This window comes from Cupriavidus sp. SHE (assembly GCF_000812445.1).
Classification (GTDB): Bacteria; Pseudomonadota; Gammaproteobacteria; order Burkholderiales; family Burkholderiaceae; genus Cupriavidus; species Cupriavidus metallidurans.
On record NZ_JWMB01000030.1, the window covers coordinates 57,315 to 113,426 of the forward strand.

Genomic DNA, 56,112 nt, shown 5'->3' on the forward strand with positions numbered 1-56,112 from the left:
TCTATCTGGCCCGTCCGGATTCGTGCATTGACGGCGTGCCGGTCTACGATGCCCGCCTGCGCATGGGCGACTACCTGGCCGAAAAGATCCGCCGCGAAGTGCCGGCTGGCGATATCGACGTGGTCATGCCGATTCCCGATTCGAGCCGCCCGGCCGCCATGCAGGTGGCCAATGCGCTCGGCGTGCAGTACCGCGAGGGCTTCTTCAAGAACCGCTACGTGGGCCGTACGTTCATCATGCCGGGCCAGGCAGTGCGCAAGAAGTCGGTGCGCCAGAAGCTCAACGCGATGGGTGTCGAGTTCAAGGGCAAGAATGTGCTGATCGTCGACGATTCGATCGTCCGCGGTACTACGTCGCTCGAGATCGTGCAGATGGCGCGTGACGCAGGTGCGAAGAAGGTGATCTTCGCGTCGGCCGCGCCGCCGGTGAAGTTCCCGAACGTCTACGGTATCGACATGCCCACGCGTGCCGAACTGGTGGCCTATGGTCGCACGGACGAAGAAGTGGCGCGCATGATCGGCGCCGACCAGCTCGTCTACCAGGACGTGGAAGCGATGAAGCAGGCTGTGCGCGACATCAACCCGAACCTGCGTGACTTTGATGCGTCGTGCTTCGACGGCAAGTACGTTACCGGCGATATTGACGACGCCTATCTGGAGCGCCTCGAGACCGCGCGTAGCCTGGCCGATCGTGAAGGCACCAACGGCGGTGAAACCGAACGTTCGCAGCTGCATCTGCAGCGCTCGGGCGGCAACGAATAACAAGAGACAAGAATCTTCGGAAGGCAGCAAAGCAGCATGAGCGAACCGTTCAACCCCGACGCCTACGGCATTGATACCCTCGGCGTGCGCGCCGGCACGCTGCGCACTGGCGAATTCATGGAGCACTCCGAGGCGATGTACCTGACCTCGAGCTTCTGCTTCAACAGTGCGGCAGAAGCCGCCGCACGCTTCGCCAACTCGGAAGAGGGTTACACCTACTCGCGCTTCACGAATCCGACCGTGTCGATGTTCCAGTCGCGCCTGGCCGCGCTGGAAGGCGCGGAGGCCTGCATGGCTACGGCTTCGGGCATGAGCGCGATTCTGTCGGTGGCGCTCGCCACGCTGCAGGCCGGCGATCACCTGGTCAGCTCGCGTTCGATCTTCGGCTCGACGATGACGCTGTTCAACTCGATCCTGGCCAAGTTCGGTGTGGAGACGACCTACGTCGACGGCACCGATCTGGCTGCCTGGCGTGCCGCTGTGAAGCCGAACACGAAGCTGTTCTTCCTGGAGACGCCGTCGAACCCGCTGACCGAGGTGTCCGATATCGCGGCAGTTGCCGATATTGCGCACAATGCCGGCGCGCTGTTCGTGGTCGACAACTGCTTCTGTTCGCCGGCCCTGCAGCAGCCGATCAAGTTTGGTGCCGATGTGGTGGTGCATTCGGCCACCAAGCACATCGACGGCCAGGGCCGCGTGCTTGGCGGCGCGGTGGTCGGCAAGCACGATTTCATCATGGGCAAGGTGTTCCCGTTCGTGCGCACGGCGGGCCCGACGCTGTCGGCGTTCAACGCGTGGGTGATGCTCAAGGGCATGGAAACGCTGGCGATCCGCATGGAGCGTCACTCGCAGAGCGCGTTGGCGATTGCCGAGTTCCTCGAGTCGCATCCAGCCGTGAATCGTGTGTTCCACCCGGCACTGAAGTCGCATCCGCAATACGAGATCGCCCAACGCCAGCAGAGCGGGGGCGGCGCGATCGTGTCGTTCGAGTTGAAGGGTGACACCCCCGAAGCCATGCGTGCTGCTGCATGGCGCGTGATCGACAACACGAAGCTGTGCTCGATCACCGGCAATCTCGGCGACACGCGCACGACGATCACCCATCCATACACCACCACCCACGGTCGCGTGGCGCCTGAAGCCAAGGCCGCCGCCGGCATCAGCGAAGGTCTGATTCGACTGGCCGTTGGCCTGGAGTCCGTGGAAGATCTGAAGGCCGATCTGCTGCGCGGCCTGGGCCAGTAAGCGGTTGGTTTTACTTCCCCCGCCCATGACCGGGCGGGGAGTCTTCACCGCAGCATCCTCTTCCTCAGCAGCACCAGCGCCACCGTCAGCGCCACAACTGCATACGCCGCGAGCACACCGACGTGCAGCGCGACATTCTCCACCGGCCGGCCCAGCATCAATGGGCGAATCAATGCCACCGCGTGCGCCAGCGGCAACACCTGTGTGGCGGCCTGCGCGCCTTCCGGCAACTGTTCGAGCGGAAAGAACACGCCCGATAGCAGCAGCATCGGCGTCATGACCAGCGTCTGGTAGAACATGAAGAAGTCGTAGCTCGGTGCCAGCGCGGTCACGATCATCGCCAGACTGGCGAACGTCACACCCGCCAGCACGATGACCGGTAGCGCCCCGAGCGCGCTCGGAAACTGCGCATAGCCCAGAAGACCGGCCACCAGCATGATCGCCACCCCGGACAGCACAGCTTTGCTGGCTGCCCATAGCACCTCGCCCAGCACCACGTCGCCCAGCGTCAGCGGAGCGTGCATGATCGCTTCCCAGGTGCGCTGCACATGCATGCGCGAGAACGCCGAATACATCGACTCGAAGCTAGCGGACATCATCACGCTCGACGCCGTTGTGCCTGCCGCGAGAAACGCGATATACGACACGCCATGCACATTGCCGACCAGCAATCCAAGCCCGAGACCCAGGCCGAACAGGTAGATCATCGGATCCGCCAGGTTGCCGATCAATGACGGCACGGCCAGCTTCTTCCAGACCATGTAGTTGCGGTACCAGACCATCATCCAGTTGCGCGCATTGCGTGGCAGCAGCGGCTGAGGGTAGCGCTGGTGGGTTTGCACGACGGGCGGCGCGCCGGCGACGATCGCGTCAGTGCTTCGTGGTGGGTCCAGTTCGCTCATTTCAATCCCTCATCTCGCGGCCGGTCAACTTGAGGAACACGTCCTCGAGGTTGGCAGGCCGATGCAGGTAGCGCACGCCGCCCTTGCCATGCAGGGCGGCCAGCAGCGGAGCCGGCTCGCGCACGTAGAAGAACAGCGTTTCGCCGCGCATTTCGGTGCGTTCAGCCAGGGGCGTCAGCGTGTCGCGCAGCGGTTCGAGCTCATCGCCGTAGACTTCCACCACATCGCAGCCGATCTCGCTGTCGATCAGTTCATGTGGCTTGCCTTCAGCGATCTTGCGACCCGCGTCGATGACGCACAGGTGGTTGCAGAGCCGTTCGGCTTCCTCCATGAAGTGGGTGGTCAGCAGAATCGTCTTGCCGGCCGAGAGCAGTGATTTGAGTCGCTCCCAGATCAGGTGCCGGGCCTGCGGGTCGAGGCCCGTCGTCGGCTCGTCCATGATCAGCAGGTCAGGGTCGTTGATCAGCGCTCGCGCCACGGTCAGGCGCCGCCGCATGCCGCCAGAGAGGTCGCGTACCTGCGCGTCTGCACGGCTTTCCAGTCGCGCGAACTCGAGCAGCTTCGGCACTCGCTCCGCGATCTGGGCGGAGGACAGGCCAAAGTAGCGCCCGAAGATGCGCAGGTTCTCGATGACGGAGAAGTCGGGATCGAGATTGTCGAATTGCGGCACCACGCCCACGCGCATCCGCGCCTGTGGGGCGCGTTGCGGAATCGGTTCGCCGCAAAGCATCAGCGTGCCGGATGCTGGCGTAGTCAGGCCCAGCAACATCCGCAGCGTGGTGGTCTTGCCGGCGCCATTCGGGCCGAGCAGGCCGAAGCACTGGCCGGGCTGGACTTCCAGGTCCAGGTTGTCGACCACGACGTGGTCGCCATAGAGTTTGCGCACATTGCGCATCTGGAGGATTGCGGTCAAGGCGAGGTCCCGAGGATGCGATATCTGCCATTATGCAGGGCATCGCTCGGCGCATTGTTGCGCGAATCACGGCGAGACAATTCCATTTGGCGGAGTGTAGGTTGGCTAACGCGCGGCGTTCGGCTTACTCTTGATGTTTTCGATACTGGACTTCAAAGGAGCCGTGATGACTTTCGAACACTGGATTACGTTCGTGTTGACCAGCGTGATCCTGCTGATCATTCCAGGGCCGACGATCCTCCTTGTGATCGGCGATGCGCTCGCGCATCGCGGCCGCAGCGCCTATGCCACGGTGGCTGGTGTGGCTTGTGGCGACCTGACGGCCTTCACGCTGTCGATGGCCGGCCTGGGAGCGGTGCTGGCGGCCTCTGCCACGCTTTTCACGGCTCTCAAGTGGGTTGGGGCGGCTTATCTGGTCTATCTCGGTGTGCAGGCGCTGCGTACCGCGAATCAGGCCCGGGAACTCGAGGTGGCGCCGCAGTCCGGCAGCGGCGCCCAGCGCTTTGCCAAGGCATGGCTGGTCACGGCGCTGAACCCGAAGAGCATCGTGTTCTTCGTGGCCTTTGTGCCGCAGTTCATGGATGCGAAGTTGGCATTCTGGTCGCAGGCCGTGGTGCTGATCCCGACCTTCGTGGTGCTGGCGAGTGCCAATGCCACGGTTTATGCGCTGCTGGCGCGTTCGCTGGCGACTCGGCTGACCACGCGACGGGCGCAGGCCAATATGCAGCGTGCCGGCGGCATTACGCTGATTGGGGCGGGCGCACTGATCGCCACGCGCTCCTAGGTAGTGCTGTAGGGACGAAAAAAAACCGCCAGCTTGCTGGCGGTTTTTCTTGGCAATGCGCGAATCAGTAGAGCTTCTTCGGCAGCATTTGCATACGCAGACGCTTGCGCAGACGGGCCTCGGCAGCCTTCTTCTTGCGCTTGCGCTCGGTCGTCGGCTTTTCGTAGGCGGTGCGGCTCTTCAGTTCCACGATCAGGCCAGTCTGCAGAATGGCGCGACGGAAACGACGCATTGCAACTTCAACGGGCTCGCCCGGTTTCAGAACGATCTTAGTCAATTCAGTCCTTCGGAAATTACCGCCAGAGGCGGTGGGTTCATAGGGGGAAACGTGTTACGTCAGGCTCCGGAGCCTTTCGCGACGGTGGTATTGCACACAGCGGCGAATGCCGTGGTGCGCCCCTAGAACCTGCTGTGGACCGAAATCCGTACTGCCTGTGTCAGGGGTGATGGGCCAAATTTTCCTAGCTAGGTAAAAACTTGGTGGGCTACCTGTTTCCGTGAATATTGCGCAAGAAATACGCCGGTAAGCTTTTACAGGTATACCGGGGGTGAGTCAAGTAAACCTGGGCAATCTGAGATCATACACCAGGAAATGTGCGCGAGGACCGGCAATCCTGGGATTGGCGTTACTGCAACAGGCTGCACCATGCCGAGATCAGCAGTACAAGCGCCATGAGGCGGTCAAAGCGCTTCATCATGGCGGGGGATCGGATGAATCGGGTGGCGCCCGCGCCGAGGGCCGCCCATACGCCCATGCAAGGCAGCGAGACGATAAAGAAGGTGAGTGACAGCAGCATCACCTGATGCGACTGGTCTGACCCGTGGCCCGCAAAAACACTTACCACGGCCAGCGCCATCATCCAGGTCTTAGGATTCACGAGCTGCAAGGCGGCCGCGCCTGCGAGGCCGAGTGACCGTTTGTCGTTGCTGTCGACCTCGACACTTGCCGCCGGGCTGCTCCAGATCTGCCACGCCAGCCAGGAGAGCCAGAGCACGCCGCTCCAGGCCATCACGCGTTGCACCTGCGGATGGTCAGTCAAGGCATCGCCAATGCCGATGCCGACGGCTAGTACCAACAAGGCTGCGCCGCCACAGCCGCCCATGATGATCGGCAGCGTTGCCACGATTCCGCGGCGGGCGCTGTGGCTCAGTACGATGACGTTGGTCGGGCCGGGCGTGATCGACGCAACGATCGCGAAAAGCAGGAAAGGAAGAAAAGGGAGCGTGTCGAGCATGTGGCCATTGTTGCGGCCAATGTCTCACGCGTCTGGAAGATTTGAGCAGCGCTTGCGGTAGTGCGCGGGTGTCAGGCCATAGGCGCGCCGGAACCAGCGTCCCAGATGGCTCTGGTCGGCAAAGCCGAGCGCGACGGCGACATCGGCTGGCGTTGCGCCTCGGGCCAGCAGATGTCGTGCGCGCGCCAAACGCATCTGTACCAGGTAGGCATGCGGCGCGATGCCGAATGCCGCCTTGAATGCGCGTGTCAGTCGATAGCGATCCACGCCGCTGATCGCAGCCAGATCATCGAGCCCGATATCGTGATCAAGGTGGTCGTGGAGATAGTCGCGCGCCCGCTGTGCCACCAGGGGCAAGCGCGGGTCGAATGCGTGATGCGCGCGCCAATGCAGATGCGCTGTCAGTTGGGCGAGGAGCGCATCGAGTGCCGACTGACGGACGATGCGCAATTCGGGCTGCTGCAGGACCGTATAGGCGCTACCGATGGCCGAGATCAACGCGGGGTCTTCTCTCAGGGTCTGAGCAAAGCCAGGTTGGCAGTGCGCTGGGGCGTCCTCGAATACAGCGCGTAGCTCGCGCTCCATCCACTGCGCGTCGAGATAGAGCATCGAGTAGGTGAAGCCTTCCGGCGCCACAGCGTAGCCATCATGGATCTCGCCGGGCTCCAGCGTGAACACCTTGCCAGGGGTGCTGCGCTGGACTTCGCGGCGACAGTGAAACTGCTGGATGCCCTGCTCGGTGTATCCGACCAGGTAGCTGTCATGCCAGTGAGGATCGTAGGCGTGGCCAGTGAAATGGGCGCGAATCGTCTCGATGCCAGTGCTGGCATCCTGCCTGAGATCAATCCAGCTTTTGGGGCTCACAGCGATTTTTGCGTTTCGGTTCCTTGAGCGGGCATCTTATACAGTCTGATGCGAAGGCTCTGGAACGTTTGTGCAGGGGAGGGGTGTTGGGCGCGCAAAAAGAAAAAGGCCGATGCTTTCGCATCGGCCTTTTTCTTATATTGGTTGGCTCCCCGACCTGGGCTCGAACCAGGGACCTACGGATTAACAGTCCGGCGCTCTACCAACTGAGCTATCGGGGAACAGCTGAGAAGGAAATTATAACCAGCCTCTCTTCGTTTCGTCAACAACTTTTTAACGTTTTGTTTTCGCTAGAAGTTGTTGCCAGAACTCTGGTTCGCCTCGAAACCGGCTTGCAGCGGGCGTTTCCACCTTTTGCAGCGTTGCCGTGTTTAGCAGCGAGGCCGCATTATAGCCAGCTTTTCGATTTATGCAAACAAAAAAACCGCCCGGAGGCGGCTTTTTTGTTTCGGTTCCGATGTCAGTCGAAAACCGGCGTCTCCACGCCAAGGACCTTGTGCAGCTTCGGCGAGGTCGTCGTGTACTGCATGTGGATCTTCTTGTCCGGGAAGATGTACGGCGCGGCGCCGAAAGCAGCCAGCGCGGCTTCGTGGAAGCCCGACAGGATCAGCTTCTTCTTGCCCGGATAGGTGTTGATGTCGCCAACCGCGAAGATGCCCGGGATGTTCGTCTCGAACTTCTCGGTGTCCACCTTGATCTGCTTGCGCTCGAGGTCCAGGCCCCATTCGGCGATCGGGCCGAGCTTCGGCGACAGACCGAAGAACACGAGGATGTCGTCGACGGGCATACGACGGGTCACGCCGTCGGCGCCGGTCACCTTGATCTCGGTAAGCACGCCGTCCTTCTCTTCATAGCCGCCGATCTGGCCGACCATGAATTGCATTTCCATCTGTTCGCACAGCTCGCGCATCTTGGCCACCGATGCCGGTGCGGCACGGAAACCATCGCGGCGGTGGATCATCACCACCGACTCGGCCTTGCCCACCAGATCCAGCGTCCAGTCCAGCGCTGAATCACCACCGCCGACGACGACCAGATTGCGGCCGTGGAAGCGGCTCGGATCCTTGACGCGGTAGAACAGCTGCTTGCCTTCGAACTTGTCGATGCCTTCCACCTTCAGCGTGCGCGGCTGGAACGAGCCAACGCCGGCGGCGATGAAGATGGTCTTGGTAATGAAGCGGGTTCCGAGCGATGTTTCGACGAAGAAACGGCCGTCTTCGCGGCGCTCGACGACGCTCACTTCCTGGCCCAGATGGAACGTCGGCGAGAACGGCTCGATCTGCTTCAGCAGGTTGTCGGTCAGTTCCTGGCCCGTGCAGATGGGCACGGCCGGGATGTCGTAGATCGGCTTGTCCGGATACAGCTCGACGCACTGGCCGCCCACTACCTTGAGCGAGTCGATGATGTGTGCCTTGATTTCGAGCAGCCCCAGTTCAAAGACCTGGAACAGGCCGACCGGGCCAGCGCCCACGATCAGCGCGTCAATTTCCAGCGGCTGACCGCCAGGGTTCCCGCCGGCCTGATGGGTCGCGTCGGCCACGGGGTTAGGAATGCTCAAGTCCATATTCGTCCTGATACGTTGTGGGCACACGTGTGCCCGGCATTGCTAGAAAGCGCGGGGGACGGCTCTCTCTATTTTCTTTAGCGCTGCAGGTATTGCAGCTTGTCGGTGGCGTCCTTCCATTCCTCGGCCTCGGCCAGCGGGGCCTTGGTCTTGGTGATGGACGGCCAGATCCGGGAGAGTTCGGCATTCAGTTCGATGAACTGTTGCTGATCGCCCGGCACGTCTTCCTCGGCGTAGATCGCGTTGACCGGGCACTCGGCCACGCACACGGCGCAGTCGATGCATTCGTCCGGGTCGATGGACAGGAAGTTCGGGCCTTCGCGGAAACAATCGACCGGACACACATCAACGCAGTCGGTATAGCGGCAACGGATGCAGGATTCGGTGACAACGTGAGTCATTTCGGTTCCAGAAAAACGGATCGGTCTTCAAATGGGGGAGGTCCAAGGCCGCATTCTTGCCCGGCGTTCCCGCCAGTCACCCGACATGCGTCAAGCGCAGCGCAAGTCAATCGGGATAACTTGGGGCGAACGGGGGCCGTGGCCTTTCAAAGACCGATATTGTAGCCGAGCCTTCCCGCAAGAATAGCGAGTCTATATAGCTGGGTAAGATAGTTTTCTTATTTCTTTATGTGTTTTGTTGGCAATCCAATTCGAAAGTCGGCCTGCCAGGCGGCTTTCGTGGCGTTCAGGGCATCGAAACCGGTGGCGAACCGCTAATATTCTCCCTACGATGCCTGTGGCTACCCGGGGTAAAAGTGCGGCCGCGGGCCCTTGCGGGACATTCAGACTACGCAACATCCGACCGGGGACCCATGCCATGCAGGCACGCCTTCTGTTCCGACTCGCAGTTTGCCTGGCCACAGCAATGCTAGCGCCGCTGCCGTTGGCCGCCCAGACGCTGGCGCCGACGAACGGCTCCGCGGCCATGGCCGATAGCGTGGTCTCCCGGCTGGTGGCCTGGCGGGCGCGGACGGACCAGCCGGTCACGCTTTCATCGCTGACGGCGTTTGAGTGGGATAGCTTCAGCGTGGTCCGTGCGGCCGCCGGCGACCCGATGGCCAATTGCAGCCGCGAAGGTCTCGTGCCATGCGGCCCGGACCTGCACCCGCCACCCGGCTCGATGATCCAGGTGCTGCGCTTCGAGCGGGCCGGCCGTTCGGTCTACCAGGAGCGCATCATGGTCACATCGGCCAATTTCGCCGATCCTTTGCCGACTGCGGTGCCACGCGCGCAGGCCACGCTGGTCACCTGCCCGGACGAGCAGGGGGTGCCGCTCTGGTGTGTGCAGACGCCCCGCAAGTCGGAACAGAAACCGCCGCAAGGGCTGCGCTCGCTCGATGGCGGCTGACGACGCCAGGCTACGCCAGCGCGCCTCCGCGATACTTTCGGTTAGCATGATGGCCTGACTTCCGGTATGCCCCCGTCTGGCCTCGTTATGATCATCCGTTCCCTGCTCGACACTGACCTGTACAAATTCACGATGATGCAGGTGGTGCTGCATCACTTCCCGCAGGCCCAGGTGGAGTACCGTTTCAAGTGCCGCAACTCTGGGGTCGACCTGACGCCGTACGTCGACGAGATCCGGTCCCAGATCACGCAGCTTTGCCAGTTGCGATTCACCGACGATGAACTTGATTACCTGCGCGGCCTGCGCTTCATCAAAAGCGACTTTGTCGAGTTTCTGGCGCTGTTCCATCTGAACGAGAAGTACGTGCAGGTGCTGCCGTCGGTCAAGGGTAATGGTGAAATCGAGATCATCATCAAGGGTCCGTGGCTTCATACGATCCTGTTCGAGATTCCGCTGCTGGCCATCGTCAACGAGGTGTACTTCCGACGTACCCAGCCGAAGCCCGATCTGGCGGAGGGCCGTCGCCGGCTGCAGGCCAAGCTGGAGTTGCTCGCGGCGCCGCCCTATGTGGATTGCGTGATCGCGGACTACGGCACCCGCCGCCGGTTCTCGCGCGACTGGCAGGAGGAGGTTCTGCTGTCGATGCGCGACGCCATTGGCCCGCAATTGGCCGGCACCAGCAACGTCCACTTCGCGCGTCTGCACAACATGACGCCGCTTGGCACGATGGCGCACGAGTACCTGCAGGCCTGCCAGGCCCTTGGGCCGCGCCTGCGTGATTCGCAGGTCTACGCGCTGGAGCGGTGGGCACACGAATATCGCGGCGACCTTGGCATCGCGCTTTCGGACACCTACGGCTTCGACGCATTCCTGCGGGACTTCGATCTCTATTTCTGCAAGCTTTTCGACGGCGTGCGACACGACTCGGGCGATCCGTTCGAATGGGGCGAGCGGATGATCGCGCACTACGCAGCCAACCGCGTGGATCCGCGCGGCAAGACGCTGATCTTCAGCGATGCGCTGGACATTCCCAAGGTCATCGAGCTCTACGAGCGATTCCGTGGTCGTTGCAAGCTCGCTTTCGGTGTGGGCACCAACCTGACCAACGATCTTGGCTACAAGCCGTTGCAGATCGTGATCAAGATGGTGCGGTGCAATGGGCAGCCCGTGGCCAAGCTATCGGACACGCCTGAGAAGACGATGTGCGACGATCCCGGCTATCTGTCATACCTGCGGCAGGTGTTCGCGGTTCAGGCCCCCGCTTAGGAAATTTCAACCGCGCACACCAGGGCGCTTTCTACAATCGGCCTGTCCCTTCAACCGCCACATACTCACATCGCCATGGAAACCAACGCCGCTCGTGACCGCATCTTCGCCCGCATCCGCGCTGCCCAGGGCCGGGGGCCCGCCGTGACCGAAGGTGAGCGGGAGGCAGTGGCCGATTATCTGGCGCGACATCCGCAGGGGCCGCAGCCTCCGGTTGACGGCGATCGTGCCGCTGGGTTCATCGCGCAGGCGCAAAAGATGGCCTCGACCGTGGATCGCGTGGCGACCTTGTCCGAAGTTCCGGCGGCCGTGGTGCGGTACGTGGATGGGCTGAAGCTCGTGCGCCATGCCGTGGCATGGACCAGCCTGGGCAGCTTGCCGTGGGCGGAGCAGGGGATGACGGTCGAATGCCGCCCGCCGCTGCGCGATCCGCAAGGTGACCATGACCATGGCGACCTGGTCGGCATCACGGGCTGCTTCGTGGCGATTGCAGAGACTGGCTCGCTAATGCTGCTATCGGGCCCAGACACGTTTGCGTCGGCAGCGCTGCTGCCCGAGACCCATATTGCGGTGGTACCCGTGTCGCGCATCGTGGCCAATCTTGAAGAAGCCTTTGCGCAAATGCGCGCCGAGCATGGTCAACTTCCGCGCGCCACCAATATCATCAGCGGTCCATCGCGAACCGGCGATATCGAGCAGACCATCGTGCTGGGCGCGCATGGCCCATACCGGGTGCACGTGATTCTCGTCGATCAGGGCTGATCGTCGCCTCACGCGCCGCAACAGGCGCATTTTGAGACCTTTCTCCGAGGGGTTTGCTTTACACTGGCCCTCTTCACGAGAAAGGAGAAATCCACACGATGCGACGTGTCAGCACACTGCTTCCCCATTGCCTGCTTGCGCTTGTTGGACTGCTGCCGGGGTGGGGCCACGCGGCCGACCTCGACGGGGCGGCGCTAGCGCCAATCTGGGGACTGCCGTTTGCCGGCATTCTGTTGTCGATTGCGCTGTTTCCGCTGTTCGCGCCCAAGCTCTGGCATTACCACTACGGCAAGATCGCCGCGGCGTGGGGCCTGCTGTTCCTGGTGCCGTTCGCGACGGTCTATGGCATGCATACCGCGGCGGCCAACGTCGTGCACGCGCTGCTGTCCGAGTACATTCCATTCATCGTGCTGCTGACCTCGCTATATGTGGTGGCGGGTGGTATCTGCGTGCGCGGCAACCTGCATGGCACGCCAAAGCTGAACACCGGCATTCTCGCGCTGGGCACGTTGCTGGCCAGCATCATGGGCACCACCGGCGCGGCGATGCTGCTGATCAGGCCGCTGCTGCGTGCCAACGACAATCGCCGGCATGTGGCGCATGTCGTCGTGTTCTTCATCTTCCTCGTGGCAAACGCAGGCGGCGCGCTGACGCCGCTCGGCGATCCACCGCTGTTCCTTGGTTTTCTGAAGGGCGTGGACTTCTTCTGGACCATGCGCAACATCCTGCCCGAGACGATCTTCATGTGGGTGCTGCTGCTGGCGCTGTTCTACGTAATCGATCGTCACTACTATCTGAATCGGGAAGAGGAACTGCCGGTCAGACAGGATCCGACGCCTGATTCGCGGGGCATCCGCATCGAAGGCAAGGTGAACTTCGTGCTGCTGCTGGCCGTCATCGGCCTGGTGCTGATGAGCGGGCTGTGGAAGCCCGGCATCGTGTTCGATGTGATGGGCACGGACGTGCCGCTGCCGGCAGTATTGCGTGACGTTCTGCTGGTCGTGGTCACCGTGGCGTCGCTCATCGTCACGCCGCATGTTGCGCGCGCAGGAAACGAGTTCAACTGGGAGCCGATCCTCGAGGTCGGCAAGCTGTTTGCCGGCATCTTCCTGACGATTATTCCCGTGATCGCGATGCTCAAGGCCGGTACGGATGGCGCTTTCGCGGGCGTGATTCGCGCGGTCAGTGATGGCAATGGGCAGCCTATCGACAGCATGTATTTCTGGGCCACAGGCATCCTGTCGTCGTTCCTCGACAATGCGCCGACCTACCTTGTCTTCTTCAATACCGCTGGTGGTGATCCGGCCACGCTGATGACGCGCGACGCTTCGACGCTGGCGGCGATCTCCGCTGGCGCGGTGTTCATGGGCGCCAATACCTACATCGGCAATGCGCCGAACCTGATGGTGAAGGCAATTGCTGAAAGCCGTGGCGTGAGGATGCCGAGCTTCTTCGGCTACATGGCCTGGTCCTGCACTGTGCTGCTGCCGCTGTTCCTGGTGATGACGCTCCTCTTTTTCCACGTATGACTGATATGAAGCCCTCCATTCTGGTCACCCGCGCAATCTTCCCCGACGTCATCGAACGGCTCGCGCAGTACTTTGACGTCGATGACAACCAGGAGGATCTGGTGCTCGACAGCGCCGCACTGCGAGACCGACTGGCGGGCAAGGCGGGTGTTCTGGCTAACGCTGCGGACCGGATCGACGGCGAGCTGGTGGGGGCTTTGCCGCAGTTGCGTGCCGTATGCAACATGGCGGTCGGCTACAACAACCTCGATCTGCCTGCGCTGACTGCGGCCGGCATCGTCGCGACCAACACGCCTGACGTGCTGACGGAAACCACCGCGGACTTCGGCTGGGCCCTGCTGATGGCAACGGCGCGTCGCGTGACCGAAGGGGAGCACTATCTTCGGGCCGGCAAATGGGAGCGCTGGAGCTACGACATGCTGGTCGGCATGGACGTCCAAGGCAGCACGCTGGGTATCCTCGGCATGGGGCGTATCGGCCAGGGGCTGGCGCGACGCGCGGCAGGCTTCGACATGCAGGTGCTTTATCACAACCGGAGCCAGTTGCCGGACGATGTCGAGCGTTCGCTCAATGCGCGATACGTGAGCAAGGCGGAACTGTTGCAGCAGTCCGACCACCTCATCCTGGTGCTGCCGTATAGCGCCGAAAGTCATCATGCCATCGGCGCAGCGGAACTCGCGCAGATGAAGCCGACTGCGACGCTGATCAATCTCGCGCGCGGTGGCATCGTCGACGACGCCGCGCTTGCGGCGGCACTGCGCGCGCGCAAGATCTTTGCAGCGGGTCTTGATGTGTTCGAGGGCGAGCCGAGCGTGCATCCGGATCTGTTGACCGTGCCGAACGTCGTACTGACGCCTCATATCGCCAGCGCTTCCGAGAAGACGCGCCGCGCCATGGCCAACCTGGCCGCAGACAATCTGATCGCCGCGCTGGACGTGGGTCCGCAGGCCGGGAAGCCGCCAACTGTCGTCAATCCTGACGTGATGGCGCGTCGTCGCTGATTGCCGGGCGGCCCAAGACATGTCACTGGTTTCCATCCTGACCCTTGCAACCGTGGTGGTGGCGGTGCTGCTGCTACTGGTGCTGGTATGGCGCACGCAGGGCAAATCCGCTGGCGCGGACCTGCAACCACTGCTCGGCGAGTTGCGTGACGACGTGCGCGAGGATACCGCGCGTGGCCTGGAGCGGCTTGAGCGCGAAGTGCGCACGGAAATCGCCGAAAGCGCGCGCGCCAATCGCGGTGAAGCCGGACAGCAGATGCTGCGATTCCAGCAGACGCTGTCGACGCATCTGACGAGCAGCGCGACGGTACAGCAACAGCAGCTTGCGCAGATGTCGGAAGCCAATGAGCGGCGGCTGGTGGAGGTGCGTACGACGCTGGAGCAGAAGCTGCGCGACATCGAGGCCAACAATGCCGCCAAGCTTGAGGAAATGCGTCGCACCGTGGACGAGAAGCTCCACGCCACGCTGGAGCAGCGGCTCGGTGAATCGTTCAAACTGGTGTCCGATCGTCTGGAACAGGTCCATCGTGGACTCGGCGAGATGCAGGTGCTGGCGCAGGGCGTAGGTGACCTCAAGCGCGTGCTGACCAACGTGAAGTCGCGCGGCACATGGGGCGAGGTTCAGCTTGAGATGCTGCTCGAGCAAATACTCACGCCGGATCAGTACGCCAAGAATGTCGAAACGGTCCGCAGTTCTGGCGCGCGTGTCGAGTTTGCCATCCGTCTGCCTGGGCGAGAGTTGGAGAGCGGGGCGGTCTGGCTGCCGATCGACGCCAAGTTCCCGAAGGAGCAATACGAGCGCCTGATCGACGCCCAGGACCGGGGTGATGTGGACGGAGTGAACAGTGCGAGCCGTGAACTCGAGGTCGCAGTGCGGCGCGAAGCCCAGACGATCTCGGAGAAGTATCTGTCGCCGCCCGCAACGACGGACTTTGCGATTCTGTTCCTGCCTACCGAAGGGTTATATGCCGAGGTGCTGCGGCGTCCGGGACTCACAGACCTGCTGCAGCGAGACTATCGAGTGACTGTGGCTGGCCCAACGACGCTGACCGCTTTGCTCAACAGTTTGCAGATGGGTTTCCGCACGCTTGCATTGGAGAAGCGATCGAGTGAAGTCTGGGAGGTGCTCGGCGCCGTGAAAACCGAGTTCGGCAAATTCGGTGAAGTCCTCGCCAAGACGCGTGACACGTTGGTACGTGCGGCTCGGAACATCGAACAGGCCGAAGTCCGTACCCGGCAAATGGAACGCAAGCTGCGTACCGTCGAGGCGTTACCTGGAGATTTGGCGGAACAGCTACTGGGAACGGGCGAGAAGCCCTCAGTGGATGCAGACGCTGCGGAGCAGGGGCAGGCGGAAGGCCTGTAGTCTCTCAGATTCGGACGCGTTCTCGGAGCGTCCACAAGGCTGCAGATCAGCCGCCGGGAAAGGCGGCGAAAGTCACAACAATTGCCTACGGCACATCCAGCTTGTGGCGCCGCGCGGGACCGGCGCAGCGCCTGAGTGACAGTCGAAACGGCTTACTGACGATCTTCGGGCGTCAATTCGCGCACGTGAACTTCGATGCCGCCGAAGCGGGCAGCCACCCAGTTGTATGCCTTGCAACCGAGCCAGAGCAGCCCGAATCCGATCAACGCGTTGAGGATCAGGGCCGTGAAGACGGTGATGCCGGGCAGGTCGCCGTAGCGAATGAAGGCGACGAACAGGCCCATGGCGACGATCGGTACGGAAAAGCACAGGTAGACCAGCACCAGCGCGCGAGCGGTCTTGACAGGGTGGAGGTACGCGATCTCCTGGTTCATGACGACAGACACAATATTCGGGGATTCGGATTTTCGTGCTGCAAGTGTAGCGATTGGGGCTTGCGACGCCTAGTCTGCCCCTCTTGTGGATGGGCAATTCGGATGGCGGGGCGCGGCTTTTGCCGCCGAATGCGGCACAAAAACGACACCCTCGCAGGGCTTCGCCGTACCGCTGCGCTTAGATCAATCCGTCGAAAAGCATGATTTCGACGCTTTCCCCAGTTTCCACAGTGCCTTGTTCATGCGCGAGCACGATAAAGCAGTTGGCTTCGCTCATGGACCGCAGCACCCCTGAGCCCTGCTGGCCCGTGACGCGGACTTCTAGCGTGCCATCGGCACCGGGGGCGAGAATGCCTCGCTGGTATTCGGTACGGCCCGGTTTCTTGCGAATGGTTCCGGCACTGCGCACGCGCATCAGCGGGAGTGGGGCGACCTTCGCACCCATCAATCGATGCAACGCTGCCCGCACGAAATGGTAAAACGTGACCATCACAGCCACCGGATTGCCTGGCAGACCGAACAACAGTGCGTCGCGGCCATTCGACGTGATGCGTCCAAATGCCATAGGGCGGCCGGGGCGCATCGCGATCTTCCAGAAGGTGACGTCGCCCAGTTGCGCCATGATCTGCTTGGTGTAGTCCGCTTCTCCGACGGAAACGCCACCTGATGTGATGATCGCGTCGGCATTCTCGCAAGCGCTGCGGAACGCGGCTTCCAGTGCTTCCGGGTCGTCCCGGACCACGCCCATGTCGATCAGGTCGACATTGAGGCGGCGCAGCATACCGTGCAGTGTGTAGCGGTTCGAGTCGTAGACGCAGCCCGGGTCCAGTACCTCGCCGATCGAGCGGAGCTCGTCGCCGGTGGAGAAGAAGGCCACGCGCAGGCGACGGCGCACTTTGACTTCGGCCACACCAAGCGAGGCCAGCAGGCCGATATCCGCTGGCTGAAGGATGCGGCCCGCAGCAAGCGCGGCCTGCCCGCTGGCCAGATCCTCGCCACGCAGCCGGCGGTTGTCGCCGGCGCGCACGGCATCAGCCGCGAAACGGATCTGGTTGCCACCGGCCTGGATCTCAACAAATTCCTGAGGCACCACCGTATCGCAACCGTCGGGCATGACCGCGCCAGTCATGATCCGTACGGCTTGCCCCGGGCCTGCCGGGCTACCAAGCGCATTGCCGGCGTAGGCCGTGCCGATGACCTGAAGCACCACGTCGCTCCCGGCGTCGGCCAACGCCGCGCTGCTGAACGCGTAGCCGTCCATCGCGGAATTGTCATGCGCCGGCACGTCGATCGACGAGATCACATCCTCGGCCAGCACGCGATCGAGTGCGGTGCGGATCGCCAGTTGTTCGATGCCGCCAACAGGCTCGATCACATCGCCAATGATGGCGTTGGCCTTCGCCACGGGCAGGGCGGAGGGGTCGTAGTCTGACAGGCAGGAGATGACGGATTGAAGCGAAGGCATGGCGTAGTCTCGTGGCGCGCCTGACAGTCTGAACAGAGACAGTGGGCGGCGCGCGTGTACTCGGAAGGCGAGGTCTTGAGCGTAGGCTGGAAGTCTAACCCGCGCGCTTCTCGCTTTCGTGCATGTGCAGTTCGTCGAGCGTGTTGATATTGGCGAAGGCCGCGGCATCGTCGAACGGCACTTCCACCAACCGATGGCTGGCCGCCCAGGTCTCGATCTTGCGGCCGCCACCGTTCAGATAGGCGACCAGGCTGTCGATGGCCGATGCCGGCATCAGGCAGAACACGGGCTGGGTCTGGCGGCGGCCGTCAGCGTCGATCGTCACCGGAATCGCCAGTTCGGCGTCCTCGGTCTCGATGGCCTGGGCCAGCCTTTGCACCAGATCCGTGGGCAGGAATGGCGAATCGCAAGGCGCCGTCACCATCCAGCCGGTCTGGCATTGCTCGAGCCCTGCCAGCATGCCGGCCAGGGGACCTGCGAAGTCGGGCACGGAATCGGTGACGACCGGCACGCCGAACGATTCATAGGCGGCAAGGTTGCGATTGGCGTTGATCAGCATCGCGCCGGTCTGCGCGGAAAGGCGCATCAGCGTATGCATGGCCATCGGCACGCCGCGAAGCGGTTGCAGGCCCTTGTCCGTGCCGCCCATGCGGCTGCCTCGGCCGCCGGCCAGGATCAGGCCGGTTATGTCGTCGCGTGAAATCATGGATCTCGAGGATTGGGGCGCGGTGCCCGGAAGGGCATCACCCGCCGATATAGGACATCTCGATCTTGCGCTCGGCGCGTGCCGCGCGAATTGCCGGATCGCTGCGCTGTTCGGAATAGTTGTCGGTGCGGCCTTGCCAGACCTGGGCGATTGCGTTGGCGATCTCCAGGTCGCTGTGCCCACCGCGCAGCAGGGCGCGCAGGTCGTAGCCCTCGGTGGCGAACAGGCACAGATAGAGCCGACCTTCGGTCGACAGCCGGATGCGGCTGCAGTCTCCGCAGAAGGCCTGCGTGACGCTCGAAATCACGCCGATCTCGCCGCCGCCATCCCGGTAGCGCCATCGCTCTGCGGTCTCGCCCGAGTAATTGGCGGCCACAGCGTCCAGCGGAAACACTTCGTCGATCCGGCGCACGACTTCGGCCGACGGAAGGACTTCGCCCATCTGCCAGTGGTTGCTGGCGCCCACGTCCATGAACTCGATGAAGCGCATGATGATGCCGCTGCCGCGGAAGTGGCGCGCCAACGGCACGATTTCGCCGTCGTTGGTGCCACGCTTGACTACCATGTTGACCTTGATCGGCGCCAGCCCGACGGCTTGCGCCACTTCGATGCCGTGGAGCACGTCGCGCACGGCATAGTCGACGTCGTTCATCTTGCGGAAGATCGAGTCGTCAATGGCATCGAGGCTCACGCTGACGCGGGACAGTCCGGCGTCGCGCAACGACTGCGCCTTGCGTGCGAGCAGCGATGCGTTGGTAGTCAACGTCAGGTCCAGCGGCTTGCCCGATACGGTTTCGATGCGCGCGAGCATTTCCACGAGTCGCTCGATGTTCTTGCGCAGTAGCGGCTCGCCGCCGGTCAGACGAATCTTCTCTACACCCTGCGAGACGAAAATGCGCGCGGTGCGCTCGATCTCTTCGAAGCTCAGCAACTCGGAGTGGGGCAGGAACGTGTAGTCCTTGTCGAACACTTCCTTCGGCATGCAGTACACGCAGCGGAAGTTGCAGCGGTCCGTGACCGAGATACGCAGGTCATGCAGTGGCCGGCCGCGCGTATCGGCAACGAGTCCGTTCGGCGCAACCAGGTGCGAAGGAATGCTCGGCACCATCGAACGGTATCGATGGTCGCGCAGGTCGAGAATGGGGATGACGGTATCGGTCATGGCCAGGGTGAGGACGGAGGCTCTTCGGCGCGCGGGCGCCCGGGAGGCCTTTCTGTCAGCCATTCTAGCCGAGCGGCATCGGGCATCGTGGATGACATTATTGCCATAGGGTCACAGTTTGCCCGAGGCAGCTGCAATACAGCTTGCGGCATTGCAGCAAGTCAATCAATCCGCAAACAAAAAAAGGGGACGGCTTCTGGCCGTCCCCTTTCCCCTTGCCGGCGCGCGGTCAGCGCGCGAGGCAATTACTGCTGTTGCTGTGCAGCGGCTTGCTGTACGCCACCGGTCTCGACCAGAACCATCGGGCCTTCCGGCAGCGGCGGTAGCGGCTTGCGCTCACGCGGCACGCGCGGTGCCGGCACGATCTGCGAAGCGGCTTCCTGTGCGGCGCGGTGCTTGTCGCCGTCCGTACGGACCCACTCCAGGCCAGCCGCAGCCAGCATCGGCTCCAGGTTCTCGGCGCTTGGCGCGGCGGTCACCGGCGTTGCGGCCGATACGACTGCCACGGTTTCCACCACGGCTGCAACCGGGGCTGCAACCGGGGCTGCAACCGGGGCCGGGGCGACGTCCGGTGTGACGATGACAGGTTCCGAAATCACCGGAGCAGCTGCCACGGGAACGGCTACCACCGGCGCAGTCTCGACCGGAGCGGGCGTCACTACCGGCGCCGCTTGCGGCTCGGCCACGGCTGCGAAGACGGGCTCGGATGCCACCGAAGCGACCGGTGCTGCTGGGGCCACTTCCGCCGGCGTCACCGCCACGGCCGTTTCGACAGCCTTGACGCTTTCAACGGCCTCGGCAACAGCGGGCTGGAAGCCAGTCGACTCAGATTCCGATTCCGTCACGCCTGCGCTGACTTCGGCCAGATTGGCTTCGTCGCCGTCAATACCTTCGGCATTTTGCGCAGTGTCATCACGGTCGCGGCGATAGCGGTTGCGGCCGCGACGATTGCGGCGGCGGCGTTCTTCGCCTTCACCGGTCTCGGCACCTTCCACACCAGCCGGCAGTTCCGTGGTGCCTGCTTCCGTGGTCACGGCGACCATTGCGGCGGCTGCGACGACCGGCGCTACCTGGGCGGCGCCGACGGCCAACTGCGGCGCTTCAGTGCTCAGTGCCTCGTCGGTCTCGCGGGCCTCATTGCGTTCGCGTTGACGCTCGCGCTGACGCTCGCGGCGTTCCTGGCTGCGCTCGCGGCGGCCTTCCTGGCGTGCCTCGGCACGTTCCGGCTGGGCGATTGCCGGGGTGGTCTGGCCTTCGCGAGGCGCGCGTGCCGGGCGTTCGCCACGTTGCTCACGCGGCTCGCGCTGCTCACGTTGTTCGCCGCGTTGCTGCTCGCCGCGTTCACCACGCTGGCCACGACCCTGACGGTCACCGCGCTGTTCGCCACGCTCGCCGCGCTGGCCACGGCCCTCGCGACCTTCACGGCCTTCGCGTCCCTCACGGCCTTCACCACGGCCTTCGCCGCGTTGACCGCGCTCGCGGCGGCCTTCACCACCACGCGACGGGGTTTCGGCTGCCGGCTTTGCCGGTGCCTCGGGTGGCGTGGCCGGCTTGGCGCCGAACAGGCCCTTGAGCCAGGCAATGAAACCGCCGCTGGCCACCGGCTGGGTTGCCGGTGCGGGGCGCGCCGCAGGTGCCTCTGGGCGCACGCGCTCAGGGCGCGGCACCGAAACCGGAGCCGGCGCGTCGGGCGTGATGCCCTTGACGGCCGCTTCCTGACGCGGACGTGCTTCTTCCTTCTTGCGGCTGCTGTAGCTCGTGTCGGCCTCGAGTTCCTTGGCGGCAGCCTCGGCCATGCGGTAGCTGGCGGTCGATTCTTCCAGGCGCGGATCGTCGTGGCGCAGGCGCTCGAGCTTGTAATGCGGCGTTTCGAGGTGCTTGTTCGGGATCAGCAGCACGTTGACCTTGAAGCGCAACTCGATCAGGTTGATTTCCTGACGCTTTTCGTTCAGCAGGAAGGCGGCCACTTCCACCGGCACCTGGCAGTGGATGGCGGCCGTGTTTTCCTTCATCGCCTCTTCCTGGATGATGCGCAGCACCTGCAGGGCGGACGATTCGGTATCGCGGATGTGGCCCGTGCCGTTGCAGCGCGGGCAGGTGATATGCGAGCCTTCGGACAGGGACGGACGCAGGCGCTGGCGCGACAGCTCCATCAGGCCGAAACGGCTGATCTTGCCCATCTGCACGCGGGCGCGGTCGTGGCGCAGCGCATCCTTCAGGCGCGTTTCCACATCCTTCTGGGCCTTGCCGGACTCCATGTCGATGAAGTCGATCACGATCAGGCCGCCAAGGTCGCGCAGGCGCAGCTGGCGGGCGATTTCGTCTGCCGCTTCCAGGTTGGTGCGCAGCGCGGTTTCCTCGATGTCCGCACCCTTGGTGGCGCGGGCCGAGTTCACGTCGACGGAAACGAGGGCTTCGGTGTGGTCGATCACGATGGCGCCACCCGACGGCAGCATCACCATGCGGGAGTAGGCCGATTCGATCTGGTGCTCGATCTGGAAGCGCGAGAAGAGCGGCACGTCGTCGCGGTACTTCTTCACGCGACTCATGTTGTCCGGCATGACCACGCTCATGAAGGCGCGGGCCTGCTCATAGATCTCGTCGGTATCGATCAGGATTTCGCCGATATCGGGCTGGAAGTAGTCGCGGATCGCGCGGATCACGAGGCTGGATTCCAGATAGATCAGCAACGGGGCCTTGTTGTCGCCGGCGGCGCCGTCGATGGCCTTCCACAGTTGCAGCAGGTAGTTCAGGTCCCACTGCAGTTCTTCGGCGGCACGGCCGATACCGGCGGTGCGCGCGATGATGCTCATGCCTTCCGGCACTTGGAGCTGCGCCATCGTCTCGCGCAGTTCCTGGCGGTCTTCGCCCTCGATGCGGCGCGAAACGCCACCACCGCGCGGGTTGTTCGGCATCAGCACCAGGTAGCGGCCGGCCAGCGAGATGAACGTGGTCAGGGCTGCGCCCTTGTTGCCGCGCTCTTCCTTCTCAACCTGGACGATCAGTTCCTGGCCTTCGTGCAGGGCGTCCTGGATGCGCGCGTTGCGCACGTCCACGCCGTCCTTGAAGAAGGCGCGCGCCACTTCCTTGAACGGCAGGAAGCCATGGCGCTCTTCGCCGTAGTTGACGAAGCACGCTTCCAGCGAGGGTTCGATCCGGGTGATGACACCCTTGTAGATGTTGCCTTTGCGCTGTTCGCGCCCGGCAGTTTCGATGTCGATGTCGATCAGTTTCTGACCATCGACGATGGCGACGCGCAGTTCTTCCTGTTGCGTCGCGTTAAACAGCATGCGTTTCATCGCAATACCTCACTCCAGTGCCGCGGGTGCCAAATGTCATGAATCGGCCATGCCCGCAACGGTCCAGGGAGCACGCGAGGAAAGTGAGCGAGGGCGGGAGAATTGCCAAAGACGCCAGCACGCGCAAAAACGCGGCCGGCTGGGCGCGGGTGAAAGGAGAAGCTGTCGGCGAATTGGCCGTCCCTGTGGACGGGCAGTCAGTTGGGTCGGGAGAGCAATGCAATATTGCTCCTGATACAGCGACCTCTGGCGGATACCGGCTGGCCGGGGGCGGGGGGACGTGTACGCCGTGCCGGCGGCACAGGCTTTCGTTTCCCCTCGCAGCCGGGCCGGGGTGGCCAAGACGCGTCAAAGAGCAAGTTATCCGGACGCGGCGTGCGCATGCCGATACCAATCCGACCTGTGTGCTGGCGGGCGCGCCACTGCTTCTTGGCGTTCTACGTCAGGGCGCCAGACAATCCGGGTGTTATGAACCACGCCGGATCGCGGCCGATTTGCAGGTCGGTTGGCAGGCTGGCCTGCCGGGCCGGCACCGATTCCCGGTGCGGGCGGTCTTCTCTCACCGATGTGGATGCCCGATGGCGGGCATCCACATTGAATTCTTTTCTACCTGAACACTCAGTTTCCACGTGTCGACCGGTTCGATGCCGAAGTTACCTCTGGGCAACTTCCTGCGTGCCGGCGCGGCGCGTGCGTGCTGCTGATTGCCACCATTCGCCTGTCCGGCGCTTGCGGGGTACGCAATAAGCGGGGGACGGGCCGGGTCGATGGCAACCCGAAGTGTAAAATGCGAAATCTTGCGCGGATACTGGTGGGACTACCCAATTCAATCTGTTGGGTGTCCCGCATGTTCCTGCCCGATGCGCTGCGAAAAATGGCTGGCAAATCCGGGCAGGTTTTCAGGGCTCGCGCCAAACCTCGCTTACACAGGTCGTGCGTTTCCGGTCTTTGGCCGGTAACGGCCGGGAAATTATATTGAAAATGAATGAGTTACGCCATCAAATTGCAACGGAGCCGCAATCGCGCCCCAGCGGGCTCCAAGTGGCGTACGTGACAGTCGACGAAAGTTCGGAAGGGCAGCGCATCGACAACTTCCTGTTGAAGGTGGCCAAGGGCGTGCCCAAAAGCCACATTTATCGCGTGCTGCGCTCGGGCGAAGTGCGCGTCAACAAAGGTCGGGTCGACGCCACTTATCGGCTGCAGAACGGGGATGTGGTGCGTATCCCGCCGATGCGCGTGGCGGAGAAGGCTGCCCCGACCGGTGGTTTCGTGCCTGCCGGCGAGTTTCCTGTGCTTTTTGAGGATGCCGCGCTGCTCGTGATCGACAAGCCGGCCGGCGTGGCCGTGCATGGCGGGTCTGGGGTGGCCTTCGGTGTGATCGAACAGCTACGCCGTGCCAGGCCGGAGGCGAAGTTCCTCGAGCTGGTCCACCGGCTCGATCGGGAAACGTCCGGAATCCTGGTGCTGGCGAAGAAGCGTTCTGCGCTGGTGCACCTGCACGAGCAGATTCGTGGCAACGGCATGGACAAGCGGTATTTCGCCTGCGTGGCGGGCGAGTTTCCGAACACGCGCCAGCATGTGAAGCTGCCTCTATATAAATACAGCACGCCGGACGGCGAACGCCGCGTGCGTGTGCAGGCGGACGGGTTGGCGTCACATACGGTATTCAATCGCATGGAGGCCTTCGATGGCTACACGTTGCTGGAGGCCGAACTGAAGACCGGACGGACGCACCAGATTCGCGTGCATCTGCAATCGATTGGCTTCCCGATCGTTGGTGATGATAAATATGGCGATTTTGCGCTCAATAAGGCGCTTTCTCGCGGCGGCGCCAAGCCGGGGCTGAAACGCATGTTCTTGCATGCACACCGGCTCACGCTGACACATCCGGCCACCGGCGCGTCGATGACGGTGTCCGCGCCATTGCCTGCCGAGTGTGTTGAATTTCTGCAACAATTGCGGCAAGGGCGACCAGCGCGCGACGCGGACTGATCCGTACGCACGTCGCTGTTAGCGCTCACACACTTTCAGTATCCAACAAGGACCGCAATGGCCAGGCAGCGCTTCGACCTGATCGTCTTCGACTGGGATGGAACCCTGATGGATTCCACCCCGACCATCGCCAAATGCATACAGCTCGCTAGCCGTGACCTGGGACTGCCCGTGCCGGATGACAGCGCGGCCAGCCATGTGATCGGACTCGGCCTGAAAGACGCGCTCTCGTATGCAGTGCCGACGCTCGATCCCGCCGACTATCCGCGTCTGGCGGAACGCTACCGCTATCACTTCCTGACGCGTGACGCCGAACTGGTGCTGTTTCCGGGCGTGCTCGACATGCTCGAGGCGCTTCACGCCGAGCATTACTTCCTGGGCGTGGCCACCGGCAAGACCCGAGTCGGACTCGAACGCGCTCTGGCGGCAACTGGCATCGGCAAGCTGTTCGATGCCACGCGCTGCGCCGACGAAACGTTCTCGAAGCCGCATCCGGCCATGCTCCACGAACTGACGCGCGAACTTGGCCAGGATATCGGGAGGACCGTGATGATCGGCGACACGACCCACGACCTGCAGATGGCCATCAACGCTGGCGCGCAGGGGCTTGGCGTCTCCTACGGCGCGCATCCGGCGGAATCGCTGCGTGAGATGTCGCCCGTGCATTGCGCGACGTCGATTGCCGACCTGCAGGCCTGGCTGCTCGCTCATGCCTGAAGCATTGCTGGAACCGCGGCGCCTTTGCGCGGCAGAGGAACTGGTCGACGGTGGCGCAGGTGTGCGCTTTGCCGTGCGTCTCAACACGCGGGAGATTGGCGCGTTCGTCGTGCGATACGACGGTGCCGCGCACGGCTATCTGAATCAGTGCGCCCATGTGCCGATGGAGCTGGACTGGCAGGAAGGCCAGTTTTTCGATAGTGCGGGCTTATACTTGATGTGCGCTACACATGGCGCGACCTACGCGCCGGACACCGGCTTGTGCGTGGGTGGCCCGTGCAAGGGGGCCGCGCTCGCCAAGCTCCGGATCGAGGAGCGCGAGGGCGCGGTCTTCTGGTTGCCTGAACCCCCATTTTTCCCGCTCGACGCCGAGTAAGGCGGAGCGGGACGTCATCTGACTTTATCGAGTCCATTCGCATGACAGAACAGCAAAATCCGCCGAACGAACCGGGTCAACCTCAAGATCGCGCAGGCGACGACAGCAAGCTGGAGACGGCAAAGCACGCCGAATTCCCGCTGGAGCGGGAGCTGCAGGCTGGCGACGACGCGGCCAAGCGCGAAGCTGACGAGCGTCGCGCCCGCCTGGCAGGCAAGGGCGGTCCCGTTGGAGGCAGCAGCGGCGGTGGCAGTGGTGGTAGTAGTGGCGGCTGGGAGCGCGACGTGCTCGAGAAGGTGCTGATGGCCTCCCTGCGCGAGCAGCGCTCGGCGCGACGCTGGAAGATCTTCTTCCGCTTTCTTACCCTCGCCATCATTGCACTGATTCTCTACGCGGTGATCGACTTCAAGGGGGATGTGCTGAGTTCGACGAGCGGTCGCCATACCGCCATGGTCACGCTCGACGGCGAAATCGCCGCCGGCACCACGGCCAGCGCGGACTCTATCAACGCCGCGCTTCAGGCGGCCTTCGAGGACACATCGGCGGCTGGCGTGATCCTGAAGATTAACTCGCCAGGCGGCTCGCCGGTACAGGCCGGCATCATCAACGACGAGATTCACCGCCTGCGCAAGCTGTATCCGGACAAGCCGTTCTACGTGGTGGTCGAGGAAATCTGCGCATCGGGCGGCTATTACGTGGCCGCCGCAGCCGACAAGATCTATGTCGACAAGGCCAGTATCGTCGGGTCGATCGGCGTGCTGATGGATGGCTTTGGCTTTACGGGCCTGATGGACAAGGTCGGCGTCCAGCGCCGCCTGTACACGTCCGGCGCCAATAAGGGCATGCTCGATCCGTTCTCGCCGGAAGTGCCACGCCAGAAGGGCTACGCGGAGTCCATGCTCAAGGAGATCCACCAGCAGTTCATCGACGTGGTGAAGGAAGGTCGCGGTGATCGGCTCAAGAACGATCCCGAACTGTTCTCGGGGCTCTTCTGGTCGGGTGAGCGCGCTGTGGAGCTGGGGCTGGCCGATGGCCTGGGTAGCGCGGACTATGTGGCCCGGGACCTGTTCAAGGCCGAGGACATCGTCGACTACACGGTCAAGGAGAACATCGCCGAACGCATGGCCAAGCGCTTCGGCGCGGCTGCTGGATCGGCGGCCATGAAGTTGATGATGATGAGTGCAACCGTGCCTTCGGTGCGGTAATCGGCGCGATGCGCCCATGCAAAAGCCCCCGATTTCCGGGGGCTTTTGTTTTTGTCTTACTGCGCCAGCAGCGAGAAGATCGCGGGGCGCTTGTGCAGGTCGAGCCGGTCGGGGCGCCATGCTGAAATCGGCAGCGTGACGATGGCTTCGGTTGGGAGCGTCAGGTCGACTGCGATCGACAGCAGCGTGGTGCCAGCGCAGTGTTGGCGCAGCGCCTCGAGCAGCGCACCGTTGCGGTAGGGCGTTTCGATCCACACCTGCGTCTGATGCGCCTTGCGCGAGCGCTGTTCGAGTTCACGCAGCTTCTGCGCGCGGACATCGGCGTCGACGGGCAGGTATCCGTTGAACGCGAAGCTCTGGCCGTTCAGACCCGAGCCCATCACGGCGAGCAGGATCGAGCTGGGCCCGACCAGCGGGCGCACGGTGATGCCGCGCGTATGCGCCAGCCGCACCAGGTCCGCGCCGGGGTCGGCCACGGCCGGTACGCCAGCCTCGGAGAGCAGCCCGCCATCGCGGCCCGCGGCAATCGGGTCAAGCAAGGCCGTCAGTGTGTCCGGGCGGGTATTGACGTTCAACTCGCGGATCTCGATCTGCTGGATCGGCTGCGCGAGCGGGGTCGTTTCGCTGAGCTTTTTCAGGAATGCGCGTGCGGTCTTGGCGTTCTCGGCGACGAGGTAGTCGAGCCGCGCCGCGATCTGCTGGACGCCCGCTGGAATCACGTCCATCACGGGGTCGAATTCGTCGCGCTTGCCCAGTGTGTTGGGAATCAGGAACAGGTTACCGGCCATCGGTCAGGCTCCGAAGCATGGATAGCCGACGTGACGCAGCATCCCGGTGAGCGCGATCAGCGGCAGGCCGATCAGCGCGGTCGGATCGTCGGATTCGACGCGCTCGAGCAGCATGATGCCCAGTCCTTCGACTTTGGCGCTGCCGGCGCAGTCATAGGGCGTCTCGAGTCGCAGATAGGCGTCGAGTTCGGCATCGGAAAGGTCGCGGAAAGTGGCGCGTGTCTGGATATCGGCGACCTGGGCCTCGCCGGTGCGCCCATCGAGCAGGCACAGCGCGGAATGGAAAGTGACCGTTCTTCCGCGCATCAACTGGAGCTGCGCCAGCGCCTTGGCATGGGTGCCGGGTTTGCCAATCTGCTGGTCGTCGAGCGTGCAAACCTGGTCGGAGCCGATCACCAGGGCGCCGGCGTGACGCGCGGCAATCGCTTCCGCCTTGAGGCGGGACAGGCGCAATGCCGTGGCGGCAGGACGTTCATCGGCCAGGGGTGTTTCGTCGATATCCGGCGTGGCAACCTCGAACGGGATGCGCAGGCGCGACAGCAATTCGCGCCGGTAGGGGGAGCTCGACCCGAGAATCAAGGCAGGGCGGGTGTCGGAAGACATATTGTTAACAGAGAGCAGAGAGGCAGAAGCTGTGGTGAGCGGCGTACAGCTTGTATACTTTGACCGCTTCGGGTTTTTCAACGTATAATCGCGCGTTTAGCTGCACAGGCACGCACGTTGCCGGGATTTGTGTGGCAGACAAGGCATTTTGAGCGATTCAGCCCGTATGAGTCAGCTAACCCAGCCCGTGGCGTCCGCCGGGGCATTCGATCTGCGCGAAACCGATCTCTTCGCCTTCTGCCGTAAGGGCAGCAATGCGGCGGGGGATGTGGCCACGCGCGATTTGCCGCGCATCTTAGCCGAGACGGCTGCCGATGCGCCAGCTTCGGCGCCGGACGAGACATTCCACTATATGGTGGCAGGTTCCGTCCGCGATGAGGCGGTGGAGCCCGGCGCGCCGGTCGTGCAGCGACTGTTTCTCGATGTGGCGGTCAACGGACGTGTCTGGCTGGATTGCCAGCGGTGTCTCGGGGTGTACGCCGAGCCGATCGCCACGAAAATGTGCTTTGAAGTGGTGGTCAGTGAAGCGGCCGCCGAAGCGGCGCCAATGGATGACGACGAAACCGATGTCATTGTCGGTTCGAAGAAATTCTCGGTGCTGGAACTGATTGAAGATGAGGTGCTGTTGGCATTGCCGACAGCGCCGAAGCACGCGGTCTGTCCGTCGGTGCACGAGTCGCTCGTGACCGGCGCGGACGGCGAGGTGGAGCCAGAGGCGCCACCTGAGGAAGAAAAGCGGCCGTCGCCCTTCGCGGCGCTGGCCAGCCTGAAGACGAAGCATTGACGCCGCGGAAGCGGCACGGCAAGCGTCTTTTCGGTAGCAGTTGAAGCATCCGGCCGGGCCCCGGCTACGCCTTGCGCAGGATGCGTGTGTTAATATCGCAAAATTCTCGAAGGAGTCATCATGGCTGTTCAACAGAACAAGAAGTCGCCGTCCAAGCGCGGCATGCATCGTTCGCACGACCATCTGTCGGTCGCGCCGCTGGCTGTCGAGCCGACCACCGGCGAAACCCACCTGCGTCACCACGTGAGCCCGAACGGCTACTATCGTGGTCGCAAGGTCATCAAGACCAAGAACGACTGACCAAGTCGTCTGGCGTGACCAAGTGTCCCGCTCGCGCACGTTGTCAGGTGTAAAACAGGAAAGCGGCAAGCTCGTTGCCGCTTTTTTGTTGGGCGCTCGGCTCCCGCACCGCAACGTATTCGCGCGTCCGGCTGATTGCGTCCCCGCAGCCCCAGGCGACGGGTGCCGGCGCGCTTTCCGTATCAGGAAATAATGACGATCAAGCTCGCTATCGACTGCATGGGCGGCGATCACGGCGTATCCGTGACGGTGCCGGCGGCGATCAGTTTTCTTTCCAGTCACGACGACGCCGAGATGATCCTGGTCGGCTTGCCCGACGCTATCGGCGCGCAGCTCAAAAAGCTGCATGCAACGGATCATCCGCGTGTGACCGTCGTGCCGGCAACCGAGGTCATCACCATGGATGACCCGGTGGAAGTGGCGCTGCGCAAGAAGAAGGATTCTTCGATGCGCGTGGCCGCCACGCAGGTCAAGGAAGGCAAGGCCGATGCCTGCATCTCCGCCGGCAACACCGGCGCGCTGATGGCGGTGTCGCGCTATGTGCTCAAAACGCTCGAAGGTATCGAGCGCCCGGCTATCGCCACCACGATTCCCAATGAACAAGGCTGGGGCACCACGGTGCTCGACCTCGGCGCGAATGCCGATTGCGAGCCCGGACACCTGCTGCAGTTCGCGCGTATGGCCGATGCCATGGTGTCGGTGGTGGATCACAAGGAGCACCCGACCGTCGGGCTGCTCAATATCGGCGAGGAAGTGATCAAGGGCAACGAGGTGGTCAAGGCCGCCGGCGAGTTGCTGCGTGCTTCCGAACTAAACTTCTACGGCAACGTGGAAGGCAATGACATCTTCAAGGGTACGACCGATATCGTCGTTTGTGACGGTTTCGTTGGCAATGTGGCGCTCAAGAGCACAGAGGGCCTCGCGAAGATGATCGGCAGTATGATCAAGGAAGAATTCACGCGTTCGTGGTTCACGAAGCTGCTGGCGGTGGTGGCCATGCCGGTGCTGTCTCGCCTGGCGCGACGGCTCGATCCGGCCCGCTATAACGGCGCTTCCCTGCTGGGCCTGCGTGGGCTCGTGATCAAGAGCCACGGCTCGGCTGATGCCCATTCTTTTGAGTGGGCCATCAAACGCGGGTATGATGCCGCCAGAAATGGCGTCATCGAACGCATAGCAAGGGCATTCGCTCACAAGTCAGGTGCCGGTGGCGCCGCGACGGGCAGCCCGGAGACAGACGCACCGAACCCACATCCCGATTCTCGCGCCGCCTGAGGCCGCTTGCCCGCTGCGGCGGGCAGCCTGCGCGACCGCGCACAGGGCGACCCGGTGAGCATCACGATCCGACACGACATGACCAAGTACGCAAAAATCATCGGTACAGGGAGCTATCTGCCTCCTCGGCGCGTCACGAACGCCGACCTGGCGGCTCAGCTTGCCGAGAAGGGCATCGAGACTAGCGACGAGTGGATCGTCTCGCGCAGCGGCATCTCGGCGCGTTACTGGGCCGAGCCCGATGTCACGTCGAGCGACCTGGCCGTCAAGGCGGCCGAACGGGCGATCGAGGCGGCCGGTATCGACCGCCAGGACATCGACCTGATCATCGTCGCCACGTCCACGCCCGACTACGTTTTCCCGAGCGCCGCTTGCCTCGTGCAGCAGAAGCTCGGCATCACCAACCAATGCGCGGCATTCGACCTGCAGGCCGTCTGCTCCGGCTTTGTCTATGCGCTGGCCACGGCGGACAAGTTTATCCGCAGCGGCTCGCACAAGAATGTGCTCGTGATCGGCTCCGAGGTGTTCTCGCGCATTCTGGACTTCAACGATCGCACCACCTGCGTGCTATTTGGCGATGGCGCCGGTGCGGTGGTCCTGACCGCGTCCGATGAGCCGGGCATCCTGTCCACGGCCATGCATTCGGACGGTAGCCACGTGGGCATCCTTTGCGTGCCGGGCAATGTGTCCGGTGGCGCGATCACCGGCAATGCGTTCCTGCATATGGACGGACAAGCTGTGTTCAAGCTGGCTGTGACCGTGCTCGACAAGGTCGCGCGCGAAGCCATCACGGCGGCCGAGATGCAGGCCGACGAGATCGATTGGTTGATCCCGCACCAGGCCAACATCCGCATCATGCAGGGCACGGCCAAGAAGCTCGGCCTGCCGAGTGAGCGCATGATTGCCACCGTGCATGAGCACGGCAATACCTCCGCCGCTTCGATTCCGCTGGCGCTCGACGTCGCGGTACGCGATGGCCGCATCAAGCCCGGGCAGACCGTGCTGATGGAGGGTGTGGGTGGCGGCTTTACCTGGGGCGCGGTGCTGCTGCGCATGTAAGATGCGGCCGGCGCGCGGCGCGTAGAACGCGGTGCGCCAGTCGACAAGATGAATTGCTAGGACTGGATTTCAGATGAAATTCGCATTTGTTTTCCCCGGACAGGGTTCGCAGTCGGTCGGCATGCTCAATGCCTTTGTCGATAACCCGATGGTGCGCGCCACGCTTGAAGAAGCTTCGACGGCGCTGGGCCAGGACATCGGCAAGCTGATTGCGGAAGGTCCGGCCGAAGAGCTGAACCTGACGACCAACACGCAGCCCGTGATGCTGACGGCCGCAGTGGCCGTGTACCGCGCATGGCTCGACGCCGGTGGTCCGGCTCCGGCACTGGTTGCAGGCCATAGCCTGGGCGAGTACTCGGCGCTGGTGGCCGCAGGGGTGATCCCTTTTGCCGAGGCGGTGCCGCTGGTTCGCTTCCGTGCCCAGGCGATGCAGGAAGCGGTGCCGGTGGGCGAGGGCGGCATGGCCGCGATCCTTGGCCTGTCGGACGATGACGTGCGCGCCGCGTGCGCCGAGGCTGCGGCGGCAGGCGCTGGCGTGGTCGAGGCTGTCAACTTCAATGCCCCGTCGCAGGTGGTGATCGCCGGCAACAAGGGCGCCGTGGAAAAGGCCTGCGAGATTGCCAAGGCGAAGGGCGCCAAGCGCGCGCTGCCGCTGCCGGTGTCCGCCCCGTTCCACTCGTCGCTGCTCAAGCCTGCATCGGATCGCCTGCGCGACCGCATGGCTGGCCTGTCGTTCTCGGCACCGGCCATTCCGCTGGTGAACAATGTCGACGTGGCAATCATCAATGATCCGGCTCAGATCAAGGACGCGCTTGTTCGTCAGGCAGCCGCTCCGGTACGCTGGGTCGAGTGCGTGCAGAAGATGGCCGCCGAGGGCGTGACACACGTGATCGAGTGCGGTCCGGGTAAAGTGCTGGCCGGTATGACCAAGCGCATCGACGGCAACCTCGTTGGTGGTGCAATCTTTGATCCGGCGTCGCTGCAGGAAACGCTGGCGCTGCTGAAGTAAGACCAAGGAACAAACGCAACATGAGCAAGACTCTGGAGAATCAGGTCGCACTGGTGACCGGCGCATCGCGCGGGATCGGCCGTGCCATCGCGCTGGAGCTCGCACGGCAGGGCGCAACGGTGATCGGTACCGCCACGAGTGAGTCGGGCGCTGCTGGCATCAGCGAGTACCTGGCGGGCGAAGGCCTGAAGGGCAGCGGTGTGGTGCTGAACGTCAACGACGCGGCGCGCTGCGAGGCAGTGATCGACGAGATCATCAAGGCGAATGGCGGTCTGAACGTGTTGGTCAACAACGCCGGCATTACGCAGGATCAGTTGGCCATGCGCATGAAAGACGAGGATTGGAGCGCCGTCATCGACACGAACCTGACGGCCGTGTTCCGTCTGGCCCGTGCCGTGCTGCGCCCGATGATGAAGGCCCGTGGCGGCCGCATCATCAACATCACCTCGGTGGTCGGCTCCACCGGTAACCCCGGTCAGATGAACTACGCTGCGGCGAAGGCTGGTGTCGAGGGCATGACGCGCGCGCTGGCCGCCGAAATCGGCAGCCGCAACGTCACCGTCAACTGCGTGGCCCCCGGATTCATCGATACCGACATGACCAAGGTGCTGTCGGAAGAGCAGCATGCGGCGCTGAAGACCCGGATTCCTCTGGGTCGTCTTGGCCAGCCGGAAGACATCGCCAATGCGGTGGCGTTCCTGGCTGGTCCGCAGGCCGCCTACATCACGGGCACTACGCTGCACGTGAACGGCGGGATGTACATGAATTGATGGTTCCGCCCGGGATCGGTTTCGAGGGAGAAGCCGAAAGAAGCCGGGCGAAGCTGTTGTTTTTCAAACCAAACGGGCGTGATTCTTGCAAAGCTTGGCAGGCGGATTTTTTGTGGTCCAAACCTGCTAAAATGCGCCCACTTTTTGTCGAACTTCCCTGGAGGGTTACATGGACAATATCGAACAACGCGTCAAGAAAATCGTTGCTGAGCAGCTTGGCGTGGCCGAGGCAGACATCAAGAACGAATCGTCGTTCGTGAACGATCTCGGTGCGGACTCGCTGGACACGGTTGAACTCGTGATGGCGTTGGAAGATGAATTCGGCATGGAAATTCCCGATGAGGAAGCCGAAAAGATCACGACCGTGCAACAAGCTATTGACTACGCTACCGCGCACGTCAAGGCTTAAGCCGTCGTCTTCATATTCCGAGCCACAGAAGGCAGGTCGGCGGGGCCGTTACGGTCCTGTCACGCTGTTTTCTGTGGCTTTCGTCTGTTCGACGAAGCAGAATCGGAATGATCTCAGCCGCTTCCTTTCGCAAGGAATCACTTCCTATCGGCAGGAGCAGCGAGATCCTGAATCAATCCAATTCCGCTTCACGTACTCGTAGGAAAAAATAGTGAGCCGTCGTCGCGTCGTCGTCACTGGGCTTGGCCTTGTGTCTCCCGTCGGAAACACGGTTGCCGAAGGCTGGGCCAATCTGGTTGCCGGCAAGTCCGGCATCGCCACCATCACCAAGTTCGATCACTCTCCCTTTGCTGTGCATTTTGCGGGCGAAGTGAAGGGCTTCAATGCCGAGGATTACATCCCCGCCAAGGAAGCCCGGAACATGGATACCTTCATCCATTTCGGCATCGCCGCCGGTTCGCAGGCGCTCAAGGACAGCGGCCTGGAAGTGACCGAGGCCAACGCCGAGCGCATCGGTGTGCTGGTGGGCTCGGGTATTGGCGGGCTGCCGATGATCGAAGATACGCAGATGACGCTGGCCGAACGCGGCCCGCGCCGGATCTCGCCGTTCTTCGTGCCGGGTTCGATCATCAATATGATCTCCGGCCACCTGTCGATCATTCACGGCCTCAAGGGCCCGAACCTGGCTGCGGTGACGGCCTGCACAACCGGGCTGCACAGCATCGGCCTGGCTGCGCGTCTGATTCAGGCGGGTGACTGCGATGCGATGCTGGCTGGCGGAGCAGAGTCGACGGTGTCGCCGCTCGGCATCGGCGGTTTTGCGGCAGCGCGCGCGCTTTCCACTCGCAACGATGACCCCGCCGCGGCGTCGCGTCCGTGGGACAAGGACCGCGACGGCTTCGTGCTGGGCGAGGGTGCCGGCGTGATGATGCTCGAGGAGTATGAGTCGGCCAAGGCGCGCGGCGCGCGAATCTATGCTGAGCTCATCGGCTTCGGCATGAGCGGTGACGCGTTCCACATGACGGCGCCGAACACCGACGGTCCGCGCCGCTGCATGGTCGCTGCGATCAAGGATGCCGGAATCAATCCGGGCGAAGTGCAGTACCTCAACGCGCATGGCACCTCGACGCCGCTGGGTGACAAGAACGAGACCGATGCCGTCAAGCTGGCATTCGGTGATCACGCCTACAAGATGGTGGTCAACTCGACGAAGTCGATGACCGGTCACTTGCTGGGTGGCGCTGGGGGCCTGGAGTCGGTGTTCACGGTTCTGGCGATTCACAATCAGATCTCGCCGCCGACCATCAACATCTTCAATCAAGATCCCGAGTGTGATCTCGATTACGTCGCCAATACGGCACGAGACATGAAGATTGATGTTGCCGTGAAGAACAACTTCGGCTTCGGCGGTACCAACGGTACGCTTGTCTTCCGCCGCGTCTGATATCGCGCGCGTTTCGCATGAAACGGGGCCGGCTGGTGACAGCGGCCCCCGTCCCATCCTGTACTCCCCGGCATTTCCCCGAATCTCTGGGTTGCACGCAGGTGCAACCGTGTTCGTGGCCAGGCGGAACCTTATTGCGCAGTTGTGGTCACAGAATGCGCTCCGCGACACCCGAAATCGCCTGGATCGTAGGTAAAATACAACGCTTGTCTTGACGACGAAACCAAGAGATACACTGCAGCAGGTGAACTATTCGTGAGTGAACGCGAAGCCGATCAGCTTCTAGTTGAACGCGTCCAGCAGGGCGACAAACGGGCCTTTGAGTTGCTGGTGACCAAATATCACCGCAAGATCATCCGCCTGATCTCCCGCCTTGTCCGAGACCCCGCCGAAGTGGAGGATGTGGCGCAAGATGCCTTTATCAAGGCATATCGCGCGCTGCCCCAGTTCCGGGGCGAATCCGCTTTCTACACGTGGCTGTACCGGATCGCCGTCAACACGGCCAAGAACTACCTGGCTACCCAGGGACGGCGGCCGGAAGCGTCCAGCGATATCGATGCCGAAGAGGCTGAAACTTTTGCGGACGGTGAGCAACTAAGGGATATCAATACGCCGGAGTCGATGCTCCACACGCGCCAGGTTGCCGATACGGTGAACCGCGCCATGGAGGCATTGCCGGAAGAATTACGCACCGCCATTACGCTGCGCGAGATCGAAGGCCTCAGCTATGAGGAGATCGCGGAGGCGATGGGGTGTCCGATCGGTACGGTGCGCTCGCGGATTTTCCGGGCGCGCGAAGCGATCGCCGAGAAGTTGCGCCCGCTGCTGGGAACGGCAGAGGGCAAACGGTGGTAGGGGATGTCAGCAGGATGCTGGTGTCTCTCAGTTTGAATGTCGTGCAGCCAGCGTTGCAGCCTATTCCTGCATCGATAAACGACAAGCAGTAGTGACGGGATTTATCGGTGTTCGATGGAATTTCTTGGGGTTGGAAATGGGTCAGGCTCATAAGCAGTCGGTTCATGTAATGGAAGCCGCGGAGCAGATTTCCGCATTGATGGACGGCGAGCTGGCGCCGCACGACGTGGATGCCGCGCTCGGCCTTGCCAAAGGCGACGCTGGTATGGCCGACTGGTCGATGTACCAGTTGATCGGCGATGCGATGCGTTCGGAAGAGTTGACGCACGCAGGGTCGACCGAAGCCTTCCTCTCCCGATTCTCCGCGCAGCTTGAAGCCGAGCCACATGTGCTGGTGCCGGCTGTCGCGCAGGCTGGCCGTCATCGCCTGCTGGTGCGTCCATCGTGGGTGCGCCGTGTGGTGCCCGGTACCGCGATTGCTGCCGCGGTGGCTGCTGTGAGCTGGGTCGTGGTTCCGCAGATGCGCGGGCCAGGCGGTGTGGGCGCTCCGGATGCTGTGGTTGCAAGCGTCGAGCAACCGGCCGGTGCGACGGTAAAGGCTGGCGTTGCTGCGCCGGCGGCCGCGGGTTCGATCATGGCGGTCTCCGCCGATAGTGCCCAGATGATTCGCGATCCCCGTCTCGATGAATATCTGCGTGCCCATCGCACGTCGGTCGCAACCGATGCCTTTGTGCCGACCATGCGTACGGTGGTGAATGGTGTCAACTTCTCTCAGGACAATTCGCAGGAATAATGCCGGACATGCATAAAGGACCGTCGCTCGCCAATGCAGCGGGCGTACACGGAAAGAAGGGCCTGCGGAGGTCCTTTTTTCTGGCCTTATGTCTGACCGCTGCCGCCGCGACTGCGCAGCCGTCTGACTCCACGCTGAACCGCCGTGACGCCACGGCGTGGCTGAACAAGATCCATCGTGCTGCCCAGCGGGAGAACTACGTTGGTACGCTGATTTATCAGCGCGGCAGCATCATCCATGCGTCGCGGATCCAGCATTACAGCGATCTCGTACACAACGAGTACGAACGACTGGAAACGTTGGACGGCAAACCGCGCGAGGTGCTGCGCCAGAATGATGTGGTTCACAGTCTGATTCCCGAGGCCAAGCTTGTGGTCGTGGAGAAGCAGGAGGCCAAGGACCGCTTCCCGGCGCTGCTGGCGACGAACAAGAGCGACGTACTCGACCTGTACGACATGCACAAGCTGCCGGCCGAACGCGTCGCCGGCGTCGAGTGCGAGGTCTTCTCGCTGGACCCTCACGACACGGCACGTTACGCGGTGCGGTTGTGGGCCGACAGGAATTCGGGCCTGCTGATGCGCGCGCAGACGATCGGCGAAGGCGGCAAGGTACTTGAGCAGGTCGCATTCTCGCAGGTCGATATCGGCGTTCCTTCGGACAAGCAGCGCATCCTCAATGCGATCAAGGGCGCGAGCTCCTGGAGTCATTACGAGGTTACCTATCAGCCTGCCAGCATCGCCGACGAAGGCTGGTCGATCAACACGCCGATCAAGGGCTTTCAGAAGATCCGGGAAGTACGCCGCCCACTGGGCGAGTTGCATGCCCCGACCGCGGCCAACAAGGCCGGGCAGGTCTTCGAAGTACTGCAGGTCGTCTACAGTGATGGCCTGACGGGGCTTTCGGTCTTCATCGAGCCCGTATCCGAGCAGCGTGCCCGCCGCGAGGGCGTGGCGTCGCTCGGTGCCACCCAGGTCGTGGTACGGCGCGTGGCCGATTTCTGGATTACCGTGGTCGGCGAAGTGCCTGCTTCTACGGTGAGGCAGTTTGCGGCTGGCGTGGAATACCGCCCGCCCAAAGCGGTACACTGACCGAAATTGGTCCGGCGGCGGTGGAGTGGCAGTCCCGCAACACCGCCAGGCAGTACGCTTTGCAGGCGTCCCCCGGCCTTATGCGCTGTGAAGCGCTGTGAAGCATCCGTTTCTCGCTGATCTCCCGGGAGTTTTGTCGATGATTTCCAGATCTCCAGCCCTGGCAAGGGTCGTGGTCATGGTGGCCATGCTCGTGTTCGGTCCGGCTGTTTCCGAATTGGGGCACGCTCAGGCGGCGGCCCAGAACTACAACCTGCCCGACTTTACCGACCTGGTCGAGAAGGTGAGTCCGGCGGTTGTGAATATCCGCACGACAGAGCGCGTGCGCTCGCGTGGCGGCAATTCTCCCGATGACGACGAAATGGCGGAGTTCTTCCGTCGCTTCTTCGGCGTGCCGATGCCCGGAACGCCGGGACAGCCGCGCCGTGGCCAGCCTCCGCAAGGACAGGGCCAAAGTCAGGGGCAGGGCGAAGAGATGAGCCGGGGCGTGGGTTCCGGTTTCATCATCAGCCAGGATGGCTACGTGATGACGAACGCCCACGTGGTGGCAGAGGCCGACACGATCTACGTGACGCTGCCTGACAAGCGCGAATTCAAGGCCAAGCTGATTGGTGCGGACAAGCGTACCGACGTGGCGCTGCTCAAGATCGATGCAACGGGTCTGCCACGCCTGCCGCTCGGGGATTCGGACAAGGTCCGCACCGGCGAGTGGGTATTGGCCATTGGTTCGCCGTTCGGGCTGGACAGCAGCGTGACCGCCGGTATCGTATCGGCCAAGGCGCGCGACACCGGCGACTACCTGCCGCTTATCCAGACTGACGTGGCGGTGAACCCTGGTAATTCGGGTGGTCCGCTGATCAACCTGCGCGGCGAAGTCATCGGCATCAATTCGCAGATCTACAGCCGCAGCGGTGGTTATATGGGCATTTCGTTCGCGACCCCGATCGACGAAGCGATGCGTGTGACCGAGCAACTGAAGGCGACTGGCAAGGTGACGCGTGGGCGGATCGCCGTGGCGATTGGCGATGTGACCAAGGAAGTGGCGGACTCGCTGGGCCTTGGGCGCACTCGCGGCGCGCTGGTTGGCAGCGTCGAGCCGGGCGGCCCTGCCGAAAAGGCCGGTATCGAGGCGGGCGACATCATCCTGAAGTACAACGGCCGGGATATTGAGAAGGCTGCGGATCTGCCGCGGATGGTCGGAGACACCAAGCCGGGTACGCGCGTGCCGATGCAGGTGTGGCGCAAGGGGCAGACGCGAGAGGTAATGATCACGGTGGCGGAGCTTGAGCCCGACACCCCTCGCGCCACGCCGCGCCGCGGCGACAAGCGCGGCGGAGGTACCGAAGAGGCACCCGCGCCGAAGCCGAATGCACTGGGCCTGATCGTCAACGACATCCCCGAGGCGCGGATGCGCGAGCTCAAGCTGAAGTCAGGGGTGGAGGTCGACACGGTTGATGGTCCGGCCGCCCGTGCCGGAATCCGTCCGGGCGACATCATCCTGCGACTCGGCGATACCGACGTGACCAGTGCGAGGCAGTTCAACGATCTCGTCAAGGGACTGGACAAGAACAAGATGGCTGCCGTGTTCGTGCGCCGCGGCGATGCTACCCAGGTGCTGACGCTGCGTCCTAATCAGACGCGCTGACCAGGCCCTGGATCGAGGCTTCAAACAATCGCGCCGGACAAGTTCCGGCGCGATTGTTTCGTAATGGGTGCGTCAAGCGCCATTTTGACGCGCCGCGCCCCGCGCCGCCCGAGTTCAATTCGCGGACGGAAGTCCTTGAAAATCCGGTAAAATCGCGGATTGGCGCGAGCTCCGCGCGCCCCAACTTTTTTGCTCCCGCGCCCGACAGATCTACCCATGAGCGCGCCGGTGCTTCCCAGAACGTTAGATGGACCACATTCGTAATTTCTCGATCATTGCCCACATCGACCATGGTAAATCCACCTTGGCCGACCGGATCATTCAGCGCTGTGGCGGGCTGTCCGATCGCGAAATGGAAGCGCAGGTGCTCGATTCGATGGATATCGAGAAGGAGCGGGGCATCACGATCAAGGCCCAGACCGCCGCGCTGAGCTACAAGGCGCGCGACGGCCAGGTCTACAACCTGAATCTGATCGATACGCCGGGACACGTCGACTTCAGCTACGAAGTCAGCCGCTCCCTGTCCGCATGCGAAGGCGCGCTGCTAGTGGTCGACGCTTCGCAGGGCGTGGAAGCCCAGACCGTTGCCAACTGCTACACGGCCATCGAACTGGGCGTCGAAGTCGTGCCCGTGCTGAACAAGATCGATCTGCCGCAGGCCGACCCGGCCAATGCGATCCAGGAGATCGAGGACGTGATCGGCATCGACGCACAGGACGCCACGCCGTGCTCGGCCAAGACCGGCCAGGGCGTGGAAGACGTGATCGAGGCGCTGATCGCCAAGGTTCCGCCCCCCAAGGGTGACGTCGCCGCGCCGCTACAGGCGCTGATCATCGATTCCTGGTTCGACAACTACGTTGGCGTGGTGATGCTGGTGCGCGTGGTCAACGGCACGCTTCGCCCCAAGGACAAGGTTCTGCTGATGGCCACCGGCGCCCAGCATCTGGTGGAGCAGGTCGGTGTGTTCTCGCCGAAGTCGATCCAGCGAGATGAGCTGACGGCGGGGCAGGTGGGTTTCGTGATTGCCGGCATCAAGGAGTTGAAGGCAGCCAAAGTTGGCGACACGATCACCACTATGACGCGCCGCGCCGAAGCGCCGCTGCCGGGCTTCAAGGAAGTCAAGCCGCAGGTGTTCGCGGGGCTGTACCCCGTGGAATCGAATCAGTACGAGGCCCTGCGCGAATCGCTCGAGAAGCTGCGTCTGAACGATGCATCGCTGCAGTTCGAGCCGGAAGTCTCGCAGGCACTCGGCTTCGGTTTCCGCTGCGGCTTCCTGGGTCTGCTGCACATGGAGATCGTGCAGGAGCGTCTGGAGCGTGAATTCGACATGGACCTGATCACGACCGCGCCGACCGTGGTCTATCAGGTTCAGCAGCGTGATGGCACGGTGTTGACCGTCGAGAACCCGGCCAAGATGCCCGATCCGAGCAAGATCGAAGCCATTCTCGAGCCGATCGTCACGGTCAATCTGTATATGCCGCAGGATTATGTCGGCTCGGTGATGACGCTGTGCACGCAGAAGCGGGGCGCGCAGATCAATATGAGCTATCACGGCAAGCAAGTGCAGCTCACGTACGAGATCCCGATGGCGGAAATCGTGATGGATTTCTTCGATCGCCTGAAGTCGGTATCGCGCGGCTACGCATCAATGGATTACGAGTTCAAGGAATACCGGCAGTCGGATGTGGTGAAGGTGGATATCTTGATCAACAGCGACAAGGTCGATGCCTTGTCCGTGATCGTGCACCGTTCAAACTCGCAGTATCGCGGTCGCGAGGTGGCGGCCAAGATGCGCGAGATCATCCCGCGTCAGATGTACGACGTGGCCATCCAGGCCGCCATCGGCTCGAATATCATCGCGCGCGAGAACGTGAAAGCGCTGCGCAAGAACGTGCTGGCCAAATGCTACGGCGGCGATATCAGCCGGAAGAAGAAGCTGCTGGAAAAGCAGAAAGCAGGCAAGAAGCGGATGAAGCAGGTGGGGACCGTCGAAATCCCGCAGGAGGCCTTCCTGGCGATCCTGCAGGTGGACGACAAGTAAGCGCGCCCCAGCGACGACACAACATCGACATCACTTGAAGCCGTTATGAATTTTGCACTGATACTTTTTGTGCTGGTGGTCATCACAGGCATAGCCTGGGTCGCGGACAAGCTGGTGTTCGAGCGACAGCGCCGGAGCGTGGCGCAACTCGCGCTGGCCGAATTCGATGCGCGTCGTAATGACATGCAGTCGATGCAGGGCGGCGCAGACATCGATCGCTCGCGTGCGCGTCTGGCGGAAGAGAAGCTGCGCCAACCGTGGTGGCTGGAATATTCGGCGAGCTTCTTCCCGGTGATCCTGGCGGTGTTCGTGCTGCGCTCGTTCGTGGTGGAGCCGTTCAAGATTCCGTCGGGATCGATGATCCCCACGCTACTGATTGGCGACTTCATCCTGGTCAACAAGTACGACTATGGCATTCGTCTGCCGGTCGTGAACAAGAAGATCATCAGCCTCGGCGAGCCCCAGCGCGGCGATGTCATGGTGTTCCGCTATCCGCGGGACGAGTCGCTCGACTACATCAAGCGCGTGATCGGCGTACCGGGCGATGTGGTGCAGTACGAAAACAAGAAGCTGACGATCAATGGTAAGCCGGCCGAGTACAGCCCGCTGCCGGATTATCTCGACGAAGAACGTCTGGCGTACTCGAAGCATTTTGTCGAGAAGTTGCCGGGAGGTCCCCAGCACGGCATCCTGAATGACAATGATCGCCCCGCCTTTGTGGCCGGTGCCGATCCCGATTTTCCGTTCCGCGAAAACTGCACTTACAATCAGCAGGGCGTGACGTGTAAAGTGCCGGAAGGTCACTATTTTGTAATGGGTGACAACCGGGATAACAGCCTGGATTCCAGATACTGGGGGTTCGTGCCTGATCAGAATATCGTGGGCAAGGCGTTCCTGATCTGGATGAATCTGGGTAATTTCGGGCGCGTGGGGTCGTTCAAGTAACGCTCATACGGTTTCACGCGGCGCAAGACACTCAAAAAGAGGGAAGCGCAACATGGGTCAAAAGCGGTTGGGTTCTCCGGGGCGAGTTCGTTTCGATGTGATTCATCGGGCGCGTGGATTCTCGCTGGGATCGTTGCTTGTCGTTGTCATCATTGTGGGGGCGGTCGCCGTACCGGCGTTGAAGGTAATTCCAAGCCTGATCGAGTATTTCTCCATCAAGCGCGCCGTCAACTATGCCAAGGGTACTGGTACCAAACGTAGTGACGTCGCAGCCAGTTTCGACAAACAGGCCGCGATTGATCGCATTTCATCGCTCAAGGGCGAGGATCTGGATATTGAAGAGGACGAAACCGGGCGGATCCGCGCGGTCGGCTTCGAGTACCGGACCGAAGTTCAGATTTATGGTCCGTTGAGTTTTTTGATTACCTACTCGGGAACGCAGTAACGACATGACCCTCGACGCCTTGCAGCAACGTCTCGGCTACCGATTCAGCAAGCCCGAATTGCTGCAGCAGGCGCTCACGCATCGCAGCCATAGCGCCCAGCACAACGAGCGCCTGGAATTCCTGGGCGACTCGGTATTGAACTGCGCCGTGGCCGATATGCTCTTTGGCATGTTTGGCAAGCTCGACGAAGGCGATCTTTCACGGGTGCGGGCCAATCTGGTCAAGCAGCAGGCGCTCTACGAGATCGCCCAGATGCTGCAGCTTTCCGATGCGCTGCGTCTGGGTGAAGGCGAGCTGAAGAGTGGTGGTTTCCGCCGCCCCTCGATTCTTGCCGATGCGCTCGAGGCTATCGTTGGTGCCGTGTTTCTTGATGCGGGGTTCGACGCGGCACGCGCGTTGATCCGCAAGCTGTATATTCCGATCCTGGAGCAGGTGGACCCACGCACGCTGGGCAAGGACGCCAAGACGCTGCTCCAGGAGTATCTGCAGGGCCACAAGATTGCCCTGCCGCAATACAACGTCATCGCCACGCACGGTGCGGCGCACAGCCAGCAATTTGAAGTCGAATGCATCGTGCCTAAACTGGAGGTGCGCGTGTTCGGGACCGGCGCGTCGCGTCGCGCCGCCGAACAGGCCGCGGCCAAGCTCGCGCTCGACGAAGTCCAGAAGCTCGTGCCGCAGTTGCTCAAGCGCAGCCGTGCCGAACGTACGGGCAAGACGCGCAAGCAGCCGGTGCCGCCCGATCCCCAGTTGTCTCTCAGGTTGAAGGAATGACCGATTCTCTCCCTCCGCAGCAAGATGCGGCGGAACCCTCAGGTGCCGTGGCATTTCGCTGCGGCACGGTGGCCATCGTTGGCCGTCCGAATGTTGGCAAGTCCACGCTGATGAACGCGCTGGTCGGCCAGAAGATCAGCATCACGTCACGCAAGGCGCAGACCACGCGGCATCGTATCGTCGGTATTCAGACGACCGATGATACCCAGTATGTGTTCGCGGATACACCTGGTTTCCAGACCCGCCACGCCAGCGCGCTGAACCGTTCCCTGAACCGCGCCGTGACGTCGACGCTGTCGTCGGTCGATATCGTGCTGTTTGTCGTCGAAGCCGGCTATTTCGGCCCCGATGACGAGAAGGTGCTGTCGCTGCTCCCCAAGAACGTTCCGGTGCTGCTGGTCTGCAACAAGCTTGACCGAATCGGCGAAGGCCGCAGCGAAGTCATGATGCCGTTCCTCGAGCAGATGGGGCAGCGCTTCCCGTTCCGGGAGGTGGTGCCGATGTCGGCCAAGACGCACGATCATATCCAGCGTCTGCTGGCGATCATTCGGCCGTATCTGCCGGAAGGCGAGCCGATGTACGACGTCGATGCAATGACCGATCGCAGCGAGCGCTTCCTGGCGTCCGAGATCATCCGCGAAAAGGTGTTCCGCTGGACCGGCGACGAACTGCCTTACACCAGCACCGTCGTGATCGACAAATTCGAGACCGAAGGGCGCCTGCGCAGGATTTTCGCGACGATCCTGGTCGAACGCGACGCGCACAAGGCGATGATCATCGGCAACAAGGGCGCCAAGCTCAAGCAGATCTCCACCGAGGCACGCCTGGATATGGAGAAGCTGTTCGATGGCAAGGTCTACCTGGAGATGTGGATCAAGGTCAAGAGCGGCTGGGCCGATAACGAAGCCAGACTGCGCGCTTACGGCTACGAGTGAGCAAGATGCCTGACGTGCGCCGCGCTGCCGCGCCGCGTGCGCGCAGTGCCGACCCGATTGCCGAGGAAGCCGCGGAGCTGCTGGGGTCTGGCGCGGTACCTGCCATGAACGCGGCGGTCAGCCCCTCGGTGGCAGCCGGCCGCGAAATGATGGATCGCGCGATGCGTATCGTTCCGGCTCGCTCGGAACTGCGCGTCACCAATGAGGCGGGCTTCGTGCTTCATGCGCATCCTTATCGCGAAACCAGTCTGGTTCTCGATGTCTTCACGCGCGATCACGGTCGCGTGGCCATGGTTGCGAAAGGGGCCAAACGGCCGCATTCCGCACTGCGCGCGGTGCTGCAGCATTTTCATCCGATCGCCCTGTCCTGGACCGGCCGCGGCGAGGTCAAGACGCTGACCAAGGCGGAATACGTGGGCGGCATGCTGCCGCTTTCCGGCGACGCGCTGCTTTCCGGCTTCTACCTGAACGAACTGCTGCTGCGATTCTGCCCGCGTGAGGACGCGCATCCGGCCTTGTTCCGCCACTACATGGTGACGCTGACACGCCTGTCGCATGGCGAGCCGGCCAGCTTCGTATTGCGCAGCTTCGAGCGGGTGTTGCTGCAGGAGACTGGTTTTGCGGTAGCGTTCGATCAGTGCCTCAGATCGGACGAACGGGTGCAGCCAGGGCTCGATTACGTCTACCAGCCCGAGCGTGGGGTGCGGCGTGCGCATGCGTCAGATCCATCGAGCTGGCCCGTGGTGTCGGGACAGACGCTGCTGGATATGGCGCAGGATGATTACTCGCGCGCGCAGACCGTTTCGCAAAGCCGCGCACTGATGCGGTTCCTGCTGCATTATTATTTGCAGGGTGCGCCACTGAAGACGCGCCAGATCCTGATCGATCTGCAGTACCTTTGATATCCCAATTCTCCTGAGAGAAGCCGGCATGATTTTCCACGCGAACCCCGGTGTCATTGACCTCGGGGTCAATATCGACCACGTGGCCACGCTGCGCAACGCGCGCGGCACGGTGTATCCCGATCCGATCCAGGCAGCGCTGCAGGCCGAGGAGGCCGGCGCGGACCTGATCACGCTGCATCTGCGCGAGGACCGTCGCCATATCCGCGACGCCGACGTGCGCGCGCTGCGCCCGAAGCTGGCCACGCGCATGAATCTGGAATGCGCGATCACTTCCGAGATGCTCGACATTGCGTGCGAGATCAAGCCCCAAGATGTCTGCCTGGTGCCCGAGAAGCGCGAGGAAGTTACCACCGAAGGCGGACTCGACGTGGCGGGCCATTTCGAGCAGGTCAGCGCCGCATGCCGGCAACTGGCCGACGCGGGTATCCGTGTATCGCTGTTCATTGATGCTGACCCTGACCAGATTGCCGCCGCTGCCGCGTGCAAGGCGCCGGTGATCGAGATCCATACTGGCCGCTACGCCGATGCGCATACCGCGGACGAGCAGGCAGTCGAGTTCCGCCGTGTGGCGGCGGGCGTGGAAGCGGGGCAGAAGCATGGTCTGATCGTCAACGCCGGCCACGGCCTGCACTACACCAACGTGCAGCCGATTGCTGCGCTGCCGGGGATCAAGGAGCTCAACATTGGTCACGCGATCGTTGCCCACGCGGTGTTTGCCGGGTGGCAGAACGCCGTGCGCGAGATGAAGGCCATTATGGTGGCGGCGCGCCTCGGTACCCGTTACCCCGTTCCGGGTCAGCCCGCGTGATCTACGGCGTCGGCACCGACATCATCCAGATCGATCGCGTGCGCGGCGTGATGGAGCGCACGCGTGGTCGCTTCGTCGAGAAAATTCTCGGGCCGCGCGAGATGAAGATCTATCTTGCACGCACGGCGCGCTCGGAAAAACGCGGCCTGGCATTCCTGTGCACGCGTTTCGCGGCCAAGGAGGCATTCTCAAAGGCCATCGGCCTGGGGATGCGCTGGCCGATGACGTGGCGTGCGATGGAGCTGCTGAACCAGCCATCGGGCGAGCCCGCGCCGCATTGCACTGGTGAACTGGCGGAATGGGTGCGGGAACGCGGCCTGACCGTTCGTGTCAGTGTCAGTGATGAACATGAATATGCGGTCGCGTTCGCGATCGCCGAGCGGGGTGGCCAGCTGGCGGCCCCGCAATCCGAACCCGCTTCGAACTGAATTCGATATGAACAAGAAAGTCTCCGGCAAGCGGCCGGGCCCGGTAGTGCTCGACGTCGTGGGCAAGGAACTCACCGCCGACGATGCGCGTCGCATTGCCCACCCGCTGACGGGTGGCGTGATCCTGTTTGCGCGCAACTTCGAATCGCGCGCGCAACTGGTGGCGCTGACGCGGGCCATTCGTGAAGTCCGCGACGATGCGCTCATCTGCATCGACCATGAAGGTGGTCGCGTGCAGCGCGCCAAGACCGATGGCTTCACGCACCTGCCGGCGATGTCCCGGCTTGGGGCGCTGTGGGACCGTGACGTGCTGGCTGCCACCAAAGTGGCAATGGCTTGCGGCTACGTGCTGGCGGCCGAACTGCGTGCCTGCGACATCGATCTGAGCTTCACCCCGGTGCTCGACCTCGACTATGGCCGCAGTGGTGTCATTGGCGATCGTGCGTTCCATGCCGATCCTCGTGTAGTGACCATGCTGGCCAACCATCTGACGCACGGACTGCTGCTGGCCGGCATGGCCAATTGCGGCAAGCACTTCCCGGGGCATGGCTATGTCGAAGCCGATTCGCATGTGGCCATTCCGGTGGACGAGCGCGGTCTTGATGAAATCCTGTCCCAGGACGCCCGTCCCTATGACTGGATGGGCCAGGCGCTAGCGTCTGTGATGCCTGCCCACGTGATCTACCCGACCGTCGATCCGAACCCTGCGGGCTTCTCGCGCTACTGGCTGCAGGACATCCTGCGCACCCAGCTTGGATTTGAGGGCGTGATTTTCAGTGACGACCTCAGCATGGAGGGCGCGAGCGTGGCCGGTACCGTTACCCAGGCCGCACGTGCCGCGCTCGAGGCGGGTTGCGACATGGTGTTGATCTGCAACCATCCGGATCGCGCGGACCAGTTGTTGAATGAACTCGATGTGTCGATCGGCAAGGCCTCGCAGCGGCGCATCCGCAAGCTGTTCGGTCGCCGCAAGCCGCTGGACTGGAACAAGTTGCAGCAAGAAGGCGAATACCGCGCCGCGCTGCGCCTGCTGAAGGAACACGATCTGATCGCTTGAGCGACTCAGGCCGCCGGGTGGTGAATCGACGCCACCCGGACATGAACCAGCAGGAATGGATCCGTAGAAAGAAAAAGGGCAGCCGAAGCTGCCCTTTTTGCGTATGCCCTAAGAGATCTTAGTTGGCGCGGCTGCGGTATTCGCCGGTACGCGTGTCGATTTCGATCTTGTCACCGATGTTGCAGAACAGCGGCACTTGCAGTTCGAAGCCGGTGTTGATCTTGGCGCCCTTGAGCACCTTGCCCGACGAGGTGTCGCCCTTGACGGCCGGTTCCGTGTAGATGATCTCGCGAACCAGCGTCGTCGGCATTTCGACCGAGATGGCCTTGTCGTTGTAGAACACCACTTCCACCACCATGCCGTCTTCGAGGTAGTTCAGCGAGTCGCCCATGCTGTCCTTCTCGACTTCGTACTGGTTGTACTCGGTGTCCATGAACACGTACATCGGGTCGGCGAAGTACGAGTACGTGCACTCGCGGCGCTCCAGCACCACGACTTCGAACTTGTCGTCGGCCTTGAAGACGGATTCGCCCGGGGCTTCCGTCAGCAGGTTCTTGTACTTCATTTTGACGACAGCGGCGTTACGACCTGACTTGTTGTACTCGGCCTTCTGAACCACCATCGGGTCGGAACCAATCATGAACACGTTGCCGACGCGGAGTTCCTGTGCGATTTTCATCTGAACTGTTTTCCTGAAAAAAATGGTCCGGGATCGTTGTAGGTACCCGGAAATCGGTATGGCGAAGGGCGCAGCCGGCGTTTGCTGTTCTTGGGCCTTTAAACTTGGCTCGCCATAAAAATCAACCGGTTATTTTACCCGATTTTCGCAGAAGGCCACGAGATTCGCGGCCAGATCTCCCAAGTGCTGCAACTGCCGCTGCCAGCGGTCCATGCCAGCGGTGAGGGCGGGTAATTGTGCCTGCAACGCCGCCCAATCCGGTGCCTGGCCGTAGCCATTCCACGCGTGCGTGAAATTCGTCAGCGCGGTGGAAGCCTCGGGCACCACGCCGGAGCGTGAGAATCGGCCGAGCCAGGCGTCGAGCTTCTCGCGGTGCGCGTGGTCATCCTGGGGGTAGATGTGCCAGATCATTGGCTTGGCGGCCCAGTGCGCCCGCACGCATGAATCCTCGCCACGCACGAAGTTGATGTCGCAGGCCCACAGCAGTTCGTCGTAGTGTTCCTGGCGCACGAATGGGATGCATTGCAGGGTCAGATTGCCGCGCTCGTGCGATCCCCCCGGTTCTAGCGTCTCGCCGAGCCACCCACCCGCCTGCGTGGCGGCCAATCCTTGTGGCACAAGGCATTGGACCGGCGTAGCGCCGTCGCGCCATTGTTCGAGTAGCGCAGGTAAGGCCGGGTTCGTATAAGCGAACAGGCTCGTCCGTAGGGCGCCTGCGATCGGCTGCACGCCCAGTCGGTGCCAAAGCGTGGCTTGTGCGGCCGGGCTGTCCAGAAATGCCGCGCGTGATGCGCCGAGCATGGATTCGCGCAAGAGGCCCCCGGTGCCGTGTGCAAATCCCGGGAAGAAGAAGTACTTGGTCAGTGGCAGCCGAGAATGGGGCGAGGCCATCGCATGATGTTCGCTGACCCAGGCCTCGGCGCTCAGGTATTCAAGATTGATCCAGATTGGTTTGCGATCGGCCGCGGCCATGGCGGCCTGCAACGGCTCGGGGAGATGGCAGGCGAAGGCCTCGATTACCACGTCGTGTGGCGTGACGGGCTCGAACGGTGCCTCTGGCTTTGGATCCCAGGTGTGCACGTCCACACCGGCCAGCCGCTGGTGGGTGGCCGTCACGTCAATCTCGGGTGCCAGGCGGGAGAAGCTGGCCAGGTCATCGACCCACAGTCGCACCGCATGACCGTGTTCCTGCGCCAGTTGGCGCGCCAGACGCCAGCAGACGCCGATGTCGCCGAAGTTGTCGATGACGGTGCAAAAGATGTCCCAGGAACGGATTGGCATGACGATGACGGTGCCCGCCAGCGGAAAGCCCGGCGGGAGAATTGCTCTAAACTTGCGATTCTAGAGCGAGCGCCCCACGTTGGCGCGTTGCGTCACACACTTTCCGTCCCCGATGCCCGAGCAGGAACCCGTCCCTCCCACCGAGACAACGTCGCCCGAATCCGATACCCCGGAATCGTCCGACGCGCCGGCCTTCGACCCGCGCCCGATCCTGGCGCGTATGCCGGGGCTGCCTGGCGTCTATCGCTACTTCGATGCCGACGGCAACATCCTCTATGTCGGCAAAGCGCGCGACCTGAAGAAGCGGGTCTCGAGCTATTTCAACAAGACGCAGTTGTCGCCGCGCATTGCGATGATGGTGGCCAAGATCGCACGCATCGACACCACGGTGGTGCGGACCGAGGCGGAAGCGCTGCTGCTTGAGAACAACCTCATCAAGGCCCTGGCGCCGCGTTACAACATTCTGTTTCGCGACGACAAGTCCTATCCATTCCTCAAGCTGACTGGGCACAAGTTCCCGCGCATGGCGTACTACCGTGGCGCCACCGATCGCAAGCACCAGTATTTCGGGCCGTTCCCAAGCGCACACGCCGTGCGCGAGAGCATGCAGATCCTGCAAAAGGTCTTTCAGTTGCGAACCTGCGAGGACACGGTTTTCAACAATCGCACGCGGCCGTGCCTGCTGCATCAGATCCACCGCTGCACCGGGCCGTGCGTCGCCGCGATCAGCGAGGACGACTACGCGCGGGACGTGTCGAACGCGGCGCGCTTCCTGCAGGGCCGCGAGACCGAGGTGCTTGAGGGTCTGCAATCCAAGATGGAAGCCCATGCGGTGCAACTGGAGTTCGAGCAGGCTGCGGCGGTTCGGGACCAGATCGCCGCGCTGTCGACCGTGCTCAAGCGGCAGGCCGTGGAGGAAGTCGGTCAGGCGCGCGACATCGACATCCTGGCCGTGGCGGTGCAGGGTGGGCGTGCCTGCGTGAACCTGGCAATGGTGCGCGGTGGTCGTCATCTCGGCGACAAGGCGTATTTCCCGGCCCACGTCGATGAGGCGGCGATGATCGTGGAGGAGGGGGACGAGGTGGAAGGTAGCGCGCATGAAGGAGCGGCTGCCGATACGGATCCGTTGCCCATCGACCGCATCGCCGCGCGCGTGTTGTCCGCTTTCATGGTGCAGCACTATCTGGATCAGGTGCCACCGCCCATCGTGGTGGTGAGTCATCGGCCGGCCGATTCCGCGTTGGTCGAGGCCCTGTCGATGCAGGCGGGCCGGAAGATCACGCTGGTGCGCCAGCCGCAGGGTCAGCGCAAGACCTGGCTGGAGATGGCCGCGCAGGGTGCGGGTTTGGCCCTGGCACGCCGGCTGGCAGAGCAGGGCAGTCAGGAGGCGCGCACGCGTGCGCTGGCCGAAACCATCGGCCTCGACCTGGAGGACCTGGCGACATTGCGCATCGAGTGTTTCGATATCAGTCACACCGCCGGCGAGGCCACGCAGGCATCGTGCGTGGTGTTCCATCATCACGAGATGCAGAACAGCGAGTACCGACGCTACAACATCGCCGATATCACACCGGGCGATGACTACGCGGCGATGCGCCAGGTGTTGACGCGCCGGTACCAGAAGCTCGTCGAGCAACTGCAGGAGGCGGGTGGCGATCCGGCTGGCGATGGCGGCGATGGTGTGCCCCGCATGCCCCGCGTGGTGCTGATCGACGGTGGCAAGGGGCAGGTCGAGGTCGCGCGGCAGGTGTTCGAGGAACTCGGTCTCGATATCGGCCTGCTGGTTGGTGTGGCCAAGGGCGAGGGACGCAAGGTGGGTCTCGAGACGCTAGTGTTCGCCGACGGCCGGCCGTCGTTGGAACTGGGGCAGGGCAGCGCGGCGCTGATGCTGGTCGCGCAGATCCGGGACGAGGCGCACCGGTTCGCGATCACGGGTATGCGCGCGCGCCGGGCCAAGGCGCGCACCACTTCGCGGCTCGAGGAGATCGAAGGCGTGGGGGCGCGCCGCCGGCAGAAGCTGTTGACGCGCTTCGGTGGTTTGCGGGGTGTGATGGCGGCCAGCATCGACGAACTGGCCAGCGTTGAAGGCATTTCGCGCACCCTGGCCGAGGAGATCTACCGACAGTTGCACTGAGCCTCGCGCGCCCATGAATTGGGCGGTTTTCGGCCCGAAACTACGTGTCGGGTCCGAAATCGGCGACAATCGCGGCAATCGACATCGCAATCCGGCCTTGTCTGCCCGGGAACACACTGCCCTAGCACCGCCCATGCCACTTAACATTCCCATTCTGCTGACCTGGCTTCGCGTGGCCATGATCCCGCTGGTCGTCGGGGTTTATTACCTGCCCGAGGCCTGGCTGCCGATGCACACCAAGAACGTCACCGCGGCATCGTTCTTCGTCATCGCGGCAGTGACGGACTGGCTCGATGGCTTTCTGGCGCGGCGCTGGAATCAGACCTCGGCCTTCGGCGCCTTCCTCGATCCGGTGGCCGACAAGCTCATGGTGACAGCCGCATTGCTGTCGTTGCTGGCGCTGGGGCGGGTGGCCGACCTGATCGCGCTGGTCATCATCGGGCGTGAGATCACGATTTCGGCACTGCGCGAATGGATGGCCCAGATCGGCGCCTCGAAGAGCGTGGCGGTAAATTTCCTTGGTAAGCTCAAGACCACGGTGCAGATGATCGCGATCCCGTTGCTGCTGTTCAACGACGCGCTGTTCGGTGTGGACGCATCGCTGCTTGGCGGCTGGATGATCTACCTGGCAGCCGTGCTCACGTTGTGGTCGATGTTCTATTACATGAAGCTCGCCTGGCCGCAGATTCGCGAGCGCAGTGAGGTCATCAGTGGGGCTCGAACACAAAAGTGAGATTTGCTGCAAAAAGTTGTTGACGAGCCGGATCGTCCTTTGCAATAATCTCGTTCTCGCTGCTGACGACGAAAACGAAAGCAGCAAGATAAGCGGTACATAGCGCGAAATGGCAGCATAAAGCTGCGCGTTTAAAAGAAGTTGCGCGATAGTCTGCTTTTCGGTAAGATGCAGGGCCCTGCGGGAGTAGCTCAGTTGGTAGAGCGCAACCTTGCCAAGGTTGAGGTCGCGAGTTCGAGACTCGTCTCCCGCTCCAAATTATGATCTGCAGACTTCTACTGACGTCTGTAAGTCATTGAAAAAAGGGGCTTCGGCCCCTTTTTCCATTCCAGCGAGCGCCACGGAAATCCACCCACAGCTACCGTTTTTGAGTGACCAATTGAGGCACAAGAATACGGGTGGGACGGCTACCGGATAGTTGCTGGGGCTGAGCGGGAACCATGACGAGCATAGGGCCTAAGTCATTACTTAGGAGCCTCGAAATGGCACTCTCTGATCTGACCGTCCGGCAGGCAAGAACCACCGGAAAACGCTACACCCTCTCCGATAATGACTGCCTGGGCCTGATGGTCTCTGCTGCAGGCGGTAAGTCGTGGATGTTTCGCTACTACTGGCTGGGCAAGCAAAAACGTATGTCCCTGGGCGGATATCCTGCCCTCAGCTTGCGCGAGGCCCGCGCCGAGCGGGATAAGGCCCAAGCCCTGCTTGCCAGGGGGGTTGATCCGCAAATCGAGCGTGACCAGCGCCGGCACGCGGCCAAATTGGCGGGTGAATACACCTTTAGGAACGTTTTTGATGCCTGGGTCGAGCATCGCCGCAAGGAACTCAAGGAAGGCCGCCAGAGCACCCTGTCGCAGATTCTGCGCATCTTCAACAAGGACGTGCTGCCCGCCTTAGGGAAGATGTCGATCTACGACATTCGCCGCCCTCAGCTCCTGGGAGTTCTGGCGGCGATCGAGAAGCGCAAAGCGTTCACCACCGCCGAGAAGGTTCGCACCTGGTTCAACCAGATGTTCCGCTATGCCTTGGTCGTTGCCGAGGGCTTGGAGGTCAACCCTGCTGCTGACCTGGATGTGGTGGCCGAACCCAAGCCCCCGGTGACCCACAATCCCTATCTGCACCTGCCCGAGATGCCCGAGTTCCTTCAGAAGCTTCGGCTCTACACCCCCCGCGGCTGGCAGACCCAGCTTGGTGTGCGGCTGCTGTTGTTAACTGGGGTGCGGACGGGCGAATTGCGGCTGGCCGAGCCTGAGCAGTTCGACCTCGACCGCGGCTTGTGGATCATCCCGCCACAATTCGTCAAGCAGCTCCAGGACGAAATGCGCAAGGCCGGTAAGCGGCCGCAGGACGTGCCGCCCTACATCGTGCCCCTCTCTCTGCAGGCCATCGAGATCGTGCGCTATCTTCTGAGCGCGATGCGGCCGGCGCAGAAGTACTTGTTGGCTCATACCAGCGAACTCAAGAAGCGCATCAGCGAAAATACGCTGAACAAGGCCTTGCAGCTCATGGGTTACGAGGGGCGCCTGACCGGGCACGGCATCCGCGGCACCATCTCGACGGCGCTCAACGAAATCGGCTATCCGAAAATTTGGGTGGATGCACAGCTATCGCACTCCGACCCCAACAAGGTCAGCTCGGCCTACAACCACGCCAAATACGTGGAGCCGAGGCGCCGGATGATGCAGGACTGGGCCGATCGCCTCGACCTGCTCGAACAGGGCGAGGTAGAAGCTGCGAGCGCACACCTGACCATCCGCATCGATGGGGTGCCTGCGATGGCAGAAGTGGAAGAGGCGGTGGGTGCGGCCCCCATCGTGGCCGAGCCCCCTGTGCCCGGCGTGCAGTCCCTTGTCGCAACGCCCATTGTCGTCACTTCGAGCAGCGGCGGAATCACGTTCCGGAGACTGTCGCATCTGCCGCCGCCTCCGGTGCATGTCCCAGAGCCGGAAGTGTCCGCGATCCAGCGCGAGCGCGAGGAAATGCTGGCTATCTATGAGTCGCCGAACAGCCTGCCGGTCCCGTTGTTCGGCAAGCTGGCCGGGAAGTCCAAGGACCAGATCAACCGCGAACTGAAAGCCGGAAAGTTGCTGGCTATCAGCCTTGGCAATCGGGGACAGCGTGTTCCGGACTGGCAACTGGTGCCGCTCAAACACAGGCTGGCCCAGGTGCTCATGAACCAGTGCCCGCACGCGGATTCTTGGGGACTTTACCGCATGCTGACCCAGCCGCACCCTGACCTGGGCGATCGCGCCGCCATCGATGCGGTCACGCCGACCAACGTGCCGGCGATCGTACGGGTCATCATGGGCGACTACCAGCATCACGAGGATGTGCCCAAGGCCGTCGCCCCGCAGCCCGTCCCGGAAGATGTGCGGCAGAGCGTTCGTAGGCTAGTGGACAGCGCTGTGGTGATCGAGGGAACCTAATCCACGGGTCAGCCTATGGCCGGGATGACGCTTCCGGCCGTAGGCCCATCACCTTGCACCTTCCCCAGCAATCTGTAGCGCTCTACGCTCGAACCGCTTGGCAGCAGAATCGGCTTGCGCGTGGGGCCGTTGGAGGTACGTCACGATATTGTAGGGGCCATCGGCGAGCGGTCGCATGCCGATCCCCCATTGATGGGCACGCTCGATGCGCGATTGCGCGCATACGCCGATGCCGTAGCCGGATGAGACCCACAGCGCCATCATCTCGAATGAAGTTGCAGACAGGATGTTCTCTTGGTCCACTGGCATGAGGGAGGCCAACCTCTCGTCCAGCAAGGGGCAAGCCTCCACCCGCCAGCGATAGATTGGATAATCCTGAAGATCTGAGATGGTGAGCTTCGCCTGGTTAACTAAGCGGGACCGCGGTGGTATCGCAACGGCCATGCTTTCGCACCATAGCCTCCGGCTACTCGTCAGGTGATCCCCCGCACCGCTAAGAGATAGTCCCGCGTCGTAGCGGCCCTCCTGCAGGCCCGTCATCAACTCTTGATCCGAAACTTCACGCACGGCCATCGCGACGCCCGGCTCCTGCGCTCGCTGCAGTGCAAGCAGCGCCGACAGCCGTGAAGACGGTACACCTGGCGCTATGGCGAGTGTGAAATTCGGGGGCGGACTGATGACGTCATGCATGGATACCCCCAAAGAGGCGGCGGGAGGGGATCGAAAAGATCTACCGACATCATACTAAAGAGATATCTTTAACGTGGTTAAAGATCAGTGATTCCATGACGCTTCTGCGAATG

At 62.6% G+C, this 56,112-nt stretch carries 55 protein-coding genes and 2 tRNA genes (2 of these 57 running past the window's edge); 39 read left to right on the plus strand and 18 right to left on the minus strand.

Translation table 11 applies throughout. The annotated features are described in order from the left end of the window. A protein-coding gene (purF, locus tag RN01_RS16360) for an amidophosphoribosyltransferase (protein ID WP_008648427.1) crosses the window boundary here: on the plus strand, positions 1-761 show its end. The gene continues 772 nt to the left of window position 1, outside the view; only the last 761 of its 1,533 coding nucleotides appear in the window; its start codon lies off the left edge, out of view; the stop codon is at positions 759-761. Positions 762-797: 36 nt separating this feature from the next. Continuing rightward, on the plus strand, positions 798-2,006 hold the full coding sequence (locus RN01_RS16365) for an O-succinylhomoserine sulfhydrylase (protein WP_008648424.1): 1,209 nt from the start codon (positions 798-800) through the stop codon (positions 2,004-2,006). Positions 2,007-2,050: 44 nt separating this feature from the next. Here RN01_RS16365 and RN01_RS16370 read toward each other — a convergent pair whose 3' ends face one another. Continuing rightward, the gene (locus RN01_RS16370; RefSeq protein ID WP_024569914.1) at positions 2,051-2,908 is read right to left on the minus strand and encodes an ABC transporter permease; all 858 of its coding nucleotides are present in this window, start codon (positions 2,906-2,908) and stop codon (positions 2,051-2,053) included. A gap of 1 nt (position 2,909) precedes the next feature. Then, positions 2,910-3,803, minus strand: a complete 894-nt coding sequence (gene nodI / locus RN01_RS16375) for a nodulation factor ABC transporter ATP-binding protein NodI (RefSeq protein ID WP_017514830.1) — start codon at positions 3,801-3,803, stop codon at positions 2,910-2,912. A gap of 184 nt (positions 3,804-3,987) precedes the next feature. Here nodI and RN01_RS16380 point away from each other — a divergent pair, with 184 nt between their 5' ends. Further along, a complete protein-coding gene (locus RN01_RS16380) occupies positions 3,988-4,605 on the plus strand; it encodes a LysE family translocator (RefSeq protein WP_011517047.1) in 618 nt (205 codons plus the stop codon). Between the two features lie 64 nt (positions 4,606-4,669). On the opposite strand, the gene rpsU is transcribed toward RN01_RS16380, so the two are convergent. The 6 genes from rpsU to fdxA form a co-directional block, all read right to left on the minus strand. After that, positions 4,670-4,882 carry a 30S ribosomal protein S21 gene (gene rpsU / locus RN01_RS16385; protein ID WP_008648415.1) on the minus strand — a complete coding sequence of 71 codons (213 nt, stop codon included), beginning with the start codon at positions 4,880-4,882 and terminating at the stop codon, positions 4,670-4,672. Positions 4,883-5,231: 349 nt separating this feature from the next. Further along, entirely contained in the window at positions 5,232-5,840 is a 609-nt protein-coding gene (locus RN01_RS16390; RefSeq protein ID WP_017514832.1) for a LysE family translocator, read from the minus strand. A 24-nt stretch (positions 5,841-5,864) separates the two neighbouring features. After that, on the minus strand, positions 5,865-6,704 hold the full coding sequence (locus tag RN01_RS16395; protein WP_024569913.1) for an AraC family transcriptional regulator: 840 nt from the start codon (positions 6,702-6,704) through the stop codon (positions 5,865-5,867). Between the two features lie 145 nt (positions 6,705-6,849). Further along, positions 6,850-6,925: transfer RNA gene (locus RN01_RS16400), tRNA-Asn, on the minus strand. Between the two features lie 239 nt (positions 6,926-7,164). Next, positions 7,165-8,268 carry an NAD(P)/FAD-dependent oxidoreductase gene (locus tag RN01_RS16405; protein WP_008648409.1) on the minus strand — a complete coding sequence of 368 codons (1,104 nt, stop codon included), beginning with the start codon at positions 8,266-8,268 and terminating at the stop codon, positions 7,165-7,167. Positions 8,269-8,345: 77 nt separating this feature from the next. Beyond that, on the minus strand, positions 8,346-8,669 hold the full coding sequence (fdxA, locus tag RN01_RS16410; RefSeq protein WP_008648407.1) for a ferredoxin FdxA: 324 nt from the start codon (positions 8,667-8,669) through the stop codon (positions 8,346-8,348). A gap of 418 nt (positions 8,670-9,087) precedes the next feature. On the opposite strand from fdxA, the gene RN01_RS16415 reads away from it, so the two are divergent. From RN01_RS16415 to RN01_RS16440, 6 genes are all read left to right on the plus strand, one after another. Continuing rightward, on the plus strand, positions 9,088-9,618 hold the full coding sequence (locus tag RN01_RS16415) for a hypothetical protein (RefSeq protein WP_024569912.1): 531 nt from the start codon (positions 9,088-9,090) through the stop codon (positions 9,616-9,618). Between the two features lie 87 nt (positions 9,619-9,705). Further along, entirely contained in the window at positions 9,706-10,884 is a 1,179-nt protein-coding gene (gene pncB / locus RN01_RS16420) for a nicotinate phosphoribosyltransferase (RefSeq protein ID WP_017514700.1), read from the plus strand. A gap of 75 nt (positions 10,885-10,959) precedes the next feature. Next, complete coding sequence (locus tag RN01_RS16425) at positions 10,960-11,646, plus strand: lactate utilization protein C (protein ID WP_024569911.1); 687 nt, start codon at positions 10,960-10,962, stop codon at positions 11,644-11,646. A 98-nt stretch (positions 11,647-11,744) separates the two neighbouring features. Continuing rightward, a complete protein-coding gene (locus RN01_RS16430) occupies positions 11,745-13,175 on the plus strand; it encodes a sodium:proton antiporter (protein ID WP_017512343.1) in 1,431 nt (476 codons plus the stop codon). 5 nt (positions 13,176-13,180) lie between these two features. Beyond that, positions 13,181-14,176, plus strand: coding sequence for a D-glycerate dehydrogenase (locus tag RN01_RS16435; RefSeq protein ID WP_017512344.1), 996 nt, complete (start codon positions 13,181-13,183; stop codon positions 14,174-14,176). Positions 14,177-14,195: 19 nt separating this feature from the next. Further along, entirely contained in the window at positions 14,196-15,542 is a 1,347-nt protein-coding gene (locus RN01_RS16440; RefSeq protein ID WP_017512345.1) for a DNA recombination protein RmuC, read from the plus strand. Positions 15,543-15,694: 152 nt separating this feature from the next. Here the strand turns inward: RN01_RS16440 and RN01_RS16445 are convergent, their stop codons facing one another. From RN01_RS16445 to RN01_RS16465, 5 genes are all read right to left on the minus strand, one after another. After that, a complete protein-coding gene (locus tag RN01_RS16445; protein WP_008648396.1) occupies positions 15,695-15,976 on the minus strand; it encodes a hypothetical protein in 282 nt (93 codons plus the stop codon). Between the two features lie 178 nt (positions 15,977-16,154). Beyond that, positions 16,155-17,441, minus strand: a complete 1,287-nt coding sequence (gene glp, locus RN01_RS16450) for a gephyrin-like molybdotransferase Glp (RefSeq protein WP_017512346.1) — start codon at positions 17,439-17,441, stop codon at positions 16,155-16,157. Positions 17,442-17,535: 94 nt separating this feature from the next. Further along, positions 17,536-18,147: a molybdenum cofactor guanylyltransferase MobA gene (gene mobA / locus RN01_RS16455; RefSeq protein ID WP_008648393.1), complete on the minus strand. Its 612-nt coding sequence runs from the start codon at positions 18,145-18,147 to the stop codon at positions 17,536-17,538. A gap of 37 nt (positions 18,148-18,184) precedes the next feature. Then, the gene (gene moaA / locus RN01_RS16460; RefSeq protein WP_017512347.1) at positions 18,185-19,309 is read right to left on the minus strand and encodes a GTP 3',8-cyclase MoaA; all 1,125 of its coding nucleotides are present in this window, start codon (positions 19,307-19,309) and stop codon (positions 18,185-18,187) included. Between the two features lie 245 nt (positions 19,310-19,554). Beyond that, positions 19,555-22,608 (minus strand): Rne/Rng family ribonuclease, encoded by a 3,054-nt coding sequence (locus tag RN01_RS16465; protein WP_017512348.1) that lies wholly within the window; start codon positions 22,606-22,608, stop codon positions 19,555-19,557. A 981-nt stretch (positions 22,609-23,589) separates the two neighbouring features. Between RN01_RS16465 and RN01_RS16470 the strand changes: the two genes are divergently transcribed. Genes RN01_RS16470 through RN01_RS16485 form a run of 4 tightly spaced genes read left to right on the plus strand, consistent with a single transcriptional unit; the run spans position 23,590 to position 26,898 of the window. Then, positions 23,590-24,600, plus strand: coding sequence for an RluA family pseudouridine synthase (locus RN01_RS16470; RefSeq protein ID WP_017514983.1), 1,011 nt, complete (start codon positions 23,590-23,592; stop codon positions 24,598-24,600). Between the two features lie 57 nt (positions 24,601-24,657). Continuing rightward, positions 24,658-25,317 (plus strand): HAD-IA family hydrolase, encoded by a 660-nt coding sequence (locus tag RN01_RS16475; protein WP_008644829.1) that lies wholly within the window; start codon positions 24,658-24,660, stop codon positions 25,315-25,317. Next, positions 25,310-25,693: a Rieske 2Fe-2S domain-containing protein gene (locus tag RN01_RS16480; protein ID WP_017514984.1), complete on the plus strand. Its 384-nt coding sequence runs from the start codon at positions 25,310-25,312 to the stop codon at positions 25,691-25,693. Before RN01_RS16475 ends, RN01_RS16480 begins: the two co-directional genes overlap by 8 nt. Positions 25,694-25,734: 41 nt before the next feature. After that, positions 25,735-26,898: a S49 family peptidase gene (locus RN01_RS16485; RefSeq protein WP_017514985.1), complete on the plus strand. Its 1,164-nt coding sequence runs from the start codon at positions 25,735-25,737 to the stop codon at positions 26,896-26,898. 56 nt (positions 26,899-26,954) lie between these two features. Here the strand turns inward: RN01_RS16485 and RN01_RS16490 are convergent, their stop codons facing one another. Beyond that, positions 26,955-27,686, minus strand: coding sequence for an SAM-dependent methyltransferase (locus tag RN01_RS16490; protein ID WP_024569910.1), 732 nt, complete (start codon positions 27,684-27,686; stop codon positions 26,955-26,957). A 3-nt stretch (positions 27,687-27,689) separates the two neighbouring features. Then, positions 27,690-28,289 (minus strand): Maf-like protein, encoded by a 600-nt coding sequence (locus RN01_RS16495; protein ID WP_024569909.1) that lies wholly within the window; start codon positions 28,287-28,289, stop codon positions 27,690-27,692. Between the two features lie 166 nt (positions 28,290-28,455). Here RN01_RS16495 and RN01_RS16500 point away from each other — a divergent pair, with 166 nt between their 5' ends. From RN01_RS16500 to nagZ, 21 genes are all read left to right on the plus strand, one after another. Continuing rightward, complete coding sequence (locus RN01_RS16500; protein WP_008644821.1) at positions 28,456-29,073, plus strand: DUF177 domain-containing protein; 618 nt, start codon at positions 28,456-28,458, stop codon at positions 29,071-29,073. A 120-nt stretch (positions 29,074-29,193) separates the two neighbouring features. Then, positions 29,194-29,373, plus strand: coding sequence for a 50S ribosomal protein L32 (gene rpmF, locus RN01_RS16505; RefSeq protein WP_008644820.1), 180 nt, complete (start codon positions 29,194-29,196; stop codon positions 29,371-29,373). 192 nt (positions 29,374-29,565) lie between these two features. Next, positions 29,566-30,645, plus strand: coding sequence for a phosphate acyltransferase PlsX (plsX, locus tag RN01_RS16510; RefSeq protein ID WP_011517025.1), 1,080 nt, complete (start codon positions 29,566-29,568; stop codon positions 30,643-30,645). 78 nt (positions 30,646-30,723) lie between these two features. Next, the gene (locus RN01_RS16515) at positions 30,724-31,704 is read left to right on the plus strand and encodes a beta-ketoacyl-ACP synthase III (protein WP_024569908.1); all 981 of its coding nucleotides are present in this window, start codon (positions 30,724-30,726) and stop codon (positions 31,702-31,704) included. A 73-nt stretch (positions 31,705-31,777) separates the two neighbouring features. Then, positions 31,778-32,713, plus strand: coding sequence for an ACP S-malonyltransferase (fabD, locus tag RN01_RS16520; protein WP_024569907.1), 936 nt, complete (start codon positions 31,778-31,780; stop codon positions 32,711-32,713). A gap of 20 nt (positions 32,714-32,733) precedes the next feature. Next, a complete protein-coding gene (gene fabG, locus RN01_RS16525; protein WP_017515590.1) occupies positions 32,734-33,483 on the plus strand; it encodes a 3-oxoacyl-ACP reductase FabG in 750 nt (249 codons plus the stop codon). Positions 33,484-33,652: 169 nt separating this feature from the next. Then, complete coding sequence (acpP, locus tag RN01_RS16530; protein ID WP_008644813.1) at positions 33,653-33,892, plus strand: acyl carrier protein; 240 nt, start codon at positions 33,653-33,655, stop codon at positions 33,890-33,892. Positions 33,893-34,103: 211 nt separating this feature from the next. Continuing rightward, positions 34,104-35,336 (plus strand): beta-ketoacyl-ACP synthase II, encoded by a 1,233-nt coding sequence (fabF, locus tag RN01_RS16535; protein WP_008644809.1) that lies wholly within the window; start codon positions 34,104-34,106, stop codon positions 35,334-35,336. Positions 35,337-35,591: 255 nt separating this feature from the next. Then, positions 35,592-36,191 (plus strand): RNA polymerase sigma factor RpoE, encoded by a 600-nt coding sequence (gene rpoE, locus RN01_RS16540; RefSeq protein ID WP_008644807.1) that lies wholly within the window; start codon positions 35,592-35,594, stop codon positions 36,189-36,191. Between the two features lie 136 nt (positions 36,192-36,327). Further along, a complete protein-coding gene (locus RN01_RS16545; RefSeq protein WP_024569906.1) occupies positions 36,328-36,984 on the plus strand; it encodes a sigma-E factor negative regulatory protein in 657 nt (218 codons plus the stop codon). Positions 36,985-36,992: 8 nt separating this feature from the next. Continuing rightward, entirely contained in the window at positions 36,993-38,072 is a 1,080-nt protein-coding gene (locus RN01_RS16550; RefSeq protein WP_024569905.1) for a MucB/RseB C-terminal domain-containing protein, read from the plus strand. A 139-nt stretch (positions 38,073-38,211) separates the two neighbouring features. Further along, on the plus strand, positions 38,212-39,717 hold the full coding sequence (locus tag RN01_RS16555; RefSeq protein ID WP_024569904.1) for a DegQ family serine endoprotease: 1,506 nt from the start codon (positions 38,212-38,214) through the stop codon (positions 39,715-39,717). Between the two features lie 247 nt (positions 39,718-39,964). Then, a complete protein-coding gene (gene lepA / locus RN01_RS16560; protein ID WP_017512439.1) occupies positions 39,965-41,758 on the plus strand; it encodes a translation elongation factor 4 in 1,794 nt (597 codons plus the stop codon). A 45-nt stretch (positions 41,759-41,803) separates the two neighbouring features. Beyond that, on the plus strand, positions 41,804-42,703 hold the full coding sequence (gene lepB / locus RN01_RS16565) for a signal peptidase I (RefSeq protein ID WP_017512438.1): 900 nt from the start codon (positions 41,804-41,806) through the stop codon (positions 42,701-42,703). A gap of 52 nt (positions 42,704-42,755) precedes the next feature. Further along, a complete protein-coding gene (locus tag RN01_RS16570) occupies positions 42,756-43,148 on the plus strand; it encodes a DUF4845 domain-containing protein (protein WP_024569903.1) in 393 nt (130 codons plus the stop codon). Positions 43,149-43,152: 4 nt separating this feature from the next. Beyond that, positions 43,153-43,923, plus strand: coding sequence for a ribonuclease III (gene rnc / locus RN01_RS16575; RefSeq protein WP_008644793.1), 771 nt, complete (start codon positions 43,153-43,155; stop codon positions 43,921-43,923). Beyond that, complete coding sequence (era, locus tag RN01_RS16580) at positions 43,920-44,858, plus strand: GTPase Era (protein ID WP_024569902.1); 939 nt, start codon at positions 43,920-43,922, stop codon at positions 44,856-44,858. Before rnc ends, era begins: the two co-directional genes overlap by 4 nt. Positions 44,859-44,863: 5 nt before the next feature. Then, a complete protein-coding gene (gene recO / locus RN01_RS16585; RefSeq protein ID WP_024569901.1) occupies positions 44,864-45,760 on the plus strand; it encodes a DNA repair protein RecO in 897 nt (298 codons plus the stop codon). A 28-nt stretch (positions 45,761-45,788) separates the two neighbouring features. Beyond that, positions 45,789-46,571: a pyridoxine 5'-phosphate synthase gene (pdxJ, locus tag RN01_RS16590; protein WP_008642368.1), complete on the plus strand. Its 783-nt coding sequence runs from the start codon at positions 45,789-45,791 to the stop codon at positions 46,569-46,571. Continuing rightward, positions 46,568-46,999, plus strand: a complete 432-nt coding sequence (gene acpS, locus RN01_RS16595; RefSeq protein ID WP_017514893.1) for a holo-ACP synthase — start codon at positions 46,568-46,570, stop codon at positions 46,997-46,999. The genes pdxJ and acpS overlap by 4 nt, the downstream gene beginning before the upstream one ends. Before the next feature lie 7 nt (positions 47,000-47,006). Then, on the plus strand, positions 47,007-48,056 hold the full coding sequence (gene nagZ / locus RN01_RS16600; RefSeq protein ID WP_017514894.1) for a beta-N-acetylhexosaminidase: 1,050 nt from the start codon (positions 47,007-47,009) through the stop codon (positions 48,054-48,056). A 118-nt stretch (positions 48,057-48,174) separates the two neighbouring features. Here the strand turns inward: nagZ and efp are convergent, their stop codons facing one another. Together efp and earP are read right to left on the minus strand one after the other, a co-directional pair. Then, a complete protein-coding gene (gene efp / locus RN01_RS16605) occupies positions 48,175-48,735 on the minus strand; it encodes an elongation factor P (protein WP_008642375.1) in 561 nt (186 codons plus the stop codon). A 129-nt stretch (positions 48,736-48,864) separates the two neighbouring features. After that, on the minus strand, positions 48,865-50,016 hold the full coding sequence (gene earP / locus RN01_RS16610) for an elongation factor P maturation arginine rhamnosyltransferase EarP (RefSeq protein WP_017514895.1): 1,152 nt from the start codon (positions 50,014-50,016) through the stop codon (positions 48,865-48,867). 112 nt (positions 50,017-50,128) lie between these two features. Between earP and uvrC the strand changes: the two genes are divergently transcribed. From uvrC to RN01_RS16630, 4 genes are all read left to right on the plus strand, one after another. Further along, a complete protein-coding gene (gene uvrC, locus RN01_RS16615; RefSeq protein ID WP_024569900.1) occupies positions 50,129-52,150 on the plus strand; it encodes an excinuclease ABC subunit UvrC in 2,022 nt (673 codons plus the stop codon). Between the two features lie 133 nt (positions 52,151-52,283). Then, on the plus strand, positions 52,284-52,883 hold the full coding sequence (gene pgsA, locus RN01_RS16620; RefSeq protein ID WP_008642380.1) for a CDP-diacylglycerol--glycerol-3-phosphate 3-phosphatidyltransferase: 600 nt from the start codon (positions 52,284-52,286) through the stop codon (positions 52,881-52,883). A gap of 180 nt (positions 52,884-53,063) precedes the next feature. After that, a tRNA-Gly gene (locus RN01_RS16625) sits at positions 53,064-53,139 on the plus strand. A 226-nt stretch (positions 53,140-53,365) separates the two neighbouring features. After that, entirely contained in the window at positions 53,366-55,309 is a 1,944-nt protein-coding gene (locus RN01_RS16630) for an integrase arm-type DNA-binding domain-containing protein (protein ID WP_017642575.1), read from the plus strand. 48 nt (positions 55,310-55,357) lie between these two features. Here the strand turns inward: RN01_RS16630 and RN01_RS16635 are convergent, their stop codons facing one another. Beyond that, a complete protein-coding gene (locus RN01_RS16635; RefSeq protein ID WP_023110687.1) occupies positions 55,358-55,999 on the minus strand; it encodes a substrate-binding domain-containing protein in 642 nt (213 codons plus the stop codon). Between the two features lie 110 nt (positions 56,000-56,109). On the opposite strand from RN01_RS16635, the gene RN01_RS16640 reads away from it, so the two are divergent. Further along, positions 56,110-56,112, plus strand: partial view of a helix-turn-helix domain-containing protein gene (locus tag RN01_RS16640; protein WP_003821173.1) — the 5' portion only. Its footprint extends 291 nt past the window's final position; only the first 3 of its 294 coding nucleotides appear in the window; the start codon lies at positions 56,110-56,112; its stop codon lies off the right edge, out of view.

Coding starts and splice junctions, on each gene's coding strand:
- rpmF (WP_008644820.1), top strand. CDS start 29,194: ATGGCTGTTCAACAGAACAAGAAGTCGCCGTCCAAGCGCGGCATGCAT.
- glp (WP_017512346.1), bottom strand. CDS start 17,441: ATGCCTTCGCTTCAATCCGTCATCTCCTGCCTGTCAGACTACGACCCC.
- RN01_RS16390 (WP_017514832.1), bottom strand. CDS start 5,840: ATGCTCGACACGCTCCCTTTTCTTCCTTTCCTGCTTTTCGCGATCGTT.
- efp (WP_008642375.1), bottom strand. CDS start 48,735: ATGAAAATCGCACAGGAACTCCGCGTCGGCAACGTGTTCATGATTGGT.
- RN01_RS16465 (WP_017512348.1), bottom strand. CDS start 22,608: ATGAAACGCATGCTGTTTAACGCGACGCAACAGGAAGAACTGCGCGTC.
- pncB (WP_017514700.1), top strand. CDS start 9,706: ATGATCATCCGTTCCCTGCTCGACACTGACCTGTACAAATTCACGATG.
- RN01_RS16425 (WP_024569911.1), top strand. CDS start 10,960: ATGGAAACCAACGCCGCTCGTGACCGCATCTTCGCCCGCATCCGCGCT.
- earP (WP_017514895.1), bottom strand. CDS start 50,016: ATGCCAATCCGTTCCTGGGACATCTTTTGCACCGTCATCGACAACTTC.
- era (WP_024569902.1), top strand. CDS start 43,920: ATGACCGATTCTCTCCCTCCGCAGCAAGATGCGGCGGAACCCTCAGGT.
- RN01_RS16635 (WP_023110687.1), bottom strand. CDS start 55,999: ATGCATGACGTCATCAGTCCGCCCCCGAATTTCACACTCGCCATAGCG.
- RN01_RS16630 (WP_017642575.1), top strand. CDS start 53,366: ATGGCACTCTCTGATCTGACCGTCCGGCAGGCAAGAACCACCGGAAAA.
- RN01_RS16555 (WP_024569904.1), top strand. CDS start 38,212: ATGATTTCCAGATCTCCAGCCCTGGCAAGGGTCGTGGTCATGGTGGCC.
- recO (WP_024569901.1), top strand. CDS start 44,864: ATGCCTGACGTGCGCCGCGCTGCCGCGCCGCGTGCGCGCAGTGCCGAC.
- lepA (WP_017512439.1), top strand. CDS start 39,965: ATGGACCACATTCGTAATTTCTCGATCATTGCCCACATCGACCATGGT.
- uvrC (WP_024569900.1), top strand. CDS start 50,129: ATGCCCGAGCAGGAACCCGTCCCTCCCACCGAGACAACGTCGCCCGAA.
- plsX (WP_011517025.1), top strand. CDS start 29,566: ATGACGATCAAGCTCGCTATCGACTGCATGGGCGGCGATCACGGCGTA.
- RN01_RS16550 (WP_024569905.1), top strand. CDS start 36,993: ATGCATAAAGGACCGTCGCTCGCCAATGCAGCGGGCGTACACGGAAAG.
- RN01_RS16405 (WP_008648409.1), bottom strand. CDS start 8,268: ATGGACTTGAGCATTCCTAACCCCGTGGCCGACGCGACCCATCAGGCC.
- RN01_RS16545 (WP_024569906.1), top strand. CDS start 36,328: ATGGGTCAGGCTCATAAGCAGTCGGTTCATGTAATGGAAGCCGCGGAG.
- RN01_RS16445 (WP_008648396.1), bottom strand. CDS start 15,976: ATGAACCAGGAGATCGCGTACCTCCACCCTGTCAAGACCGCTCGCGCG.
- rnc (WP_008644793.1), top strand. CDS start 43,153: ATGACCCTCGACGCCTTGCAGCAACGTCTCGGCTACCGATTCAGCAAG.
- pgsA (WP_008642380.1), top strand. CDS start 52,284: ATGCCACTTAACATTCCCATTCTGCTGACCTGGCTTCGCGTGGCCATG.
- RN01_RS16365 (WP_008648424.1), top strand. CDS start 798: ATGAGCGAACCGTTCAACCCCGACGCCTACGGCATTGATACCCTCGGC.
- RN01_RS16570 (WP_024569903.1), top strand. CDS start 42,756: ATGGGTCAAAAGCGGTTGGGTTCTCCGGGGCGAGTTCGTTTCGATGTG.
- RN01_RS16480 (WP_017514984.1), top strand. CDS start 25,310: ATGCCTGAAGCATTGCTGGAACCGCGGCGCCTTTGCGCGGCAGAGGAA.
- RN01_RS16440 (WP_017512345.1), top strand. CDS start 14,196: ATGTCACTGGTTTCCATCCTGACCCTTGCAACCGTGGTGGTGGCGGTG.
- fdxA (WP_008648407.1), bottom strand. CDS start 8,669: ATGACTCACGTTGTCACCGAATCCTGCATCCGTTGCCGCTATACCGAC.
- RN01_RS16485 (WP_017514985.1), top strand. CDS start 25,735: ATGACAGAACAGCAAAATCCGCCGAACGAACCGGGTCAACCTCAAGAT.
- fabG (WP_017515590.1), top strand. CDS start 32,734: ATGAGCAAGACTCTGGAGAATCAGGTCGCACTGGTGACCGGCGCATCG.
- nagZ (WP_017514894.1), top strand. CDS start 47,007: ATGAACAAGAAAGTCTCCGGCAAGCGGCCGGGCCCGGTAGTGCTCGAC.
- lepB (WP_017512438.1), top strand. CDS start 41,804: ATGAATTTTGCACTGATACTTTTTGTGCTGGTGGTCATCACAGGCATA.
- RN01_RS16380 (WP_011517047.1), top strand. CDS start 3,988: ATGACTTTCGAACACTGGATTACGTTCGTGTTGACCAGCGTGATCCTG.
- RN01_RS16515 (WP_024569908.1), top strand. CDS start 30,724: ATGACCAAGTACGCAAAAATCATCGGTACAGGGAGCTATCTGCCTCCT.
- mobA (WP_008648393.1), bottom strand. CDS start 18,147: ATGATTTCACGCGACGACATAACCGGCCTGATCCTGGCCGGCGGCCGA.
- pdxJ (WP_008642368.1), top strand. CDS start 45,789: ATGATTTTCCACGCGAACCCCGGTGTCATTGACCTCGGGGTCAATATC.
- acpP (WP_008644813.1), top strand. CDS start 33,653: ATGGACAATATCGAACAACGCGTCAAGAAAATCGTTGCTGAGCAGCTT.
- RN01_RS16430 (WP_017512343.1), top strand. CDS start 11,745: ATGCGACGTGTCAGCACACTGCTTCCCCATTGCCTGCTTGCGCTTGTT.
- RN01_RS16415 (WP_024569912.1), top strand. CDS start 9,088: ATGCAGGCACGCCTTCTGTTCCGACTCGCAGTTTGCCTGGCCACAGCA.
- RN01_RS16370 (WP_024569914.1), bottom strand. CDS start 2,908: ATGAGCGAACTGGACCCACCACGAAGCACTGACGCGATCGTCGCCGGC.
- nodI (WP_017514830.1), bottom strand. CDS start 3,803: ATGCGCAATGTGCGCAAACTCTATGGCGACCACGTCGTGGTCGACAAC.
- moaA (WP_017512347.1), bottom strand. CDS start 19,309: ATGACCGATACCGTCATCCCCATTCTCGACCTGCGCGACCATCGATAC.
- RN01_RS16490 (WP_024569910.1), bottom strand. CDS start 27,686: ATGGCCGGTAACCTGTTCCTGATTCCCAACACACTGGGCAAGCGCGAC.
- fabD (WP_024569907.1), top strand. CDS start 31,778: ATGAAATTCGCATTTGTTTTCCCCGGACAGGGTTCGCAGTCGGTCGGC.
- RN01_RS16475 (WP_008644829.1), top strand. CDS start 24,658: ATGGCCAGGCAGCGCTTCGACCTGATCGTCTTCGACTGGGATGGAACC.
- RN01_RS16470 (WP_017514983.1), top strand. CDS start 23,590: ATGAATGAGTTACGCCATCAAATTGCAACGGAGCCGCAATCGCGCCCC.
- RN01_RS16495 (WP_024569909.1), bottom strand. CDS start 28,289: ATGTCTTCCGACACCCGCCCTGCCTTGATTCTCGGGTCGAGCTCCCCC.
- RN01_RS16435 (WP_017512344.1), top strand. CDS start 13,181: ATGAAGCCCTCCATTCTGGTCACCCGCGCAATCTTCCCCGACGTCATC.
- RN01_RS16500 (WP_008644821.1), top strand. CDS start 28,456: ATGAGTCAGCTAACCCAGCCCGTGGCGTCCGCCGGGGCATTCGATCTG.